Origin of the sequence: Arthrobacter sp. C9C5 (assembly GCF_013359735.1) — a bacterium.
Classification (GTDB): Bacteria; Actinomycetota; Actinomycetes; order Actinomycetales; family Micrococcaceae; genus Arthrobacter.
Genome location: NZ_JABFMX010000004.1, coordinates 112,937 through 170,607 on the forward strand (window position 1 = coordinate 112,937; position 57,671 = coordinate 170,607).

At 69.2% G+C, this 57,671-nt stretch carries 45 protein-coding genes (2 of these 45 running past the window's edge); 28 read left to right on the forward strand and 17 right to left on the reverse strand.

Going from position 1 to position 57,671, the window contains the following annotated elements:
- On the reverse strand, positions 1 to 105 hold the 5' end (the start) of the coding sequence (gene lipA / locus HNO80_RS04510) for a lipoyl synthase (protein ID WP_175321644.1). The gene continues 903 nt to the left of window position 1, outside the view; only the first 105 of its 1,008 coding nucleotides appear in the window; it begins with the start codon at positions 103 to 105; its stop codon lies beyond the left edge, outside the window.
- Complete coding sequence (gene lipB / locus HNO80_RS04515; protein WP_175321645.1) at positions 102 to 770, reverse strand: lipoyl(octanoyl) transferase LipB; 669 nt, start codon at positions 768 to 770, stop codon at positions 102 to 104. The genes lipA and lipB overlap by 4 nt, the downstream gene beginning before the upstream one ends.
- 107 nt (positions 771 to 877) lie before the next feature.
- Here lipB and HNO80_RS04520 point away from each other — a divergent pair, with 107 nt between their 5' ends.
- A complete protein-coding gene (locus tag HNO80_RS04520) occupies positions 878 to 2,599 on the forward strand; it encodes a serine/threonine-protein kinase (protein WP_175321646.1) in 1,722 nt (573 codons plus the stop codon).
- A 24-nt stretch (positions 2,600 to 2,623) separates the two neighbouring features.
- On the opposite strand, the gene HNO80_RS04525 is transcribed toward HNO80_RS04520, so the two are convergent.
- Entirely contained in the window at positions 2,624 to 3,517 is an 894-nt protein-coding gene (locus HNO80_RS04525; protein WP_175321647.1) for a TIGR01777 family oxidoreductase, read from the reverse strand.
- A 74-nt stretch (positions 3,518 to 3,591) separates the two neighbouring features.
- On the opposite strand from HNO80_RS04525, the gene HNO80_RS04530 reads away from it, so the two are divergent.
- On the forward strand, positions 3,592 to 7,158 hold the full coding sequence (locus HNO80_RS04530) for a S41 family peptidase (protein WP_175321648.1): 3,567 nt from the start codon (positions 3,592 to 3,594) through the stop codon (positions 7,156 to 7,158).
- 71 nt (positions 7,159 to 7,229) lie between these two features.
- On the opposite strand, the gene HNO80_RS04535 is transcribed toward HNO80_RS04530, so the two are convergent.
- The 5 genes from HNO80_RS04535 to HNO80_RS04555 all read right to left on the reverse strand — a co-directional run bounded on the left by HNO80_RS04535 (position 7,230) and on the right by HNO80_RS04555 (position 13,462).
- A complete protein-coding gene (locus HNO80_RS04535) occupies positions 7,230 to 7,658 on the reverse strand; it encodes an OsmC family protein (RefSeq protein WP_175321649.1) in 429 nt (142 codons plus the stop codon).
- A 264-nt stretch (positions 7,659 to 7,922) separates the two neighbouring features.
- The gene (locus HNO80_RS04540; protein WP_175321650.1) at positions 7,923 to 8,273 is read right to left on the reverse strand and encodes a hypothetical protein; all 351 of its coding nucleotides are present in this window, start codon (positions 8,271 to 8,273) and stop codon (positions 7,923 to 7,925) included.
- A gap of 96 nt (positions 8,274 to 8,369) precedes the next feature.
- A complete protein-coding gene (gene sucB / locus HNO80_RS04545; RefSeq protein WP_175321651.1) occupies positions 8,370 to 10,112 on the reverse strand; it encodes a 2-oxoglutarate dehydrogenase, E2 component, dihydrolipoamide succinyltransferase in 1,743 nt (580 codons plus the stop codon).
- 126 nt (positions 10,113 to 10,238) lie between these two features.
- A complete protein-coding gene (lpdA, locus tag HNO80_RS04550; protein WP_175321652.1) occupies positions 10,239 to 11,624 on the reverse strand; it encodes a dihydrolipoyl dehydrogenase in 1,386 nt (461 codons plus the stop codon).
- A gap of 311 nt (positions 11,625 to 11,935) precedes the next feature.
- Entirely contained in the window at positions 11,936 to 13,462 is a 1,527-nt protein-coding gene (locus HNO80_RS04555; protein WP_175321653.1) for a leucyl aminopeptidase, read from the reverse strand.
- A gap of 335 nt (positions 13,463 to 13,797) precedes the next feature.
- On the opposite strand from HNO80_RS04555, the gene HNO80_RS04560 reads away from it, so the two are divergent.
- The 4 genes from HNO80_RS04560 (at position 13,798) to HNO80_RS04575 (ending at position 19,144) form a co-directional block, all read left to right on the forward strand.
- Entirely contained in the window at positions 13,798 to 14,736 is a 939-nt protein-coding gene (locus HNO80_RS04560; RefSeq protein ID WP_175321654.1) for a proteasome assembly chaperone family protein, read from the forward strand.
- 34 nt (positions 14,737 to 14,770) lie between these two features.
- A complete protein-coding gene (locus HNO80_RS04565) occupies positions 14,771 to 16,102 on the forward strand; it encodes an MFS transporter (protein WP_175321655.1) in 1,332 nt (443 codons plus the stop codon).
- Between the two features lie 66 nt (positions 16,103 to 16,168).
- Positions 16,169 to 17,533, forward strand: a complete 1,365-nt coding sequence (locus HNO80_RS04570) for a DUF4192 family protein (protein WP_175321656.1) — start codon at positions 16,169 to 16,171, stop codon at positions 17,531 to 17,533.
- 276 nt (positions 17,534 to 17,809) lie between these two features.
- Complete coding sequence (locus HNO80_RS04575) at positions 17,810 to 19,144, forward strand: RNA polymerase sigma factor (protein ID WP_175321657.1); 1,335 nt, start codon at positions 17,810 to 17,812, stop codon at positions 19,142 to 19,144.
- A gap of 203 nt (positions 19,145 to 19,347) precedes the next feature.
- On the opposite strand, the gene HNO80_RS04580 is transcribed toward HNO80_RS04575, so the two are convergent.
- On the reverse strand, positions 19,348 to 19,569 hold the full coding sequence (locus tag HNO80_RS04580; protein WP_175321658.1) for a DUF7455 domain-containing protein: 222 nt from the start codon (positions 19,567 to 19,569) through the stop codon (positions 19,348 to 19,350).
- Between the two features lie 228 nt (positions 19,570 to 19,797).
- Here HNO80_RS04580 and HNO80_RS04585 point away from each other — a divergent pair, with 228 nt between their 5' ends.
- Positions 19,798 to 21,906, forward strand: a complete 2,109-nt coding sequence (locus HNO80_RS04585; RefSeq protein WP_175321659.1) for a DNA gyrase/topoisomerase IV subunit B — start codon at positions 19,798 to 19,800, stop codon at positions 21,904 to 21,906.
- A gap of 36 nt (positions 21,907 to 21,942) precedes the next feature.
- Here the strand turns inward: HNO80_RS04585 and HNO80_RS04590 are convergent, their stop codons facing one another.
- Both HNO80_RS04590 and HNO80_RS04595 read right to left on the reverse strand, forming a co-directional pair.
- Positions 21,943 to 22,947 carry a M56 family metallopeptidase gene (locus tag HNO80_RS04590; protein WP_175321660.1) on the reverse strand — a complete coding sequence of 335 codons (1,005 nt, stop codon included), beginning with the start codon at positions 22,945 to 22,947 and terminating at the stop codon, positions 21,943 to 21,945.
- 5 nt (positions 22,948 to 22,952) lie between these two features.
- Complete coding sequence (locus HNO80_RS04595; RefSeq protein WP_175321661.1) at positions 22,953 to 23,339, reverse strand: BlaI/MecI/CopY family transcriptional regulator; 387 nt, start codon at positions 23,337 to 23,339, stop codon at positions 22,953 to 22,955.
- Between the two features lie 314 nt (positions 23,340 to 23,653).
- Here HNO80_RS04595 and HNO80_RS04600 point away from each other — a divergent pair, with 314 nt between their 5' ends.
- Genes HNO80_RS04600 through HNO80_RS04615 form a run of 4 tightly spaced genes read left to right on the forward strand, consistent with a single transcriptional unit; the run spans position 23,654 to position 30,823 of the window.
- Positions 23,654 to 25,252 (forward strand): cytochrome ubiquinol oxidase subunit I, encoded by a 1,599-nt coding sequence (locus tag HNO80_RS04600; RefSeq protein WP_175321662.1) that lies wholly within the window; start codon positions 23,654 to 23,656, stop codon positions 25,250 to 25,252.
- Between the two features lie 33 nt (positions 25,253 to 25,285).
- Positions 25,286 to 26,335 (forward strand): cytochrome d ubiquinol oxidase subunit II, encoded by a 1,050-nt coding sequence (cydB, locus tag HNO80_RS04605; protein ID WP_175321663.1) that lies wholly within the window; start codon positions 25,286 to 25,288, stop codon positions 26,333 to 26,335.
- A gap of 6 nt (positions 26,336 to 26,341) precedes the next feature.
- Complete coding sequence (gene cydD / locus HNO80_RS04610) at positions 26,342 to 29,812, forward strand: thiol reductant ABC exporter subunit CydD (protein ID WP_175321664.1); 3,471 nt, start codon at positions 26,342 to 26,344, stop codon at positions 29,810 to 29,812.
- A gap of 21 nt (positions 29,813 to 29,833) precedes the next feature.
- Complete coding sequence (locus HNO80_RS04615; RefSeq protein ID WP_175321665.1) at positions 29,834 to 30,823, forward strand: GNAT family N-acetyltransferase; 990 nt, start codon at positions 29,834 to 29,836, stop codon at positions 30,821 to 30,823.
- Positions 30,824 to 30,867: 44 nt separating this feature from the next.
- Here the strand turns inward: HNO80_RS04615 and HNO80_RS04620 are convergent, their stop codons facing one another.
- Positions 30,868 to 31,386, reverse strand: coding sequence for a DinB family protein (locus HNO80_RS04620; RefSeq protein ID WP_175321666.1), 519 nt, complete (start codon positions 31,384 to 31,386; stop codon positions 30,868 to 30,870).
- A gap of 64 nt (positions 31,387 to 31,450) precedes the next feature.
- Here HNO80_RS04620 and HNO80_RS04625 point away from each other — a divergent pair, with 64 nt between their 5' ends.
- Complete coding sequence (locus tag HNO80_RS04625) at positions 31,451 to 31,834, forward strand: VOC family protein (RefSeq protein ID WP_175321667.1); 384 nt, start codon at positions 31,451 to 31,453, stop codon at positions 31,832 to 31,834.
- A 68-nt stretch (positions 31,835 to 31,902) separates the two neighbouring features.
- Here HNO80_RS04625 and HNO80_RS04630 read toward each other — a convergent pair whose 3' ends face one another.
- On the reverse strand, positions 31,903 to 34,425 hold the full coding sequence (locus HNO80_RS04630; protein ID WP_175321668.1) for a DNA gyrase/topoisomerase IV subunit A: 2,523 nt from the start codon (positions 34,423 to 34,425) through the stop codon (positions 31,903 to 31,905).
- 110 nt (positions 34,426 to 34,535) lie between these two features.
- Here HNO80_RS04630 and HNO80_RS04635 point away from each other — a divergent pair, with 110 nt between their 5' ends.
- The 3 genes from HNO80_RS04635 to HNO80_RS04645 all read left to right on the forward strand — a co-directional run bounded on the left by HNO80_RS04635 (position 34,536) and on the right by HNO80_RS04645 (position 39,372).
- A complete protein-coding gene (locus HNO80_RS04635) occupies positions 34,536 to 37,295 on the forward strand; it encodes a bifunctional acetate--CoA ligase family protein/GNAT family N-acetyltransferase (protein WP_175321669.1) in 2,760 nt (919 codons plus the stop codon).
- Positions 37,296 to 37,328: 33 nt separating this feature from the next.
- Positions 37,329 to 38,072 carry a DUF5998 family protein gene (locus tag HNO80_RS04640; RefSeq protein ID WP_175321670.1) on the forward strand — a complete coding sequence of 248 codons (744 nt, stop codon included), beginning with the start codon at positions 37,329 to 37,331 and terminating at the stop codon, positions 38,070 to 38,072.
- Positions 38,073 to 38,139: 67 nt separating this feature from the next.
- On the forward strand, positions 38,140 to 39,372 hold the full coding sequence (locus HNO80_RS04645) for an alkaline phosphatase family protein (RefSeq protein ID WP_175321744.1): 1,233 nt from the start codon (positions 38,140 to 38,142) through the stop codon (positions 39,370 to 39,372).
- A gap of 24 nt (positions 39,373 to 39,396) precedes the next feature.
- Here HNO80_RS04645 and sepH read toward each other — a convergent pair whose 3' ends face one another.
- On the reverse strand, positions 39,397 to 40,818 hold the full coding sequence (gene sepH, locus HNO80_RS04650) for a septation protein SepH (RefSeq protein ID WP_175321671.1): 1,422 nt from the start codon (positions 40,816 to 40,818) through the stop codon (positions 39,397 to 39,399).
- Between the two features lie 324 nt (positions 40,819 to 41,142).
- Here sepH and HNO80_RS04655 point away from each other — a divergent pair, with 324 nt between their 5' ends.
- Complete coding sequence (locus tag HNO80_RS04655; RefSeq protein ID WP_138769577.1) at positions 41,143 to 41,442, forward strand: DUF4193 domain-containing protein; 300 nt, start codon at positions 41,143 to 41,145, stop codon at positions 41,440 to 41,442.
- 39 nt (positions 41,443 to 41,481) lie between these two features.
- Here HNO80_RS04655 and HNO80_RS04660 read toward each other — a convergent pair whose 3' ends face one another.
- The gene (locus HNO80_RS04660) at positions 41,482 to 41,967 is read right to left on the reverse strand and encodes a DUF3093 domain-containing protein (protein ID WP_175321672.1); all 486 of its coding nucleotides are present in this window, start codon (positions 41,965 to 41,967) and stop codon (positions 41,482 to 41,484) included.
- Between the two features lie 120 nt (positions 41,968 to 42,087).
- Between HNO80_RS04660 and dut the strand changes: the two genes are divergently transcribed.
- From dut to HNO80_RS04680, 4 genes are all read left to right on the forward strand, one after another.
- On the forward strand, positions 42,088 to 42,618 hold the full coding sequence (gene dut, locus HNO80_RS04665) for a dUTP diphosphatase (RefSeq protein WP_175321673.1): 531 nt from the start codon (positions 42,088 to 42,090) through the stop codon (positions 42,616 to 42,618).
- A gap of 79 nt (positions 42,619 to 42,697) precedes the next feature.
- Positions 42,698 to 43,414, forward strand: a complete 717-nt coding sequence (locus HNO80_RS04670; RefSeq protein ID WP_175321674.1) for a DUF3710 domain-containing protein — start codon at positions 42,698 to 42,700, stop codon at positions 43,412 to 43,414.
- Positions 43,407 to 43,814 carry a hypothetical protein gene (locus HNO80_RS04675; protein WP_175321675.1) on the forward strand — a complete coding sequence of 136 codons (408 nt, stop codon included), beginning with the start codon at positions 43,407 to 43,409 and terminating at the stop codon, positions 43,812 to 43,814. Before HNO80_RS04670 ends, HNO80_RS04675 begins: the two co-directional genes overlap by 8 nt.
- Positions 43,811 to 44,515 carry a DUF3159 domain-containing protein gene (locus HNO80_RS04680; protein ID WP_175321676.1) on the forward strand — a complete coding sequence of 235 codons (705 nt, stop codon included), beginning with the start codon at positions 43,811 to 43,813 and terminating at the stop codon, positions 44,513 to 44,515. The genes HNO80_RS04675 and HNO80_RS04680 overlap by 4 nt, the downstream gene beginning before the upstream one ends.
- A gap of 68 nt (positions 44,516 to 44,583) precedes the next feature.
- Here HNO80_RS04680 and HNO80_RS04685 read toward each other — a convergent pair whose 3' ends face one another.
- A complete protein-coding gene (locus HNO80_RS04685) occupies positions 44,584 to 45,354 on the reverse strand; it encodes a potassium channel family protein (protein ID WP_175321677.1) in 771 nt (256 codons plus the stop codon).
- Entirely contained in the window at positions 45,355 to 46,026 is a 672-nt protein-coding gene (locus HNO80_RS04690; protein WP_175321678.1) for a potassium channel family protein, read from the reverse strand.
- A gap of 178 nt (positions 46,027 to 46,204) precedes the next feature.
- Here HNO80_RS04690 and HNO80_RS04695 point away from each other — a divergent pair, with 178 nt between their 5' ends.
- From HNO80_RS04695 to HNO80_RS04730, 8 genes are all read left to right on the forward strand, one after another.
- The gene (locus HNO80_RS04695) at positions 46,205 to 48,181 is read left to right on the forward strand and encodes an APC family permease (RefSeq protein ID WP_175321679.1); all 1,977 of its coding nucleotides are present in this window, start codon (positions 46,205 to 46,207) and stop codon (positions 48,179 to 48,181) included.
- Positions 48,178 to 49,524 carry a class I SAM-dependent RNA methyltransferase gene (locus HNO80_RS04700; RefSeq protein ID WP_175321680.1) on the forward strand — a complete coding sequence of 449 codons (1,347 nt, stop codon included), beginning with the start codon at positions 48,178 to 48,180 and terminating at the stop codon, positions 49,522 to 49,524. The genes HNO80_RS04695 and HNO80_RS04700 overlap by 4 nt, the downstream gene beginning before the upstream one ends.
- Positions 49,525 to 49,696: 172 nt before the next feature.
- Complete coding sequence (locus HNO80_RS04705; protein WP_175321681.1) at positions 49,697 to 52,510, forward strand: aconitate hydratase; 2,814 nt, start codon at positions 49,697 to 49,699, stop codon at positions 52,508 to 52,510.
- 131 nt (positions 52,511 to 52,641) lie between these two features.
- Positions 52,642 to 54,615 (forward strand): 1-deoxy-D-xylulose-5-phosphate synthase, encoded by a 1,974-nt coding sequence (gene dxs, locus HNO80_RS04710; protein ID WP_175321682.1) that lies wholly within the window; start codon positions 52,642 to 52,644, stop codon positions 54,613 to 54,615.
- A gap of 94 nt (positions 54,616 to 54,709) precedes the next feature.
- A complete protein-coding gene (locus HNO80_RS04715; RefSeq protein ID WP_175321683.1) occupies positions 54,710 to 55,267 on the forward strand; it encodes a hypothetical protein in 558 nt (185 codons plus the stop codon).
- Positions 55,268 to 55,348: 81 nt separating this feature from the next.
- Positions 55,349 to 55,567 (forward strand): helix-hairpin-helix domain-containing protein, encoded by a 219-nt coding sequence (locus HNO80_RS04720; RefSeq protein WP_175321684.1) that lies wholly within the window; start codon positions 55,349 to 55,351, stop codon positions 55,565 to 55,567.
- 55 nt (positions 55,568 to 55,622) lie between these two features.
- Complete coding sequence (locus HNO80_RS04725) at positions 55,623 to 56,600, forward strand: aldo/keto reductase (protein ID WP_175321685.1); 978 nt, start codon at positions 55,623 to 55,625, stop codon at positions 56,598 to 56,600.
- A 71-nt stretch (positions 56,601 to 56,671) separates the two neighbouring features.
- Positions 56,672 to 57,671: the 5' portion of a nucleoside hydrolase gene (locus tag HNO80_RS04730; protein WP_175321745.1), read on the forward strand. Its footprint extends 17 nt past the window's final position; 1,000 of the gene's 1,017 nt are visible here — the first part of the coding sequence; its start codon is at positions 56,672 to 56,674; its stop codon lies beyond the right edge, outside the window.

A 57,671-nucleotide genomic window follows, 5' to 3' on the forward strand; every position in this document is an offset into this window, starting at 1 on the left:
CATCTGGACCTTGGCCTTGATCCACTCGGGCTTCCGTTCCACCGGGGTGGCCGCATTGCGCTGCTCAATACGCAGCATCTTCCGGCCTTCTGGTGCCAGTGTCACAGTAGGGCTCCTTCGTGGGTTGCAACTAGGGCTTCTTCATTGTTGCGCAGTTCCTCGGTGATCCGCGACACGAGGTCTGCCGGGGTGACATCCCGGCCGGTCTCCTGCGCGATCGTGGTGACGCCGGCGTCGGTGATACCGCAGGCGATGATCTGGCCGTAGGGGGCGAGGTCGTTGTTGCAGTTGATGGCGAAGCCGTGCATGGTCACGCCCTCGTGGACCCGGATGCCGATCGCGGCAATCTTGCGCGCCGGGCCCTTCTCATCCTGCTCGATCCAGACGCCGGCACGGCCCTTGATCCGGACGGCGTCGATGCCGTAGTCGGCCAGGACAGCGATGATGACGGCTTCAAGTCGTTCGACGTAGTCACGGATGCCGGCCGGGTTCTTCAGCTTGATGATGGGATAGCCCACCAGCTGGCCGGGGCCATGCCAGGTCAGCTTGCCGCCGCGGTCCACGGGCACCACGGGGGTCCCGTCGAAGGGGCGTTCGTGGTCCTCGGTGCGTTTACCTGCGGTGTAGACCGGGGAATGTTCGAGCAGCAGAACGGTGCTGGGTGCGGCTCCGGCGACGACTTTCTCGTGGAGTTCGCGCTGGATGTCCCAGCCGCGGGTGTAGTCGACGAAGTCGGGAGCGAGACCCAGCTGGGAGAACTCAAGAGTCATGGCATCCAGCTTAGTCCTCGGCCGTCCCGCCCACCGATTCTGTGGTGAAGCTCTCATGCCTGTGGATAACTCCTGCAGTGAAGCCGAAGATCCGCTATTCCTGAACCATGGATGATTACGAACGGTCCGCGTCCCCTGATTCCGCTTCCGATCCCGCACCGGTCCCGGAGGTTTCCGGGTACGACGTCGGGCGGCTGCTGGGCCGCGGCGGCACCGCTGCCGTCTGGCTCGCCACTGACCACGTGACGCGGCGTGACGTGGCGCTGAAGTGCTTCAACGCCGTCGGGCCGCCGGGGGAGCCGCAGCGGGAACGACGGCGGGCGGTGGATGCCGAGGAAGCCGTGCGGCGTGAGGTGCGGATCCTCTCCGCCCTTGACCATGAGCACCTCATCAAGGCGCACGCCGTGGTGCGGGTGAGTTACGGGACCCGCGGCGGCCCCGGGCTGGGGCTCGTGCTCGACTACGCCGCCGGCGGCTCGCTGGCCGAGCTCCTTGCGGCCCGGGGCAGCCTGGTGCCGGGGGAAGCCGTAACGGTGCTGACCCCGATCGCGCAGGCGCTGGCGTATCTGCACCGGAACGGTTTCACCCACGGTGACGTGTCACCGGGCAACGTGCTGTTCACTGCCCAGGGCAAGCCGCTGCTGGCCGACCTCGGGGTGGGGCGGATGCTGGCGGAGCCGCGGGATGCCTCCGGCGCCGGCACGGACGGGTTCCGTGACCCGGCCCCGGTGGATGCCGTCCGGGCCGGGCTGCAGCCTGAACGAGACGTCTACTCCGTGGCGGCGCTGGGCTGGTTTTGCCTCACCGGCCGGGCGCCGGACCCGGAACCCCAGCGTCCGCCGCTGCCGCTGCTGGTCCCTGCCGTTCCGGCGGAGCTCGCGGACGCGCTCGAGGCGGGATTGTGCAGTGACCGACGCCGGCGGCCGTCCGCCGCGGAGCTGGCCGAGGCGATTTTCCGCAGTGCCCCGGCGTCGCCCGTGGATCTTTCCGTTTCGGTGCATTCGACCGTGCTGCCGCAGCTGCTGACCCGACGCTCCCTTCCCGCCGGCGCCCGGGAACGGCGGACGGCGCGGCTGCGGGGCTGGCGGCGCCGGGTGGCGCCGCAACCCCCGACCGGACCAAGCGCGCGGCACGCGTCCCTGCCGGCGCGCCGCCGCCCGGGCGCCCGGCTGGGGGTTCAGCTGGGAGTCCGGCGCGGGGGCATCCGGGGTGCGCTTGCGGTGCTCGTGACGGCCGTGCTCTTCACGGCGGCAGGCGTCTTCGGGACGTTGCTGCTTGCCGGGAGGCTGGCGGTGGGGGAATGGGCCCCGGAGGTCCGGCCGCTGTCCGGACCTCCAGCGCAGTCCGGACCGGCAGCGGTACCGGTCACCGGGGCTGCTGCCGATCCGCAGGCCGCGCCTGCCGGAGCCGTGCCGGCGGCTCTGCAGGAACTGCTAGCCGCGCCACGGCCCGAAGACGCGGTGCGCGGCCTCGCGGGCCTCCGTTCCTACGCCTTCAGCACGGGGAACCTCGGGCTCCTGGAACAGGTGAATGCCCCGGCGTCGCCTGCCGCGGCTGCAGACGCCGACGTCGGTTCCCGGCTGGCGGAGTCCGGTCACGTCCTCGACGGTTTCGAAGCCCGCGTGAGCCTGGTGAAACGGCAGTCGGAGAGCACGGCCGCACGGGCCGTGCTCTCGCTCAGCGTGGCCTCGCCGTCGTACCGGGAGCGCGACGCCGCGGGGGCGGTGGTGGCCGAGGCTGCGGCCGTCCCGCAACAGCGGCTTCGCCTGGTGCTGGTGCCGGTGGACGGCAAATGGCGGATCCAGGAGGTCCTTCGCGCCGCGGGTTAGGTGGGGGGTGTCCCGGGGCGCCGGTTAGCTTCGGGCCGCCACCCAGGCCGTGGCCTGGGCCAGCGAGGGGTGCTGCCACTGGAATCCGGCCCCCGCCAGGGCAGCCGGTTCCATCCGCTGGCTGGCGAGCAGCAACTCGTTGGCCAGTTGGCCCATCACGAGGCGCAGTACGGGCGCCGGTACCCGCATCAGAGCCGGCCGGTGGAGTGATTCGGCCAGCCGGGAGATCAACGAGTTCACGTCCGCGCTCTCCGGGGCGCAGACGTTGACCGGTCCGGCAAGCGGGGCGGTGAGCAGGAAGTTGAAGGCGCCGGCTACGTCCGGAAGCGTGATCCACGGCCAGTACTGCCGGCCGTTGCCCAGCGGGCCGCCCACGCCCAGGCGCAGCAGCGGCAGGAGCCGGCCGAGGGCGCCCCCGCTGCGGCTTAGGACGACGCCGGTGCGGGCCGTGACCACACGGACCCCGGCCGGCGCCTCCTGTGCCGCGGCCTCCCAGTCGGCGCAGATCCGGGCCAGCACCCCGCTGCCCGCCGGGGCGTTCTCGCGCAGCACCGCTTGGCCGGCATTTCCGTAGTAACCGGAGGCGGACTGGCTCAGGAAGACCGGCGGCGGGTTGTCCATCCGGCGCATCGCCGTCGTCAGGGTCCGCGTCGGGCCCAGCCGCGAGGCGCTGAGCTCGTTGATCCGTCCCCGCGTCCACGGCCGGTCGCCGATCCCGGCGCCGGAGAGGTTGATTACGGCGTCCGCACCCTTGAGGGCCGTGTCGTCGATGCGTCCCGCGGCGGGATCCCACTGGAACTCGGCGGGCGAGGCGGGCGGGCGCCGGACCAGGCTGGCGACGTCGTGCCCGCTGTCGCGCAGCGTGCTGGAAAGGGCGGTTCCGATCAGCCCGGAGGCGCCTGCTACAAGGATTCGCATGATCCATCTCACCATGCCCGGCACGGCAGGGAAACCTCCCCGGGGCCAGGGGAGGTTTTGACTATGATCGAACGATGACCTCTTCGAGCTACCTCCGTTTCCCGCATCTGCATGGCGATCTGGTCACCTTCGTGGCCGAGGACGACGTCTGGATCGCGCCCCTCGACGGAGGCCGCGCCTGGCGGGTCTCCTCGCTGCAGCTGCCGGCCCGCAACCCGCGGTTCACCCCGGACGGAAAGCGCCTGGTCTGGACGGTCGTCCAGGGGACCTCCCCGGAGGTTGTCACGGCGGACGTCGACGGCGGCGGATACCGCCAGCTCAGCTACTTCGGCCACAGCTCCACCAAGGTCAAGGGCTTCACCCCGGACGGCGACGTGGTGGTCACGAGTGCCTTCCGGCAGGCAGACAGCCGCCTCACGCACGCCTACAGCCTGCCCGTCGACGGCGGCTGGGCCGAGGAGCTGCCGTACGGACCGGTCGAGTCCGTGGCTTACGGCACCGTCGTCGGGGATGAACGGCCCGTGGTGCTGGCCAGTGTGCTGTCCCGTGAACCGGCTTGGTGGAAGCGGTACCGCGGCGGCGCCGCCGGCAAGTTGTGGATCGACGCGGACGGCAACGGCGAGTTCGAGCGGCTCGCGCCCGAACTCGACGGCAACCTCACCGACCCGATGTGGGTCCGGGGCCGGATCACCTTCCTCTCCGACCACGAGGGCTACGGCAACCTGTACTCGGTGCTGCCCAACGGCACGGACCTCCGCCGCCACACGGACCACGAGGACTTCTACGTCCGGCACGCGGCCACCGACGGCGAACGGGTGGTCTTCGAGTCCGCAGGCGAACTCTGGCTGCTGGCCGGTCTCGACGCCGACGCGGTCAAGCTCGACATCACGCTGGGCTCCGCCTCGCAGGCCCGGCGCTCGTCGGCGCTGAAGCCCTCCCGCCACCTTGGCGACGTCATCCCGGACCACACCGGCGACTCCAGCGCCGTGGAAGCCCACGGCACCCTGCACTGGCTGCGGCACAAGGACGGTCCGTCGCGCATTCTCGAGGCGACGCCGGGTGTCCGGGCACGACTGCCGCGCCCCTTCGGCGCCGGCCGGATCGCCTACATCGCGGACCACGAGGGCGCCGAGGCGCTCTACCTCAAGCCGATCGCCGCGCCCGTGCACGGCGGCCACGGATCCGGTAGCCACGGATCCGGCAACCAGGCGCACGCCCCCGCACCGGCTGCCGTCGCCACGGCCGAGCAGGACGCCGACGGCGGGACTCCGCTGCCGCGGCCAGTCTCCGCCGCTGCCCTCACCCGTCCCGACGCCGCTCCGGCGACCGCCGTCGTCGGCGCTGCCGAGGCCGTGCCGGTGCCGGCCGCCGCCGCGGATGCCGCCTCCGGTAGCGCCTCTTCGGGCGCCGGATCCGCGCCGGAGCAAGCCGACAGCGGACGGCCGACCCGGATCGACTTCCCGAAGCCCAGCCGGGCCAGCGCGATGGAGGCCAGCCCGGACGGCAACTGGATCGCCGTCGGCACCTCCTTCGGCGATATCTTCCTCGCGGACACCCGCACCGGCGCCCTGTCGCTGCTGAGCAGCATCGGCGAGGGCAGCATCGACGGTTTCAGCTGGTCTCCGGACTCGGCGTGGCTGGGCTGGGCCGAGCCGGTCACCTCCTTCGGCTCCCGGACCCGGCTGCGGCTGGCCCGGATCGAGCGGGCAGCAACGGGAATGCCCGCCGGGTCCGGCGCGGATAAGCCTGCGATCATCGACGTTACCGACGGCCGCTTCCGGGACGAGTCGCCGGCGTTCACCCCGGACGGCAAGTTCCTGGCCTTCCTGTCCAACCGCAGCTTCGACCCGGTGTACGACGGGCACTCCTTCGACCTGTCCTTCCCGAGCCCGATCAAGCCCTACCTCGTGGCCCTGGCAGCCGACACGCCGTCCCCGTTCGGGCCGAGCGTCGCACTCCCCGAAGACACGGAGGACTCCCGCGAAGCAACCGAAAAAGCAGCCGAAACCGCCGCGCCGGTCAGGGTCGACGCCGAGGGCCTGGCGCACCGCGTCATCAGCGTCCCGGTCCCGCAGGGCAACTACTCGGACCTTGCCGCCACCGCAGGCGCGCTGCTCTGGCTTGACCACGAGCTGGCCGGCGTGACCGGTGACGGCCGGGCCAGCCTGGAGGACAAGAACGCCGCCCCGAGCCTGGTCCGCTTCGATCTGGCCAAGCGCCGCGCCACCACGATCGTCGACGCGCTGGACAGCTACCGGCTCACCGGCGACGGCGAAAAGGTCGTCCTGGTCCAGGACAAGCAGATCCGCGTCTCGCCCGCGGCATCGAAGGCCGACGAGGAATCCGGCCAACTGGTCAAGGTGGATCTGAACCGCATCCGGGTCCGGCTGGACCCGGTCAGCGTCTGGGGCCAGGCCTTCGACGAGGCCTGGCGCCTGCAGCGCGACTTCTTCTGGACCGCGGACATGGCCGGTCAGGACTGGGATTCGGTGCACGCCCGCTACCGGCCGATCGTGGACCGGCTCGGCTCCCACGATGACCTCGTGGACCTGCTCTGGGAACTGCACGGCGAGCTGGGAACCTCCCACGCCTACGTCCGCCCCGCCCTGGTGACGGAGAACGGCAGCAACGGCCAGGGCCGCCTCGGCGCCGACCTCGCGTTTACCGGCGAGGGCTGGGAAATCACCCGCATCCTGGCCGGGGAGTCCTCGGACCCGCTGGCCACCTCGCCGCTGACCCGGCCGGGCGTGGACGCACGGCCCGGGGATGTGCTGCTGGCAATCGACGGCGTCGAGCTCTCGGCGTCGCTGACGCCGGCCGTGCAGCTGGCCGGAGCCGCCGGCCGCGCCGTGGAACTGACCCTGCGCAACGGTGCCGGCCACGGCGCCCGGGCAGGGAAGCAGCGCCGCGTCGCCGTCGTGCCGGTCAAGGACGAGGAACGGCTGCGCTACCAGGAATGGGTCGCGTCCAACCGCCGCACCGTGCGGGAAGCCTCGCAGGGCACCTTTGGCTACCTGCACATCCCGGACATGATGGCCAACGGCTGGGCGCAGCTGCACCGCGACCTGGATACCGAGACCTCCCTCGACGGCCTGATCGTGGATGTCCGCCGCAACCGCGGTGGCCACACCTCGCAGCTCGTGGCGGAGCTGATCGGCCGCAAGGTGACCGGCTGGAGCATGCCCCGCGGCGAGCGTCCGCGCACTTATCCGCACCACGCGCCGCGCGGCCCGGTCATCATCCTTGCCGATGAGTTTGCCGGCTCCGACGGCGACATCATCACCCAGGTCTCCAAGCTGCGCGGGATCGGACCGGTCATCGGCACCCGGACCTGGGGCGGCGTCGTCGGTATCGACAACCGGTTCGCCCTGGCGGACGGCACCGGGGTCACCCAGCCGCGCTACGCCACCTGGTTCACCGGCGGCGTCGGTTGGGGCGTCGAAAACTACGGTGTTGCCCCCGACATCGAGGTTTCCTTCCCGCCGCACGCTTACGCGGCCGGGGCGGACCCGCAGCTCGAATACGGCATCGGCGCGCTCAAGGAAATGATCCAGGAGCTTCCCACCGACCGCCCGCCGCTCCGCGAGGGCTACCGCACGGTGCGGCCAGCCCCGTTGCCGGCCCGCCGGCAGGGCAACTAGCGCACACGGCGAAGGCCCCCGCTCCGGACAATCCGGGGCGGGGGCCTTCGTGTGTCAGGGGTTGCCGGCTGCTAGGCGGCCAGCGTGGCGTCCAGGGTGATCTTGATGCCGGTCAGGGCAGCCGAGACCGGGCAGCCGGTCTTGGCGTCCTCGGCGATGCGCTGGAACTCGTCTTCGGAGATGCCGGGCACCCGGGCGTTCAAGGTGAGGTGGCTGCCGGTGATGCCGGTGCCGGGCTCGAAAGTGACGTCGGCCTTGGTGTTGACTTCCTCCGGCGTGTGGCCGGCCTGCGCCAGGGCGTGGCTGAATGCCATCGAGAAACATGCGGAGTGCGCGGCGGCGATCAGTTCTTCCGGGCTGGTCTTCCCCTCGGCCGCTTCGGCGCGGGCCTTCCAGGTGACGTCGAAGTTGCCGAGCCCGGAGCTGTCCAGGCTGGTGTTGCCGGCCCCCGACATCAGGTCGCCGTTCCATACCGTGTGTGCGGTGCGTGTTGTTGCCATGTCCACTCCTCAGCGTCGTTGAGTCAGCGATCCGGCCAGGTAAGCGGATCCTGCCGTGTCCCATCCTAGGGACTCGGTCCGGCCGCCGCACCCGGTGTCCGCTGTCAGTGAATTCGTCTGGACATCCCCCGCTTCGGTGCCGCCTGCCGGTCTATTACCCGCACGCAGCCCGGGGCGGCGCCCTCGCGGTTGGCGCCCTCGCGGTTAACGACGACGGCGGCGCACCCCGGGTGGGGTACGCCGCCGTCGCTGCGGTTGGGGTGCCTACTGCCAGAGGGTGGCGATGGCCACGTTGAGCAGGGCGAGGCCGCCGACGCTGTGGGCGAGGCCCTTGCTGACCGGCTCATCCTTCTTATACTTGCGGCTGCCGATGAACGCGAGCACGGCCACCACGGCGGCGATCACAAATTTGATGCCGAGCTTGGCGTAGTTGGCGTCCATGTTCAGGGCCGGGATGAGCCCCATCATCACGATGCCGGTGATGAGCTGGAGGGCGGCGCCGTCGAACTGGCGCGGGTGCACGGTGGGCTTCTTCATCTGGGCGATCCAGATACCCACGATCATGGCGGCGCCGATGATGTGCAGGAAAACCATGATGTTATAGACGATGTTCATGGCACCTAGCTTAGCGACAAAGTGTCCACAAATAGCGAAGGGCACCTTCCCTTACGGGGAGGTGCCCTTCTCTCACCCGATTGGATGAGCTAGCTGCTAGAGGCCGAGGTCAGCTTCGAACGCGCCTTCTTCAAGGCGTGCCTTCAGCGTCTGCAGGAAGCGTCCTGCGTCGGCACCGTCCACCAGGCGGTGGTCGTACGTCAGCGAGAGGTACATCATCGAACGGATGGCGATCGAGTCGTCGCCGTTCTCATCGGAGACCACGACGGCGCGCTTGACGATGGCGCCGGTGCCGAGGATGGCGACCTGCGGCTGGTTGATGATCGGGGTGTCGAAGAGGGCACCCACGGAACCGATGTTGGTGATGCTGAAGGTTCCGCCGGAGAGCTCGTCCGGACCGATCTTGCCGTTGCGGGTGCGGTCCGCGACGTCGGCGATCTTGCCGGCCAGACCGGCCAGGTTCAGGTTGCCGGCGTCGGCAATGACCGGAACCAGCAGGCCCTTGTCGGTGTCCACCGCAATCGCCAGGTGCTCGGCGTTGTGGTAGGTGATCTCCTGCTTGTCCTCGTCGTAGGAGGCGTTGACCTTCGGGTGCTGCTTCAGGGCTTCGGCGACGGCCTTGGCGATGAAGGGCAGGAAGGTCAGCTTGGAGCCGTTCTGCGCCTGGAAGGAGTTCTTGGCCTTGGCGCGCAGCTTGGCGACCTTGGTCATGTCCACCTCGTGCACCTGGGTCAGCTGGGTGGAGATATCCAGCGACTCGCGCATGCGGCGGGCGATGACCTGGCGGATCCGCGGGGCCTTCTGCACGGTGCCGCGCAGCGAGGAGACCGCAGCAGATGCTGCTGCCGGGGCTGCGGAAGACGCGGCCGGCGCTGAAGCTGCGGCCGCCGGGGCTGCCTTGGCCTCGGCTGCGGCCAGCACGTCCTGCTTGCGGATCCGGCCGCCGACGCCGGTGCCGGTCAGCGAGGAGATGTCCACGCCCTGCTGGTTGGCGAGCTTGCGGACCAGGGGAGTGACGTAGCCGGACTCGGCAGGAGCGGCAGCTGCGGCGGGGGCAGCTGCCTGCTTCGGGGCCTCCTGCTTGGGGGCTTCCCGCTTGGGTGCTGCGGCCGGAGCGGGTGCCGCGGCCGGAGCCGGCGCCTCCTGCTTGGGGGCTTCCTGCTTGGGAGCTTCCGCCGGAGCCGGGGCGGCGGCCGGTGCGGCAGCGCCGGAGCCGATCACGGCGAGGACGGAACCGACCTCGGCCGTTTCGTCCTCGGCGACGCGGATTTCCTGCAGCGTGCCGGCGACCGGCGACGGGATCTCGGTGTCGACCTTGTCCGTCGAAACTTCCAGCAGCGGCTCGTCCACCTCGACGGTGTCACCGATGCTCTTGAGCCAGCGGGTGACGGTACCTTCGGTGACGCTCTCGCCCAGGGCGGGGAGCGTGACCTCGTGGCCTTCGCCGGCAGGCGCGGCCTCCGCGGCGGGTGCCGGAGCGGCAGCCTCGGCGGCCGGGGCGGGGGTTTCAGCTTCGGGGGCCGGGGCCTCGGCAGCGGACGGCGATTCGGCCGGCGCTTCCTCGGCGGCCGGAGCGGCAGCCTCGGCCGAGCCGGAACCCGAGCCGTCGCCGATGCGGACCAGAGGTGCTCCGACTTCAGCGGTCTCGTCTTCGGCGACGAGGATTTCCTCGATCACGCCGGCGATCGGAGAGGGGATCTCGGTGTCTACTTTGTCGGTGGAAACTTCGAGCAGGGGCTCGTCCACCTCTACCCGGTCACCGACCTGCTTGAGCCAGCGGGTGACGGTTCCTTCGGTGACGCTCTCACCGAGGGCGGGCAAGTTAACGGATTCAGACATGTCGTCCCCGTTCTCCTTATTGATCTTTAGTGCGGATGGTTGCTGCCTTGTTCGAGCTTAGTGCACCCGGTTTTTCGGGCCGGGTGCACTAAACACGGAGTTCTTGCGGTGCTGCGGGCGGAACTGTTAGCCGTGCAGGGGCTTGCCGGCGAGGGCGAGGTGGGCTTCGCCCAGGGACTCGTTCTGCGTCGGGTGGGCGTGGACCAACTGGGCCACGTCCTCCGGGTAGGCTTCCCAGTTCACGATCAGCTGGGCCTCGCCGATCTGCTCGCCCATGCGGGCGCCGATCATGTGGACGCCGACGACGGGGCCGTCCTTCTGGCGGACCAGCTTGACCAGGCCGGACGTGCCCAGGATGGAGCTCTTGCCGTTGCCGGCGAGGTTGTATTCCTGGGTTTCGATCTGGTCGTCGCCGAACTTGGCCTTGGCGGCCTTTTCGGTGTAGCCGACGGTCGCGATTTCCGGCTCGGAGTAGGTGACCTTGGGGATGTTGACGTCCTCGACGACAACCGGCTTCAGGCCGGCGATTTCCTCGGCCACGAAGATGCCCTGCTGGTAGCCGCGGTGCGCGAGCTGGACGCCGGGGACGATGTCGCCCACGGCGTAGATGTTGCCGACACCGGTGTGGAGACGCTCGTTGGTGATGACGAAGCCGCGGTCGATCGTCAGGCCGGCTTCTTCGTAACCGAGGTTGGCCGTGACCGGGCCGCGGCCGACGGCGACGAGCATGAGGTCCGCTTCGAAGGTCTTGCCGTCGACGAGCGTGACCTTGACGCCGTCGTCGTTCTGCTCGACGCCCTGGAAGAAGGTGCCGGTGGAGAACTTGATGCCGCGCTTCTTGAACGCACGCTCAAAGGCCTTGACGATGGTCGCGTCCTCGTTCGGGACGAGGGACGGCAGGCCTTCGACGATGGTGACGTCGACCCCGAAGGACTTCCACACGGAAGCGAACTCGACGCCGATCACGCCGCCGCCGAGGATGATCGCGCTCTTGGGGATGAAATCCATGGTGAGGGCTTCGTCCGAGGTAATGACCTTGCCGCCGATTTCGAGGCCGGGCAGCGTGCGGGAGTAGGAGCCGGTCGCGAGGACAATGTTCTTGCCCTTGTACGCGGTGCCGTTCACGACGACGGTGTCGGTGCCCTGGAGCTTGCCCTCACCCTCGATGACGGTGATGCCCTTCTTGCCCTTGATGAGTCCCTGGAGGCCCTTGAACTTGCCGGCAATGATGCCGTCCTTGTAGGCGTTGACAGCGTTGATGTCGATGCCGTCCAGGGTCACGTTGACACCGTACTTGGCGGAGTCACGGGCGTGGTCGGCCAGTTCCGCGGAGTGCAGCAGGGCCTTGGTGGGGATACAGCCGTTGTGCAGGCAGGTGCCGCCGAGCTTTCCCTTTTCGATGAGGCCGACGGTAAGGCCAAGCTGGACGGCGCGGAGCGCAGTTGCGTAGCCGCCGCTGCCGCCGCCGAGTACCAGGATGTCGAATTCTTGCGCAGTTGCCTGATCGGCCACTAAAACGCTCCCTCGCGTGAACGATGACACGAGAGTACGCATCATCTGGTCTTGGAACTGTCTGCCGTGATTATGCCAGCAGGCCGGTTCCCTTTCGTTTGGAATTGCTTCTATGAAGCTAATTGCTGTGAAACTACGGTTCACCTTAGCGAACCACTAATACATGCTCCACCTTGCCATGGCGTTTGTGGAGCGCTTGTGTCCAGTGTCACGCGGCCCTGTGGCCGGGGTATCAGCCCCGTGGCCGCAAGGCCGCGTGAACGGACAGTGCTTCAAGACCGGCGGTTCCGGACGCCCGCCGGCGGCTCCGCTCAGACGGCTTTGGCGAGGATGTCCTCGACGTAGGCCACCAGGGTGCGCACGGTGCTGCCGGTGCCCTGCTTGTGGTTGTAGCCGTAGGGGCTGCCGTTGTTGAAGGACGGTCCGGCAATGTCGATGTGGGCCCACGGGATCTGCTCGCCGTCCTTGCCCTTGCCGACGAACTCGCGCAGGAACACCGCGGCCGTCATCATGCCGCCGTGGCGTTCGCCGATGTTGGCGATGTCCGCGACCTGCGAGTCCAGGCTGGGGCGCAGCTCTTCGGGCAGCGGCATCGGCCAGACGAGTTCGCCGGCGCGGTCCGCCGCGGCCTTGAGCGCGCCGGTGACGGAGTCGGAGCCCATGACGCCGGCGGTGCGGTCGCCGAGGGCGATCAACTGGGCGCCGGTGAGGGTCGCGACGTCGATGATGGCGTCCGGGTATTCCTGGCTGGCGGCGACGATGCCGTCGGCCATGACCAGTCGGCCCTCGGCGTCGGTGTTCAGGACCTCGACGGTCTTGCCGCCGAAGATGGTCAGCACGTCGGCGGGACGCTGCGCGGCGCCGGAAGGCATGTTCTCCGCGATGCACAGCCAGGCGGTCGCCTTGACCGGCAAGCCCAGTTCCGCGAGGGCCAGGACGGTGTTCAGCACGACGGCGGCTCCGGCCATGTCGGACTTCATGTCGCCCATGCCGAGGTGCGGCTTGAGCGAGATTCCGCCGGTGTCGAAGGTGATGCCCTTGCCCACGAGCGCGATCTTGGCGGTGGCCTTGGCGGGGGCGTATTCGACCTTGACCAGGCGCGGCTGGCGGGTGGATCCCTTGCCGACGCCGAGGATGCCGCCGAAGCCGTCCTTCTCCAGGCGCTTCTCGTCCCAGACGGTCACCTTGACCGGCAGGCCCTTGGCCAGTTCCTTGGCGGCGTCGGCAAACGTTTCGGGGTAGAGGTGGCTCGGCGGCTGGTTGACCAGCGAGCGGGTGGCGTTGACGGCCTTGCCGATCAGGGCGGCGCGCTCCAGCACGGGCGCCAGTGCCTTGTCCGCGGCGAAATCGGTGAGGATGCGGACACTCTTGACCGGATCCTTGAGGCCGTCTTTGGCGGTGCGGTACTCGGTGAAGGAGTAGGCGCCCATCGCGGCACCTTCGGCGACCGCCGCGACGGCGGCAAGGTTCGGCGTCGGAAGCGCAAGGGTGACGGTGGCGACGCCGGCGAGCTGGCGGACGGCCGAGCCGGCCGCGCGGCGCAGTGCCTCCTCGGAGAGTGGGGTGCCCGCGGAAACTTTGCCGACGCCGGCGAGCACCAGGACGGAGGCTCCCGCCTCCGGCAGGCCGGGGAGGCGGTGCGCCTGGTCGGCGGCACCGGTAAGGCCAAGAACGCCCAGTGACTCGGCCAGCGCTTCGGCCGCCTTGGCTGTCAGCGGGTTGTCCAGCAGCACGGGGCCGTCGGTGCCCTGTCCCACGCCCACGACAAGGGCGTCGGACGGGGACTTCTTCAAGTCTCCGGCGATCGCGCTGAGTTTGACTTCGGTATTCTTGACCACGAGGACAGTCCTCAATTCTCTGTGATTTTTCGGCAGGAACTGCATGTTCGGCGCCCTGCCATGGGTACCTGAGCCACCGTCGGCACTGCACGCAACCGGGTGTCTGCAAGGCCGTCTATAAGGCCAGTTCCGATCGTAGTCTCTCCCCGGCGCCGGAGTTCAATTTAATGAGAGCTGGCACACAGTCGCGGCAGGAATTACCCCGGCCGACGGCGCGTTGTAGCTGGTATCGGCACCTCGGGAACCGTCTGCGCGCGGGCCTTGCCTGCGCATCGACCCGACGGTCCGCCGCGGCGGCTCCTGCCGCCCACCTGCTACTGCGAAAGGAACATGTCGTGATGGAACGGATTTCCGGCTCCTTGCTGGACCCTGAAACGCTCTACGTCCGTGATGACGCGCTGTTCCGCAGCCCCGAACTGCACGGGCTGAACCTGCTCATGGGCTTCACCGGGTTCGCCGACGCCGGTCACGTGGTGAGCCAGATCACCACGGAACTGCTCGACACCCTCGACTCCGAACTCATCGCCGAGTTCGACGCCGACCAGCTGATCGACTACCGCTCCCGGCGCCCGCAGGTCAGCTTCGTCGAGGACCACCTGCAGGATTACCAGGCACCGCGCCTGGCCCTGTACCGGCTTGTCGACGGGCTGGGAAACCCCTTTCTGCTGCTGGCCGGGTTCGAGCCGGATCTGCAGTGGGAGCGGTTCGCCCGCGCCGTTGTGGGGATCGTGGAGGAACTGGACGTCAACCTGGCTGCCTGGATCCACTCCATCCCGATGCCGGTGCCGCACACCCGGCCGGTCGGAGTCACCGTGCACGGCAACCGGCCGGAGCTGATCGAGGGAATCTCGGTCTGGAAGCCCACCGTCGAGGTGCCTGCCGCCGTCGGCCACATCCTTGAACTGCGCCTCGTCGAGGCGGGCCGGAACATCGCCGGCTACGTGATCCATGTCCCGCACTACCTGGCCGAGGCCGAATACCCGACGGCCGCCGTCGCGGGACTGGAGTACCTGGGCGCCGCCACCTCGCTGATGCTTCCCACGGACCGCCTCCGCGAGGCGGGCCGGGAAGTCGGCCGGCAAATTGCCGAGCAGATCGACGCCTCCGAAGAGGTCCAGCAGGTCGTCTCCCGGCTGGAGACACGGTACGACGAGAAGGCAGAGGGCACCGTGCGCCGGTCCCTGCTCGCTGACGAGAACGACCAGCTCCCGAACGCCGACGCGCTGGGCGCCGCCGTCGAGGCCTACCTGGCCCGTAAAGAACCCGGCGAATAAATACTATTTATGACGGCCGGGGCATAATGGGGGAGTGACCTCCCCCCGCGCCTGGCTGATCTGGATCATCGGGATCTTCGCATACCTGGTGGCGGTCAGCCAGCGCACCTCCTTCGGCGTCGTGGGGCTGGAAGCCACCGCCCGTTTCCATGCCAGCGCCGCCGAAATCTCCTTCTTCACCGTGCTGCAGCTGCTGGTCTACGCGGGCCTGCAGATCCCGGTCGGCGTCCTGGTGGACCGCTTCGGCTCGCGGGCCATGATCGCCGGCGGCGCCCTGCTCATGGGCCTGGGCCAGCTCCAGCTCGCATTCGCCGACAGCATCCCGGGCGGCGTCCTGGGCCGCGTGCTCGTGGGCGCGGGCGATGCCATGACCTTCATCTCCGTGATCCGGCTGATCCCACTGTGGTTTGCCCCGTCCCGGGTACCGCTGCTGACCCAGCTGACCGGCATGTCCGGCCAGCTCGGGCAGCTCTTTTCCGTGGTGCCGTTCGCGATGATCCTGCACTCGGCCGGCTGGACCCCGGCGTTCCTGACCCTGGCCGGCATGTCCGGGCTCGCCGTCGTGCTGACGGTGCTGCTGCTGCAGGACCTGCCGCCCGGCCACCCCGCGCCGGAGCCGTCCCAGGGCCTGCGCGCCACCGGCGTTTCACTCTCCCGGGCCTGGCGGCAGCCCGGCACCCGGCTGGGGCTGTGGAGCCACTTCACCGTGCAGTTCAGCGGGACCGTCTTCGCGATGACCTGGGGCTACCCGTTCCTGATCTCGGCCCAGGGGCTGGACGCCGGCACCGTGTCAGCCCTGATGGCCCTCTACGTGGCAGCCGCGATCGCCGCCGGACCGCTAATGGGCAGCTTCGTGGCCCGCCACCCGCTGCGCCGGTCCACCATGGTGCTGCTGATCTCCGGGGCCACCGCCGCAGCCTGGGCCGCGGTGCTGCTCCAGCCTGACCGCTCGCCGCTGTGGCTGCTGGCCGGCCTGGTGGTGGTCCTGGCCATCGGCGGCCCCGGTTCGATGATTGGCTTCGACTTCGCCCGGACCTTCAACCCGGCCCACCGGATCGGGACGGCCACCGGAATCGTGAATGTTGGCGGCTTCATCGCCGCGCTGCTGTCCATCTACTTGATCGGGCTGGCCCTGGACGCGCTGCACCTGGCCGGGGCCTCACCGGGCGGGCTGTACAGCCTTGGCGCTTTCCGGATCGCGCTAAGCGTGCAGTTCCTGTTGCTGGCGGTGGGCGCCGCAGCCATCCTCATCACCCGGCGGAAGGTGCGCCGTCAGATGGCCGCGCAGGGCGTCATCGTGCCGCCGCTGCTCCAGGCCCTGGCCCAGCAGCGCCGGCTCGTCGCGGAGCGCCGCCGTACGCCCTGACGGATTTGTCCACATAAGGAAACTCCCTGGCTGACGGCCGCCGCGGGCGCGGGCGAAGCTGGCCTTATGACAGCTCCCGACCACCTGAAAATCACCGGCCCCGAGGACATCCTCGGGTTCATTCCGCATTCGCTGGGCTACTGGCCGGCCAATAGCCTCGTCGCCATGACCATGCAGGGAAAACGGCTTGGGGCCACGCTGCGCGTCGACCTCCCGGACGCTTCGCGCTGCCGCGGCCCCGGGCTGGCGGCCTTCGCCCTGACGGTCCGGGACTATCTGGAGGCCGACGACGCGGCCGACGGCACGCTGCTTGCCTTTTTCACCGGCCGCTCTGTGGAAGCCGTTGCCGAAGATGCAGCCGAAGATGCAGCCGGGGATGCAACGGACAGCGCGGAGGGGGAGCTCGGTGCGGATTCCGCCGTGGATTCCGCCCTGGATCCCGCCGTGCTGGCCCGGCTGCTGCGCGAACTGGAGCGCACCCTCGGCAGAGCCGGGCTGCCGGTACGCGACGCCTGGCTGGTCGGGGAGCGGTATTGGCGCAACGCCTTCTGCCTAGACCCTTCGTGCTGCGCCCCGCCCGGCCGGCCGATCGAGGAGATCCGGAACAGCCGGCTCAATGCGGAGCTGGTCTTCCGCGGCAGCAGCGTCGGCGCGGCCCCGGGGAGGTCCACGCCCGCCGCGCTGCAGGAGCAGGGTGAACCGGCCGTGCTGGAAGCCGAGGAGGGCTGGGCGCGGGACTTCTCGGGCCGGTGGCGGGACCGGGCGCAGTTCGGCGCGGTGCTGGATGTGTGGGAGCGCGTGTTCGACGCCGGCGGGCACCGGTCAGCGCGGGCGACCAAGGCCAGCCAGGCCGGCGAGGCCGCACTGCCGGCCGGGCTCGCCGGCTACCTGCGCGCCTCGCTGCGCGTCGCGGCATGGCGCGACGCGGTCCTCGTCATGGCCGCCGCCGGGCGCGACGCCGCCGAGGCCGGTGCCGAGGAGTTCGGCATGTTCGACGGCGGCCCGGGCAACCCGGCCGCGCTGCCCGAGCTCGACGCCCTCCCGGCTGCGGAGAGTGCCGGGGCTCCAGGGGAAGCCGGTCCGGCCGGGGCAACAGCTGCGGAGACCCCGGGCTACGGGGACGTCCTCCTTGGCCTCGCGCCGCCGGCGCCCGACTGGGGCCGGCTGGCCGAACTCGACCGGGTCCTCCGCCAGCTCGGCAACTGTGGCGGCGGCGAAGCCCGGGCGGCGGCCCTCACAGCGCGGGGCTGGATCGAATGGTGCCGGGGCCGGGGATCGTTCGCCGATGCGCTCTTCACCGCGGCCGGAGCGGAGCAGCCCGGCTACCGGCTGGCGGAGCTGCTGGCCGAGCTGGGCCGCCGCGGCACGCTGTGCGGCTGGGCGCGCCGGCGGGAGGCAGCCTGGCAGAAGTTCGATCCGGATGCGGCCTGAGCCCCGGCGCCCCGGGCCGCAATATTGCGTTGACGCGTGCGCTCCGAGGTCCCGTTCCGGAAAATCGTGAGACAATGGTTGGCGAGACCCGGTTGGGTCCGTGTATCGAGTGCGTGTAGCGAACCTTGGAAACAGGGAACATTACGGTCGCCCCGGCAGTTCTACTAAGTGGCTCTGCTGGACGTGATTGCGCCTGATGTGAAACACGGACTTGACAGGGTCATAGTGGTGTTGCCCGTATGGTGATTCCACAGACCGCCGCTAGAAAGGTTTTCTGTGACCCCGTCTTCCGCGAAGAAGGAACCCGCCGACCAGGCCGTATTGTCCCCCGAGGAGAAGAAGGCGGCGGCAAACGCAAAGCGTGCCGCCACGCGTGCAGCCAACAAGGCCGCAAAAGACGCCGCCTCCGCAGCGGGTGATGACACCGCCTCGGCAGTCGCCAAGCCTGAGCCCAAGAAGCGCGGGCCCAAGCCCGGCGCCAAAGCCGCGGCCGAAGCCGCCAGCAAGTCCCGGGACGAGGACTCCGACGACGTCGAGGTCGACGAGGACCTCGATGAAGTGACCCCAGATGCCGTCGAGCTCGGTGAAGACGGCGAAGAGGTAGCCGGCAAGGCGGCGGTAGCCGCCACCGGCTCCGGCTTCGTCTACTCCGACGCCGACGACGATGACGCCCCCGTTCAGCAGGTCATGTCCGCCGGCGCCACCGCCGACCCGGTCAAGGACTACCTGAAGCAGATCGGCAAGGTTGCCCTGCTGAACGCCGAGCAGGAAGTCGACCTGGCCCTGCGGATCGAGGCCGGGCTGTTCGCCGAGGAGAAGCTCGCGGCGGACGACGGCTCCATGGACCCCAAGCTCAAGCGCGAGCTCGAGTTCGTCATCCACGACGGCAAGCGCGCCAAGAACCACCTGCTGGAGGCCAACCTCCGCCTCGTGGTCTCGCTGGCCAAGCGCTACACCGGCCGCGGCATGCTCTTCCTGGACCTGATCCAGGAAGGCAACCTGGGCCTGATCCGTGCGGTCGAGAAGTTCGACTACACCAAGGGCTTCAAGTTCTCCACCTACGCCACCTGGTGGATCCGCCAGGCGATCACCCGCGCCATGGCCGACCAGGCCCGCACCATCCGCATCCCGGTGCACATGGTGGAAGTCATCAACAAGCTGGCCCGCGTCCAGCGCCAGATGCTGCAGGACCTCGGCCGGGAACCCACCCCGGAAGAGTTGGCCCTCGAGCTGGACATGACCCCCGAAAAGGTCGTCGAAGTCCAGAAGTACGGCCGCGAACCGATCTCGCTGCACACCCCGCTTGGCGAGGACGGCGACTCCGAATTCGGCGACCTGATCGAGGACTCCGAAGCGGTGGTTCCGGCCGACGCCGTCAGCTTCACCCTGCTGCAGGAACAGCTGCACTCGGTTCTGGACACCCTCTCCGAGCGTGAGGCCGGGGTCGTGGCGATGCGCTTCGGGCTGACCGACGGACAGCCGAAGACTTTAGACGAAATCGGAAAGGTCTACGGCGTGACGCGCGAACGCATCCGCCAGATCGAATCGAAGACGATGTCCAAGCTGCGCCACCCCTCCCGCTCGCAGGTCCTGCGCGACTACCTGGACTAAGCGGCCCGGAGTAAACGCCGGTTCCGGTAACGCGGGGCCACGCGCCGCCTTTGATCTACGGATCACGGGCGGGACGTGGCCCCGCGTTTCCTGCTTAAACGGGGGGATTGGACCTTGGTCCCCGTCCAGGACGTAAAGCAGAAGGACCCCTCCGCATGGGAGGGGTCCTTCGGGCGGATCTCAACCGAGATCCTGTGGGACGTCTAGTCGACCGGAACCGGTGCCTTCTCGTGGAGGCGGCCCGTCTCGTCGTGCCAGTCGGAACTGAGCGGACGAAGGTTCGGTTCTACGGCGCGTGCGTGGTGAGCGCAGAAAAGCAGTTCACCGCCGGAGGCTCCGAGAACAACCCGGACGTATGCCTGAGCTCCGCAACGGTCGCACCGGTCAACGGTGGTGAGTGTGCGGTCCGCAACTGCTGTTGTCATGTTCGGCCTCCTTAGTAGATCGATACATCTATATAACCAGCATTCGCTGCCATTCCATGGCAAGGATGGGCCACTTTCGCTGTCCGCGTATCACGGCTCAATAACGGCGGCCAGGGTCTTATCCGCTGTGTTGCCCCGTCGGGGGAGTGGCAACCCGGACTCCGGCGCCAGGCCGACTAATCTAGGAAGAGCGTCTCTACGTTCCATCCCTGAAGGAGTTCCCGACCCGTGGCACCAAGTTCTGACTACACCGCCCGGCATCTGTCCGTGCTGGAAGGCCTCGAGGCCGTCCGCAAGCGCCCGGGTATGTACATCGGCTCCACGGACTCCCGCGGCCTCATGCACTGCCTCTGGGAGATCATCGACAACTCCGTTGACGAGGCCCTGGCCGGCTTCGGCCACGACATCAAGATCATCCTGCACGCCGACAACTCGGTGGAGATCCACGACGACGGCCGCGGCATCCCGATCGACGTCGAACCCAAGACCGGGCTCACCGGCGTCGAGGTGGTCTTCACCAAACTGCACGCCGGCGGCAAGTTCGGCGGCGGTTCCTACACGGCCTCGGGCGGCCTGCACGGCGTCGGCGCCTCGGTCGTGAACGCCCTGTCCTCCCGCCTGGACGTCGAGGTGGACCGCGGCGGCAAGACCTACAAGATGTCCTTCCGCCGCGGCGAGCCGGGCCGGTTCAAGGACCCGGGCACCAAACCGGATCCGACCGCCGTGTTCGAACCCTTCGTCGACGGCTCCGTCCTCGACGTCGTCGGCAAGGCCAAGCGCGGCGTCACCGGCACCCGGATCCGCTACTGGGCCGACCGCCAGATCTTCACCCCGGACGCGAAGTTCTCCTATGACGAGCTCGCCGCCCGCGCCCGGCAGACGTCCTTCCTGGTGCCCGGGCTGAAGCTCACGGTCCGGGACGAACGCAGGGTCGCCGGCACCCTGGGCGAGTCCGGCCCGCACGAGGAGATCTTCCACCACGACGGCGGCCTCTCCGAGTTCGTCGAGTTCCTCGCCGCCGATCCGGCCGTCACCGACGTCTGGCGCCTGCACGGCGCCGGCAAGTTCAAGGAAACGGTCCCCGTCCTGGACGAGCGCGGCCACAGCCAGCTGGCCGAAGTGGAGCGTGACTGCGAGGTGGACGTCGCCCTGCGCTGGGGCATCGGCTACGACAGCACCGTGCGCAGCTTCGTGAACATCATCTCCACCCCCAAGGGCGGAACGCACCAGTCCGGCTTCGAACAAGCCCTGCTCAAGACGTTCCGCAAGGCCGTGGAAACCAACGCCCGCAAGCTCAAGGCCGGCAACGACAAGATCGAAAAGGACGACATCTTCGCCGGGCTCACGGCCGTGCTGACGGTCCGCCTCGCCGAGCCGCAGTTCGAGGGCCAGACCAAGGAAATCCTGGGCACCTCTGCCGTCCGCGCCATCGTGGCCAAGGTGGTGGAGCAGGAGATCAACGCGAAGCTCACCTCGTCCAACCGCAACGACAAGGCCCAGTCCGCGCTGCTGCTGGAAAAGGTCGTCAGCGAGATGAAGTCGCGCATCTCGGCCCGCGTCCACAAGGAGACCCAGCGGCGCAAGAACGCCCTGGAGACCTCCTCGATGCCCACCAAGCTGGCGGACTGCCGGACAGACGACGTCGGACGCTCCGAGCTGTTCATCGTCGAAGGTGACTCCGCCCTCGGCACTGCCAAGCTGGCGCGCTCCTCGGACTTCCAAGCGCTGCTGCCGATCCGCGGCAAGATCCTGAACGTGCAGAAGGCCTCGGTGGGGGACATGCTCTCCAACGCCGAATGCGCCGCCCTGATCCAGGTGGTCGGCGCCGGTTCCGGCCGCAGCTTCGACATCGGCGCCGCGCGTTACGGCAAGGTCATCCTGATGACGGACGCCGACGTCGACGGCGCCCACATCCGGACCCTGCTGCTGACGCTGTTCTTCCGCTACATGCGCCCGATGATCGACGAGGGCCGCGTCTTCGCCGCCGTCCCGCCGCTGCACCGGGTGGAGGTCATCAACGCCGGGCAGAAGGCCAACGAGATGATCTATACGTACTCGGAGGCGGAACTGCACGTCCTGCTCGCCCGCCTCGCCAAGGAAGGCAAGCGCTACAAGGAACCGATCCAGCGCTACAAGGGTCTCGGCGAAATGGACGCCGAGCAGCTCGCGGAGACCACGATGGACCCGCGGCACCGAACCCTGCGCAAGGTCGGGATCGAAAACGCGAAGCAGGCCGAGGAGACCTTCGACCTGCTGATGGGCTCCGACGTGGCGCCGCGCAAGGACTTCATCATCGCCGGGGCGGCGAGCCTGGACCGCGAACGCATCGACGCCTGAGCGGGCGCAGCCCGTCCCGCGCGCCGGGAAACCGGGTCAGCCGAGCAGGCCCGGCACGATCAGCAGCGCCGTGGGCAGCGCCAGCAGCAGCAGGCAGGCGCCCAACACGCCGAGGCGCAACGCCTCCGGCAGCGGCGGCTGGGGCGAGAGCAGCCGGCTGACGCGGGAAGCGGTGGTCATCGCCGAACCGGCGCCTCCGGTGGCGCCGGGCTGGCCGGCGTCGGCCTCCGTGCCGGCGTCGCCGAACCCCATCCGGGCCGCCGGCGCCGCCGCGGCATCAGAAAGACCGGCGGAACCGCTCGCCACGATCGCGATCGCCTTGATCAGGGTGGCTTTGCTTTCGGTTTTCAGGGCCACGTCGTCGGCGAGCATCTCGATCAGCGAGTTCACGGCCTCCTGCGCGAGGCGGGTGGTCGGCAGCCAGGGCAGAGCCTGCCGCCAGGCCGCGAACGCCCACAGCAGCAGGTGGTGGCGCTGGCTCAGGTGGGCGTTCTCGTGGATCAGGACCGCACGCAGTTCATCCGGTTCCAGGGCCGCCATCAGTCCGTCGGAGAGCACCGTGACGGAGCGGGCGCCGCCAGGCAGGCAATAGGCCACGGGGGAGTCATGGCTGATCACCATGGTCCGGGCGCCGTCGGCCGAGGGGGAGGCGAGCAGCGCGAGCAGCTCGCGGTGCCGCCGCCGCTGGCGCTGGATCTTGTAATAGGTGAGCAGCAGGGTGAAGACCAGGTGCGCGCTCAATAGGGCCGCGGCCGAGAGGGCGAAGATATGCCAGAAGCCCAGCGCCGTGGTCGGCTCGTTGCGCAGGACCATGCCGGCCAGCGAGCGGAGGCCGGCCAGGAGGTTGTCCCCGACCGGCTCCAGGCCGTAGACGAGCATGGCGCCGATCATGGACAGCCCGCCCGCGAGGGCGATTGCCTGCCAGAGCAGCATGGCGGTGAAAGGGGAGCGGGCCGGCCACTGGGCACGCGAAAGCAGGATAGGTACCGGCCACGCCAGAACTATCGCCAGGACCGCCAGAAAGTATGAGGTCCAGAACACCGGTGTTAGCTGTGGTCCAGCAGTTTGCGCAGCGTTTCAGCTTCGGTCGCGGACACGGAACCAATGAAGCGGGCCAGCACGGCCTCCCGGTCGGGGGCGGAGCCGAGCACCTCGTGCATCAGTTCGGCGGTGTGGTCCGCGCGGCTGGAGACGGCCTGGTAGCGGTGCGGGCGGGTGCCGCGTTCCCGCTCCACCAGGCCCTTGCGCTCAAGCCGGGACAGGACGGTCAACACGGTGGTGACGGCCAGGTCCTTGCCCTCGTGGCCGGCAGAGCCGCCCGCCGCCTTCGTGCTCTGCGCGAGCAGGTCCCGCAGGGTGTTCGCGGTCGCAGCCTCCTGGCCTGCCCAGAGCAGGTCCATCACTGCCCGTTCCAGTTCGCCGAGACTTGCCATTCCGTACGTCCTTCTTGAGTGCCGCCTTGGGCGGTGGTCCCGCCCCGGGTGGTTTGCCGGATACTTCAACGTTAAATTTACCGCGTTTTGCTCCCAGTTTCTACATGAGGTAGAACAGGGCCGCCGCGGCGTGTCGCCTGCGGCGCCGGGGCGGGGCGGCCCGGCGCCCGGCCGCCCTGCGCCGATCCATTGCGGGGCAGGGCGCGCCGTGCCACGCTGGGGTGCGGGAGGGTGTGAACTTGTTCTACACTCTGTAGAAGTATTAGTTCTACACAACGTAGAAATCTCTCGGGAACCTAGCCAAAGGGACTGCCTTGGACGCCTTGGAAATCGCACGCTGGCAATTCGGCATCACCACCGTCTACCACTTCATGATGGTTCCGCTCACGATCGGCCTGGGGCTGGTAGTGGCGGTGATCCAGACTCTCTGGTACCGCACCGGCCGGCCCGAGTACCTCCGGATGACCAAGTTCTGGGGCAAGCTCTTCCTGATCAACTTCATCATGGGCGTGGCAACCGGCATCGTGCAGGAGTTCCAGTTCGGCATGGCGTGGAGCGAGTACAGCCGCTTCGTCGGAGATGTCTTCGGCGCGCCGCTCGCCATGGAGGCGCTGCTGGCCTTCTTCGTGGAATCCACCTTCCTGGGCCTCTGGATCTTCGGCTGGAAGCAACTCAAACGCGGCGTCCACCTGGCCTGCCTCTGGATCGCCGTCATCGGCTCGGTCTTCTCCGCCTACTTCATCATTGTGGCCAACAGTTGGATGCAGCACCCGGTGGGCGTCGAGATGATTGACGGGCGTCCGGTGATGACCGACGCCTGGGCCGTCTTCACCAACAACACGGCGCTCGTGGCCGTACCGCACACCCTCTTCGGCGCCCTCGCCGTCGCCGGGGCTTTCCTCCTCGGCATCGCCTGGTACCACCTGTGGCGCCGACGCCACGACGGCATCGACACGGTGGGTGCCGACGGCAAGGTGATCCCCGGGGAGTCGGAGATTCCGGGCCGGGACCGTGCGGACCACGCCGTCTGGATCCGCTCGCTGCGGATCGGCGCCGTCGTCGCGATGATCTCCTTCGCCGGCACCGCCATCACGGGCGACCTGCAGGGCAAGCTCATGTTTGAGCAGCAGCCCATGAAGATGGCCGCGGCCGAGGCCGCCTGCCACGACGGCACCGGCTTCTCCATCCTGAGCGTGGGCAACGTCGGCTCCAAGAACTGCGACGACGTCGTCGCCGTGATCGAAGTCCCCGGCATCCTGTCCTTCCTGGCCAAGGGCGACTTCACCACCGAGGTCAAGGGCGTCAACAGCCTGCTGGAGAAGTACAAGGCCGACTACGGCACGCACCTGCCGGACAACCCGATCTACGGGGACCGCGCCGGCCAGGAAATCCAGTACGTCCCGGTCATGGAAGTCACCTACTGGGGCTTCCGGATGATGATCGGCTTCGGCGGCGTCGCGGCCCTCGCCGCCCTCGTGGCGCTCTGGATCACCCGCAAGGGAACGGTCCCGGCCTCCCGCGGCCTGATGCGGCTCGCCGTATTCGGCATCCTGGCCCCCTTCGGCGCAAACGCCGCCGGCTGGATCTTCACCGAAATGGGCCGGCAGCCCTTCGTGGTTGCCCCCAACCCGGATCCCAGCGGGATCGACCAGGTCTTCATGTTCACCGCCGCGGCGGTGTCCCCGGGCGTCTCCGCCGGGGAGCTGCTGACCTCCCTGGTGGTGCTGACCGCCGTGTACGCGGTGCTGCTGGTGGTGGAGGTGAAGCTGCTGGTGAAGTACATCCGCGGCGGCGTGGTCTCCGCGATGCCCGAACTGGCCCACGCCCCGGCGGACGAAAACGAGGACCAGACCCCGCCCGGGGGCGCCCCCGGCAAGCGCGGGGCCGACGACGTCCTGGCCTTCGCCTACTAACGGCCCCCGAACAAGAAGCAGAGGAAATTCAGCATGGAACTGCTACCCACCATTTGGTTCATTGCCATCGCGGTGCTGTGGACGGGCTATCTCTTCCTGGAGGGCTTTGACCTTGGCGTCGGCATGCTTATGAAGGGCTTCGCCCGGAACAACACCGAACGTCGGGTGCTGCTCAACACCATCGGCCCGGTCTGGGACGGCAACGAGGTGTGGCTGCTCACCGCCGGCGGCGCCACGTTCGCGGCCTTCCCGCTCTGGTACGCCTCGCTGTTCTCCGCCCTGTACCTGCCGCTGCTGCTGGTCCTGGTGGCGCTGATCTTCCGCGCTGTGGCCTTCGAATACCGCGGCAAGGTAGACACCCCGCAGTGGCGTGCGCGCTGGGACTGGGCGATCGTGCTGGGTTCCCTGGTCGCCGCATTCGGGGTCGGCGCGGCCCTGGCGCTGACCACCACGGGGCTGCCGCTGAACGCCAACGGTGACCGCGAGGGCGGCCCGTTTGCCTGGTTCAGCGCCTACGCGGTGCTGGGCGGCCTCGCCGTCGTCGGTTTCTCGCTGCTGCACGCGCTGGCGTTCCTGGCGTTGAAGACCGACGGCGACGTCCGGCACCGCGCACGGCAGTGGTTCGTCCGGCTGCTGCCGGTGCTGCTCCTGCCGATCGCCGGCTGGGCGATCGTGCTGCAGCTGCAAAGCGGCAAGGCCTGGACCGTGGCCGCCGTCGTCGCCGCCGTCGTGGCGGCCGGCCTGGCCTGGAACTTCGCCCGTGGCGGCGCGGAAGGCAGGGCCTTCCTGTCGCTGGGCGTCTTCCTGCTGCTCGGCAGCGCCTCGATTTTCGGCGCGGCCTTCCCGGTGGTGCTGCCCTCGACCCTCAACCCGGACTTCAGCCTGACGGTCGCCAACGCCTCGTCCTCGGACTACACCCTGGGCCTGATGACCATCGTGGCTTGCATCGGGCTGCCGCTCGTCCTCGCCTACCAGGCCTGGACCTACTGGGTGTTCCGGCGCCGGGTGAGCGCCGACCACATTCCGGAAGCGCACAGTTTCCTGCCCGCGATCGCCGCCAAGGCCCTGGCGCCGAAGGACTAGCCGCCGATGAGACCGCAGTTCCCCGCAGGCCCCGCCACCCGTTCCGCGCTCTACCTGCTGGGGCTGCTGGCTGCCCTCAAAGCGCTGTCCCTCGTGCTGATTGGGCAGGCGGTCGCCGCCATGCTGGCCGGCCTGATGGCGCACAACCCCGTCTGGGCCGAACAGCTCGGCTGGGGACTGGCCGGGGTGGTACTGCGCTCGCTCACCGTGTGGGCCCAGGCGGTGGCAGCCCGCCGCGCCGCGCTGGGCGTCAAGGAGGAACTGCGCGCACGGCTGCTGGAACGGACCCTGCACACCGGGACCCGCACCGCCGGTCCGGCCGACGGCGGACTCGCGGTGCTGGCGACGCGTGGGCTGGATGCCCTGGATAACTACTACACCCAGTTCCTGCCGGCCCTGGTTAACTGTGCCGCGATCCCGCTGCTGCTTGGGGCGCGGATCCTCTTCGCGGATTGGATCAGCGCCGTGGTGATCGTCCTGACCGTCCCGCTCGTGCCGCTGTTCATGATCCTGATCGGCCGTTACACCGAGGACCGGGTCAGGGAAGCGCAGTCGGCCCTGGCCCGGCTCTCCGGGCACATGCTGGAGCTCGCCAAGGGCCTGCCCGTGCTGGTGGGCCTGGGCCGTGCTGCCGCCCAGCGCAAGGCCCTCGAGGACATCTCGGAGGAATACCGCTCCAAGACCATGGGGACCCTGCGCACCGCCTTCCTCTCCGCCCTGGCGCTGGAGCTCATCGCCACGATCTCCGTCGCCGTGGTGGCCGTCTTCATCGGTGTCCGGCTGGTGCACGGGGACATGGCGCTTGAGGCGGGGTTGCTGGCCCTGATCCTGGCCCCCGACTGCTATCTTCCGCTGCGCGAACTCGGCACCGCCCACCACGCCAGCGACGAAGGACGTGCGGCGCTCGCCGACACCACGGAGGTCCTCGACGCCGTCCAGGCCGCAGCGCTCGTCCCGACTCCGGTCCGCCGGGACGGCGGCACTCCCGTCCCGCCGGCCGTCACGGTCCGGGAGCTGACCGTGCGCTACGCCGGCCGCGCGGAGGCCGCCGTCGGACCGCTGAGCTTCACCGCCGCCCCCGGCGAGATCACCGCCCTCGACGGCCGCAGCGGGGCCGGTAAGAGCACCGTCCTGGGCGTCCTGGCCGGCACCATCGGCTCCGGTACCGGGGCTGAGGTCACCGGACGGCTGGAGGGGTTCGCGACGGCGGACCTCGCCTGGGTGCCGCAACACCCCGTGATGGTGGAACCCACGGTGCTGGCGGAGGTCATGCTTTACCTCGGTGCCGCCCCCGACCGGTCCCCGGCGCAGGTTGATGCCGAAGCCACTGCCGAAGCCAGGCGGTGCCTCGCCGCCTGCGCCGCCGAACACCTCGCCGCGAAGCATCCCGCCGAGCTCAGCCCGGGGGAGCTGCGCCGGGTGGCCGTGGCCCGCGGGCTGGCCCGGATCGCGGCCGGCGCCACGGTGCTGCTGCTGGACGAGCCCACCGCGCACCTGGACCGGGCGTCCGCCGACGCGGTCAGCCGGACCATTTCCGGACTGCGAGGAAGTGCCACGGTGCTGCTGGTGGCCCACGACCGGCAGACCCGCGAACTCGCGGACCGGCTGGTGACCGTCGGGGGACGTGCCGACGGCACCCTCGCCGCGGCCGTCGCGCCGTCTTCGGCTAGCGGACACCGCACCCCGGACGGGCAAGACTTCCCGCCGGCATCAGCCGACGTGGCCGGCCTCGACGCCGCGGGCGCTCCTGCCGGGGCCGTAACTTCAGCCGCCGGAACTGGGCGGTTTGGAACTTCTGCCGCCCAGCTGCGCCGGCTGCTTGCCCCGGTGGCCGCGAAGTTTGCCGCGGCCGGCATGGTCGGGATCCTGGCCGCGCTGTTCGCCGTCGCCCTGTCCGGGCTCTCCGGCTGGCTCATCATCCGGGCCAGCGAGCAGCCGCCTATCCTGTACCTGCTCACCGCAATCGTGGGGGTGCGCTTCTTTGGCGTCGGCCGCGCCGCCCTGCGGTACACCGAACGCCTGCTCCTGCACGACGCCATCTTCACCGCGCTGACGCAGCTCCGCGGCCGGCTTTGGGAGTCGCTGAGCCGGCGGGCATTGTCGCTGCGGCGGCTCCTCCAGGGCGGCAACGTACTGGGCGCCGTGGTGGACGACGTCGACACCGTCCGCGAACTGCTGCCGCGCGTCGTGCTGCCGCCGCTGACCGCCGTGGCCGTGGGCGTGGCCGCGGTCACGGGCGTCGGGCTGCTGCTCCCGGCAGCGCTGCCGGCCGTGATTGCCGCCGCCGCGATCAGTCTCGCGGCCGCGCCGGCCCTGGCACTGCTTGCGGACCGGATGTCCGCCGGAACCGAGCAGCAGCTGCGGTCCGGCGTGCTGCGGCGGGTGGCCGCGGCGCTGGATGCCCGCGCCGAACTCCATGCCAACGGTGTGGGTGCCCCGGTCCTTGCCGATATCCACCGGGCCGACCGGGCGGCGACTGCCGCGTCGCAGCGTTCGGCCCTGGCCGAGGGGCTCGGGCAGGCGCTTACCGTGCTGGCCTGCGGGGCCGCCGCGCTGGCCAGCGCGGTCCTGGCCGCCCCGCTTGCCCTCAGCGGCGCCGTCGAGCCGGCGACCGTCGCCGTCGTCGTGCTGCTGCAGCTTGCCCTCGTGGAACCGTACTCGGCGATCACGACGGCGGTGCGGCAGTATCCGGCGCTGCGCTCGGTGCTGCGGCGCATCGGCGGCTCCGGCGTCCTGGACGCGGAGGAGCGCGAAGAATCCGGCGGACCAGTGCCGGTGGCGGAGCGGCCCGGCGGACGTCCCGGCCTGGAACTCGATCACTTGGCGGCGGCGTGGCCGGGCGGCACGGAGGTCTTCACCGGGCTGACCGCCAGTGCCGAACCGGGCCGCTGGCTCGCCGTGACCGGCGCCTCCGGTTCCGGGAAGTCCACCCTGCTGGCCGTCATGCTTGGCTTCCTTCCGGCAGCGGACGGCCAGCTCTTCCTGACCGGACGCGCGGCCTGGTGCCCGCAGGAGGCGCACCTCTTCGACTCGACTATCCGCGGCAACCTGATGCTGGGGCTGCCCGAGGGCGATCGTCCTACGGACGGAGGAACCGATGCGGCCGCGGGGCTTGACCGGCAACTAACCGCTGCGCTGTCCGCCGTTGGCCTGGATCCCTTGCTGACGCGGCTGGACCGTGGCCTGGACACCCCCATCGGGCCCGGCGGCACGTTCCTCAGCGGCGGGGAGCGCCAGCGCCTGGCGGTGGCCCGGACGCTGCTGACCGGCGCCGACGTGATCCTGCTCGACGAGCCCACGGCGCACCTGGACGCGGAGGCGGGCCGGGAAATGCTGGCCGAACTCCGGAGCGGGCTGGCGGCCCGCACGGTGGTCCTGGTGACGCACAACCCGGAGGACATCGGCCCGGAAGATAACCGGCTGGACCTCGACCGGGCGGGGACGCCACAGACGGAGCCGGTGCTGGCGCGGGGGTAGGGCCGCCGTTAGCCTGTAGCCATGACCGGACGCACCGCCCCGCAGGCCAGCCCGGACCCCCGACTTAGGTGGCGGCCGGCGGGCACCGCCGAGCTGGACGACTGGGCCGCCCTGATTGCCCGTACTGCCGCCGTCGAGCGGCCTGTCTGGTTTGAGCGGCGCGAGGACCTGGCCCAGATCCTGGAGTCCCGGACAAACCCGGTGGCCGCCAACAGCATCCTCGGCTTCGACGACCGGGAAGTCGCGCGGGCCTATGCCAGGCTGACGAAAAACCCGGACGGAGACAAAGCCGTCGGCTTCGGCTGCGTGGACCCCGAGTGGCAGGGCAACGGGATCGGAACCGGGCTCCTGGGCTGGCTGGAGGCCCGGACGCTGCAGCGGTTTGCCGAGGATGCCGGCACCGCCGGCCCGAGACTGCGCCTCTACATGGAACAACAGCACACCCATCAGGCACAGCTCTTCGAGCGCCGCGGCTACCGCATTGTCCGCTACTACAACGAGATGCACCGGCCGCTGGATGCGGCCTTCCCGGAGCCGGAGCTCGACGACGGGCTGGAACTCGTCGACTTCGGGCCCGGCCTGCATGAGGCCGTGCGGCTGGCCCACAACGAGGCCTTCCGGGACCACTGGGGCAGCGAGCCCCGCGACGAGGAGGCCTGGGGATTCGTGGTGAACGATCCGCAGGCGCGGCCCGACCTGAGCGGCGTCGTCGTCGAGAGGGCCAGCGGCCGCGTGGCCGGCTACCAGATCGCCAGCCACGACGCCGACAGCGCTGCGGACCGGGGCTTCAAGGAGGGCTACACGGACCTGCTTGGGGTGCGCCGGGAGTTCCGGGGCCGGGGGATTGCCCAGGCCTTGCTGGCTGACGCCATGCGCCGCTTCGCCGCAGCAGGAATGGACAAGGCCTCGCTCGACGTCGACGCGGAGAACCCCACCGGGGCGCTGGCGCTCTACACGAAGATGGGGTACGTCGCGGTCAACCGCAGCATGGCCTGGGACAAGGAGCTGTAGCCATTCACGCTGCAGTACCTGTCCACAGGCTATCCATCCACAGGCTATCCATCCACATCGTGGAGGTGGTGCACGACGTCGTGCAGGAAGTACTGCGCGAACGTCAGCACCGTGAATTCCGAGCCGTTGCTGCGGGTGCCCTTGCGGTACCAGTCCCGCTCCGGAACGCGGCCGAAGGACGCAGCGATCTGCTCGCCCTCCGCCGTCAGGGCGGCGCTCACCTCGGCCGGATCGGAGCCGGCGTAGTCCTGCTCGACCGCGGTCCGGTCCTGGTCCCAGTCCTCGAAGTGGGCGTCATCCTCGGTGAGCATGAGGTCGAGGCGGTGGTCGAAAAGCGTGAACACGTCCCGGACGTGGCAGGCGTACTCCAGGGGCGACCAGGTGTCCTCATCCGGGCGCACTGCGGTGTCCGGGCGCCGCAGCACGGCGCGCCAGCGCGGCAGCATACTGGCCACCCGTCCCGGTGCCGTGGCGGGGGTGCAGGCGGAGATGTCAAAACCGCACTCGGGGCACGGCCGTGACAGCACCCAGGTCCAGTCCTTTTGATCGGGCACGATAGGCATGCGAGCAGTCTAGGCGAAGGAGTAAAATTCGTTCCGGGGGAAGGGCCTGGAAAGGGACATTGCCATGCTCAAAGACCAGCCGGTCGGCGCCGTGTTGCCGGCCGCGGACCTCGCCCGCGCGCGCGATTTCTACCACGACAAGCTCGGGCTCGAACCGGATAACCCGGGCGCCGAGGACAACCTGCAGTACACATGCGGCGCCGGCACCAGGTTCCTGCTGTACCAAACGCCGAACGCCGGATCCGCCAAGAACACCCAGATGGGTTGGATGGTTCCCGATGTTCCGGCCGCCGTCGCCGAGCTCCGCGCGGCAGGGGTCGTCTTCGAGGACTACGACTTCCCCGGCCTGAAAACCGAGGACGGCGTTGCGACCCTCCCGGACGGGAGCACCGCGGCGTGGTTCCTTGATACCGAGGGCAACATCCTGAACATCAACTCTGGGATGTAGCTTCCCCGCGCTGACCCCGGGCGGCTGCGCCAGGCGGCGGCCCGGGTCTGCCCACGCCGCATGCCCGCCTAGTCCTCCGGCGCCGTTTCTTCCCTGGCCCAGGCCATGCTCGGACCGATCGCATCGATGGCCTGGGAGAGCGGAATGCCGGAGCCATCGCGGCGGCCGTGCTCGCCCGGAAGCGAGCGGGCCACCCCGGCCAGCGAGGATGCCTTCGCCGGGCCGTGACCGGCCCAGGCGAGCAGCAGGGTGTCCTCGCCCTTGAGGAAGCGGTGCGCACGGACGCCGGCCGTTCCGCGGCCCTTGGCCGGGTATTCAGCCAGCGCCGTGACCTTGGCGGCGCCGGGGGCTGTGCCGGGCAGCGCGCCCTCGGTGCCGGCGATGGTGACCACCACGGCGGCGTCGTCGGTGGCGCGGGCGGTGCCGAAGTGCAGCACCCGGTCACCGGCGGCCAGCTTAATCCCGGCCATGCCGCCCGCGGTGCGTCCCTGCGGCCGGACCGCCGCGGCGCTGAAGTGCAGCAGCTGTGCCTGCCGCGTCACGAAGACGAGTTCGACGTCGTCTTCGGCGGCGGGCTCGACGCCCACCACGGTGTCCTTGTCCTTGAGCGCGATCACCTCCCAGTCCTCGCGGTTCAGCGGGTAGTCCGGCTGGACGCGCTTGACCACGCCCTGCGCGGTCCCGATCGCGAGCACCTGGTCCAGCGGGGCGAAGGCCACGAGGGTTTCGCCCTTGAGCAGCGTGATGAAGTCCTTGGCGGGGACGCCGCCGGCCATGTTGGGGGTTCCCGAGGTCGGAGGCAGCACCGGCATGTCCATCACCTGGAGCCGCAGCATCCGGCCCTGCGACGTGACCGCGGCAATCTCGCCACGCGCCGAGGTCTTGACCACGGAGCGGAACACGTCGTGCTTGGTCCGCGGGCCCGACTCGGCGAGGCTGTCCTGGTTGGCCGTGCGGGCGATCTGGCCGGAGGCCGTGAGGATGGCCCAGCAGGGGTCGTCCGCGATCTCCAGGGCCAGCGGCGCGGCCTTGCCCTTGGCGCCGGGTGCGGCGGCGAGGGCGGCGGCCACCGTGGGGGAGACCGCCTCGGATTCGAGCAGCACGGTCCGTCGCGGCGTGCCGTACTTGTCCGCGAGTTCGCCGAGCTCGTCGGAAACCAGCCCGCGCAGCAGCTCGGGGGAGTCCAGGATGGCCTGGAGTTCGGCGATCTCGCGGCGCAGCTCCTCCTGTTCCTTCTCCAGCTCGATCCGGGAGTACTTGGTCAGCTGACGGAGCCGCAGTTCCAGGATGTAGTTGGCCTGGATCTCGGAGAGATCGTAGATGGACATCAGCCGGGTGCGGGCCGCGGCGGCCTCGTCCGAGGACCGGATGATCTGGATGACCTCGTCGATGTCCACGATCGCGATGAGCATGCCCTCGACCAGGTGCAGGCGGTCCTTCTTCTTGCCCAGGCGGAAGGAGGTGCGGCGGCGGACCACGTTGATGCGGTGGTTCACGTAGACGGAGAGCAGCTCCAGCAGCCCCAGGGTCTGCGGCTGGCCGTCGACGAGCGTGACGTTGTTGATGCCGAAGGAGTCCTCCATCGGCGTGAAGCGGTAAAGCTGCTGGAGCACCGCGTTCGGGTTGAAGCCGTTCTTCAGCTCAATCACGAGCCGCAGCCCGTGCTTGCGGTCGGTGAGGTCCACGATGTCGCTGATGCCGGTCAGCTTCTTGCCGTTGACCGCGTCCTTGATCTTCTCGATCACCTTCTCCGGGCCCACCATGTACGGCAGCTCCGTGACCACGAGTCCGGTGCGGCGTGCCGAGAGCTGTTCGATGTCGACCTTGGCCCGGGTCTTGAAAGAGCCGCGGCCGGTGGCGTAGGCGTCGCGGATGCCGTCCAGGCCCACGATCCGGCCGCCGGTGGGCAGGTCCGGGCCCGGGACGAACTTCATGATGTCCTCGAGCGAGGCGTCCGGGTGCGCGATCAGGTGCCGAGCCGCCGCTACCACTTCACCCAGGTTGTGCGGGGCCATGTTGGTGGCCATGCCGACGGCGATGCCGGTGGCGCCGTTGACCAAAAGGTTCGGGAACGCGGCCGGGAGCACGTCCGGCTGGGTGAGCTGGTTGTCGTAGTTCGGGACGAAGTCCACCACGTCTTCGTCGAGGTGGTCCGTCATGGTCAGCGCCGCCGCCGCCAGCCGGGCCTCGGTGTAGCGCGGGGCGGCCGGGCCGTCGTCGAGCGAGCCGAAGTTGCCGTGGCCGTCGATCAGGGGCAGCCGCAGGGAGAAGTCCTGCGCCATCCGGACCATGGCGTCGTAGATCGCGGTGTCGCCGTGCGGGTGCAGCTTGCCCATCACTTCGCCCACCACGCGGGCGCTCTTAACATGGCCGCGGTCCGGGCGCAGGCCCATCTCGCTCATCATGTACAGGATGCGCCGCTGCACGGGTTTGAGGCCGTCGCGGGCGTCGGGCAGGGCCCGGGAGTAGATGACCGAATAGGCGTACTCCAGGAACGAACCTTCCATTTCGGAAGTGACGTCGATGTCGACGATGTTCTCGGTGAAGTCCGGGGCTTCCCCTGCCGGGGGCGTGGTTTGGCGGCGTGCCATGAGGCTGGTGGGTCCTTCTACGGGTTACTCAGTTGATGGTGCGCGGGTCTTGCGTGAGCGTTGAGGCGCGATGACGGCGGGCAGCTCAAGTTTATGGCTAGGCTAAGCCTATGGTGGATCAGCCCGCGGACGGCGTATATCCGGAACATTGGGAAGCCGATGTCGTGCTGCGCGACGGCGGGACAGCGCACCTGCGCCCCATCCACCCCGCCGACTCCGACGCGGTGCAGGCCTTCCATGTGGGCCAGTCGCAGAAGTCGATCTACATGCGCTTCTTCGCGTTCAAGTCCAAGCTGTCCGCCAAGGAACTCAAGCGCTTCACCGAGGTCGACTACAAGGACCGGGTGGCCCTGGTGATCACGATCGGCGGCGAAATCATGGGCATTGGCCGCTACGACCGGCTCGACGACCCGGAAGAAGCGGAGGTGGCGTTCAACATCGCCGACGCGCACCAGGGCCGCGGGATCGGCTCGATCCTGCTCGAACACCTCGCCGCCGCGGCCCGGGAAAACGGCATCCGCAAGTTCAGCGCCGAGGTGCTGCCGGAGAACCGCAAGATGCTGATGGTCTTCTCCGACGCCGGCTACGACGTCAAACGGCACTTCGACGACGGCGTCGTGAGCCTCGAGTTCAACATCGACCCCACGGACAAGTCCCGGGCCGTGATGGAGTCCCGCGAACACCGCGCCGAGGCCCGCAGCATCCAGGAACTGCTCGCCCCGTCCTCCGTGGCCGTCATCGGGGCCAGCCGCAAATGGGGCACCGTCGGCTACCAGCTGCTGGAACACATCATCGAGGGCGGCTTCACCGGCCCGGTCTACGCGATCAACCCCGAGGCCCTGGAACTGGCCGGCATGCTCTCCTTCGCCAAGCTCTCCGAGGTCCCCGGCCCGGTCAAGCTCGCCATCATCGCGGTCCCGTACGACGAGGTGCCCAAGGTCGTCCAGGAGTGCGGGGAAGCCGGGGTCAAGGGAATCGTGGTGGCCACCGCCGGCTATGCGGACGACGGCGAACGCGGCCTCGCCCGGCAGCGCGAGCTGGTCCGCCAGGCCCGCGCGAACGGCATGCGCGTGATCGGCCCGGCCTCGCTGGGCATCGTCAACACCAACCCCGCCGTGTCGCTCAACGCCTCGATGGCGCCGTCGCTGGCGCGCCGCGGCGGCCTCGGCCTGTTCAGCCAGTCCGCGGCGATCGGCGTCTCGCTCTACGCCGCCTCCAGCCGCCGCCGGGTGGGCATCTCCACCTTCCTCTCCGCCGGGAACCGCGCCGACGTGTCCGGCAACGACATGATGCAGTTCTGGGAGGACGACGCCGACACCACCGCCGTCGGGCTCTACCTCGAATCGATCGGCAACCCGCGCAAGTTCTCCCGGCTGGCCCGGCGGCTCGCGCGCACCAAACCGGTGATCGTGGCCAAGTCCGATGCGATGGGCCTGAACCTGCCGCCCGGCCACGCCGTGCGCACCACGCAGGCGCCCCCCGAGGCCCTGGACGCCATGATGCGACAGGCCGGCGTGATCCGGGTGGAGACCATTGAAGAGCTGATGGACGTCGCCCAGATCGTCTCCAGCCAGCCGCTGCCGAAGGGACCCGGCGTGGCTGTGTTCAGCAACTCAAGCGCGCTCGGCAAGGTGGTGGCGGACCGGGCCACCGCGGCCGGTCTCGGCGTGGAGCGCATCGTGGCCGACGTCGACCTGGACGCCGGCATGTCCCGGGCGCTGCCGGCACTGCGCCGCAGCCTGCAGGAGACGCTGACGGTCGACTCGGTGCACGCCGTCGTGGTGGCGCTGTTGCCGGCCCGCGGGCTGACCGTCGAAAAGATCGGCGCGGTGCTGGCCGAGTGCTCGGCGGCCGCCGGGAAACCTGTGGTTGCCGCGTTCACCGGCCTCCTCGACCCGTCGATCTACGTCGAGGGCATGGTCGGCGCCTCAGAGGACGCAGCCGCGGGAGCCGCGGGAGCCGCGGCTGCGGAATCCGCTGGCGCGGAAGGCACAGCCCTGGAACCGGCCGCCGGGGTGCCCTGCTACTCCAACCCCGGGGCCGCCGTCGCCGCCCTCGCCGCGGTGGTGCGCTACGCCCACTGGGTGGTCCGCGACCAGGGGCTGTTCGTGGAGCCCGAAGGCTGCGACCCGGAGGGCGCCCACGAGGACCTGGAGGAACTGCTCCGGCCAGTGGGCGGCGAGCAGCTGGTCCGGTTGGACCCCGCGTCCGCCGCGAAGCTGCTGGGCCGCTACGGCATCCGGGTGCTGCCCTCGGAGGGCTTCGAGACGGAAGACGACGCCGTCGCCGCGGCGGAGCGGCTCGGCTGGCCGGTGGCGCTGAAGACCACGGACCCGGCGCTGCGGCACCGCCTCGACCTTGGCGGGGTACGCCTGGACATCCAGGACGCCGACTCGCTGCGCCGCAACATCTCCCAGATGCGCAAATCGCTGCAGCGCTACGGCTCGCCCTCCCTCGAGGTCCAGTCGATGGCCCCGGTGGGGCAGGCCTGCACCTTCCGCGCCATCGAGGACCCGCTGCTGGGCCCGGTGGTGTCCTTCGGGCTGGCCGGCGACGCCGTGAACCTCCTCGATGACTGGGCCCACCGGGTGCCGCCGCTCTCCGGCTCGGACGTGCACGACTTCATCCGCGCGCCCCGCGCGTCGCGCAAACTGTTCGGCTACCAGGGCCTGCCCGCCGTCGACGCTGCCGCGCTCGAGGACCTGGCGGCCCGGCTGACCAGGCTCAAGGATAACCACCCCGAGATCGCCCTGGTGGAGTTCAACCCGGTCCTGGCCGGGCCCGACGGCGCCGTGATCCTGGCCGCCGACGTCCGGATTGCCAACGCCGCCCAGCGCACGGACACGGCCAGGCGCGCCATGCGCGGTTAGCAAGTCCCCAGCCGATCTGTGAAAATGGAAGCCATGAGTTCCCAGCCTCCAGCATCCCAGCCCCAGGCGTCCGTCTCCGGCCGCCACGGCTCCCCGCACCAGGGCCTGCACGACCACAGCGCGCAGGGCCAAAGCCTGGAAGGCGCCCTCCAGCAGGCAGGCTTCTACCCCCGCCTGGTGGCCGACGTCGTCGCCGACGCCCTGGACGGTCGCGACTGCGTGGCCCACCTGGTCCACCTCGAGACCCACTTTGACCGGGCCGAAGTGCGCCGGCACATCACCGTGCTGGTCCTGACCGAGGACATGCTGGTGATCACCCATGTGGACGACCAGCAGCTCGACGAGGCCGGCGAGCAGATCGTGGCCCAGGTCTCCACCGAGTCCGTCCCCGTCACGCAGATCCGCTCGGTGGTGCTCAGCTACGTCTACGCCCAGCCGCAGGACTACAAGCCCTCGGACCCGGTCCGTGAGCTAACCCTCTCGATCGCCTGGTCCGGCGGCCAGCGCCTCGACATGGGCCCCGCCAGCTGCGGTGACCCGCAGTGCGAAGCCGACCACGGCTACAGCGGCACGATCGCGCAGGAGGACATCGTGCTGCGGATCAGCGCCGAAGCCGACGGCCTGCAGGCTGTCCAGGACGCGAAGCTCTTCGCCCGCGCACTCCGGGCCGTGAACACCGGATCCACGGCCCCCGCGCCGCACGGTGTCTCCACGCTTCCGCCGCGCCCCCGGACCGGCGTCTTCGGAAACCGCCTCAGCCGCGGCCACCAGCGCTGAGATGGTGCCGGTCCGCGCCTCCGGGTTCCCGCTACCTTCACCGCAGGCGTCCGGCGGTCCGTCCGCGATGCCCGCGCCCGGCGGCCCGGCCGGGATGCCCGCGCCTCCGGCCTACGGGGAACGTTCCATCGCGGAGGTGCTCAGCAGCGCCGCGGCCAGCCTCGGCGTCCCCGGTTTCCAGAACCGGCTGAACCTCCCCTCGGCGAAGCACGTCTGCGTCGTCCTGGCCGATGGCCTCGGCCGGCAACTGCTCAAGCAGAAGATCGCCCACACCCCGTTCCTGCGCTCGGTGCTGCAGGTAGGCCAGGGTGCCGTGCCGGTGTGGCTCGATGCTGCCTTCCCGTCCACCACGGCCGCGTCGCTGGCCAGCTTCGGGACCGGGCTGCCCGCCGGGCAGCACGGGATGGTCGGCTACGACGTGCTGGACCCGGACCAGGACCGGGTGGTCAACATGCTGGGCAACTGGGACGACGGCGTCGATCCTCAGCTCTGGCAGCCGCTGCCCACCGTGTTCGAGCGGGCAGCCGGGCACGTCGACGTCAGCACGGTAGGCCTGCCGCGCTTCAGCGACTCCGCAATGACCCAGGCCGCGCTGAGGGGCGGACGCTTCCTGGCCGGAACCACCTCGCACGCCCGGACCGCGGCCGCGGCGGAAGCCATGGCCGGGGCGGACAGCTCGCTGATGTACTTCTACGTCCACGAACTGGACAAGGCCGGGCACCGCTACGGCTGCCAGTCCCCGCAGTGGGAGCACCAGCTCGAAGAGCTCGATGCGACCGTCCGACGGCTCAATGCCACCCTCCCGGCCGGCACCACCGTCCTGGTCACGGGGGACCACGGCATGCTCGACGTGCCGGAATCGCAGCGGATCGACTACTCCGCCGAGCCGGACCTCATCGCCGGCGTACGGCACACGGCGGGGGAGCCGCGCATGGTCCACCTCTACCTGGAGGATGGAGTCGACGACGCCGGCCGGCTGCGGCTGCTGGAGGCCTGGCGGGCCCGTTTCGGCGACCGGATCTGGGCCTTCACCCGGGAAGAGGCCGTGGCTGCAGGACTGTTCGGCGAGGTCCGGGGCCCGGTCGGGCCGCGGATCGGCGACGTCATGATCGCTGCCCGCGACGCGCTGGCGTTCTACGACACCCGCAGGGTCCAGGCCAGGGCGCTAGAGGTGGTGGGGCAGCACGGCTCGCTGACCAAGGCGGAGCGCGAGGTGCCGCTGCTGTGCTTCACCGCGGAGGGAAAGCCGGGCGGGCCCAGGACGGCCGGGAAGGCCGCCAAAAAAGCTCCGCGGCGCTGATTTGGCCCCGGGAGGGCCGAGAGCCTAGTCGCTGCGGGTGCCGAAGACGATTTCGTCCCAGCTGGGCACACTGGAGCGCTTGGGCTTGGAGGGCTGGCGCTCCGGCGTTTCAGCCTCCCTTTCGTCCCGGGACGTGTCGTTCCGGGAGGCTTCGGGGCGGGATGCGTCGGTGCGGGATGCCGCTGAAGACTCGTTCTGCGCGCGCCGGGACGGTCCGCCGCCCAAGAGCTCATCCAGCCCGGGGCTGGACGTGGGGCCGGTCCGCACCGGGCGCAACTGCGAGGCCGCGATGGTGATCTCGCGGGTTTCCGTGCTGACCCCGTCGTGAAGCTTCAGCGCGTCGTCGTCGCTAGTGTCCTGGTGCCGTGGCGCCAGGCTCAGGCGGGAGAGCATGGACGGCCGGGCGTCCCGGCGTCGGGTGAAGGCGTCGGGGTTGGGAATCGAGTGCGGTTCGGCTGACGCCGCGGGCGGGGTTGCTTCCTCCGCCGGAGCGTCCTCCCCGGGCGCCTCAACCTCCACCACGTCGTCTTCGGTCTCATCCAGCGACGGAACCTCGGACGGCCGCGGGTGGGCGGCGGGAACGCCGTTTGTCAGCAGCAGCGCCAGTGCGTCGTCGGCGTCTTCGTCCAGGCCGAGGCGCTGCCCGCGGCGGGAACGAAGCATGTCCAGCAGCCCGTCGGCGTCCTTCTCCTGCTGGACTCCATGTTGCTGGACGATGCTGAGCTGCGCCGTGGCACTGCGTGCCGCGGCTTCCGCATCGGTCTCAAAATCAAAGGGCCGGTCCGAAACCGCCGAGAGGCGGCGGGCCGGGACGGGGCCGTCCATCGGCTCGAGTTCGCTGAGTTGCTGGGCCCAGCGGTTGGCGTTCTGCAGCGACTTGCGCGCCGGGCTGAACGTCCACATGGCAGGCGGCTCTTCACCGATCGCAGCGTGGGCGCCGGGCTGCGCTGCGAAGCGGGCCACCACGTTCCAGCTGCCGTCCGGGCGGCGCCACGAGTCCCATTCCACCGAGGAAGGCTCGATCCCGTGGGCCCGCAGCCGGTGCACGACCATGTCGTCCAGGGTCGCCGGCTGGTCGCCGAAGAAGGAGCGGTAGCTGTCGTGACCCGCGGAAGGAGAGGCCACCTCGATTTTGCGTGCCTGCTGGGCGACGTACTCGCGCTCGGCCAGCACGGGGCCCTCGTACCGCTGCACCTTGGCCAGCGGAATGCCGGAAAGAGCGGCCACCTCCGCGGCGGTCGCACCGCTGCGGATCCTGGCCTGAATATCGCGGGGGGACATGGCAATGGGCTCGGCGCCCACGCCGGAAGCAGCCTTCGCCGGCGTCCGGCTCGCAGCCGCCCGAAGAGCCTCATCGATCGGCAGCTGGAACATCTCGCCGCCGGTGCCACTCAACAGGAGATGCTCCCCGTCGTCGTGGACGCCTACAAGCCGTAGATCCTGCATACAAATCCTCCACCCTGGCATTACTAACATTCGAAACTCTGCCACCGTTGGGTCCCAATTCGGGTTAGGAGGGAGGGCGCGCCGTGATTTTCCGCGACTTTCAGCCGGATTGGGGCCGCCCGGAGCGGACGGCGCCGCCGCCGGACCACTGGCCTCTGGCGCTCGGCAGGGGTTTGGGCAAAAATGACCCGACATCGGGCACAAAAAGCGGTTGTCCGGCGTTGACATCGGTGAACCGAACCCGGACCGGGGCGGGGGCTACCAGCCCCGCCGGTGCGGCGGAGGCGAACCAGCCCAACGAATGCGGAGTGTGAGCAACAACTAATGGCGACAGACTACGATGCGCCACGCAAGACTGAGGAAGACCTCAACGAGGACTCCATCGAGGAACTGAAGTCGCGGCGTACGGACAAGCCTTCCGCGGTGGTCGATGAAGACGAAACCGACCTCGCCGAGGGCTACGAACTCCCGGGCGCGGACCTGTCCGGCGAGGAGCTGCTGGTCCGGGTGCTGCCCGCCCAGGCAGACGAATTCACCTGTGCCTCCTGCTTCCTTGTCCGCCACCGTTCGCAGATCGCCCGCGAAAAGGACGGGCTGAAGTACTGCAAGGACTGCGAAGGCTAAAGGCTGTCGCCCTCGTGCCGGCCTGGGGCCAGCCCGGTCTTAACGGGACAGCGCCGTGACGAGCTCGTCCGGGTGCCGCGTGGACGCCAGCCAATACGGCGTGCGGTCCGAGGGGTCGGTGATCTCGATGCGGACCACCGGGTCGATCCAACCGCGGATGCACATGAACGCGAGGCCGTTGAGCCGGGTGCCGCGCTCCGCCGTCGCCTCCGCGCCGCGGAACGCCGTGGCCTCGCCGACGAAGCGGCGTTCAATCGTCGCCCGGCCCACGCGCAACGTTGCGGCCGTCACGGTGATGGACGGCGTGGACAGGATCAGCAACACCGCCAGGATTGCGAAGAGCACGACGGCGGCGGTGATGCCGGCGGCCATGCTGATCGGCGCGAACACCAGGATGCCCGCCGCGGCCAGCCCGGCAGCCACCAGCCAGATCCAGAAATTCGGCCAAAGCTTTTCGCTGAACAGGACGGTGGCGTCATTGGGGGTGCTGTTGGAGGCCGGCATGGCTGCGCTGGATTCGGGCATGAGCCCAGCTTTCCACTTTTCCCGGGCCATTTCACCTTGGCCGCCAGGCCGGCGCCCGCGGACACCGGGGGCGGCGGCGCGGTAGGTCTAACATCCCCGCGGGCGTTACAGTGGGGAACTGTGACTGAAGAAACCACTGCCGTGAATACCCCGGCGGCAGACCCCGCAGCCAGCGACCTTCCGGCGTACGGAGCCCCCACCCTGACGGTGCAGCTGAAGATGCTCGACGACGGCCTGCAGCCGCCGTCGTACGCCCACCCGGGCGACGCCGGCGCGGACCTGCGCGCCCGCGAGGACGTTGTGCTCGGGCCGGGGGAGCGGCGGCTGGTGCCCACCGGCGTGTCCATCGCGCTTCCTGACGGCTTTGTCGCCTTGATCCACCCCCGGTCCGGTCTGGCCACCAAGCACGGCCTGACCGTGGTGAACGCACCCGGCACGGTCGACGCGGGCTACCGCGGGGAGATTGCCGTGACACTGCTGAATACTGACCGCGACGAGGCGATTGAACTGCGCCGCGGCGATAGAATTGCACAAATGGTCATCCAGCGCGTGGAGTACGCGGAGTTCGTGCCCGTCCAGGAGCTCAGCGATTCGGTCCGCGGCGGCGGCGGCTTCGGCTCCACCGGCGGTTTCGGCGCCCCCGGGGCCTGAGCCCCGCCCGTTTGACGCAGCTGAACCCTGTGGCGCGGCCGAGCGCTTCGCACAGGATCACAACTAAGGAGACAACCCCATGGTTTTTGGGCGTGGCAGGAAAGCCAAGCAGGAGCAGTTGACGGACACCGGCGACACCCGGGAGGCCGCAGCTGCTGACGCCGGCGCGCCCGCCGAGGGCACGGATGGCGCCCTGCGGAGCGCCGGTCCCCATGACGTCGCGGACATCGACAACCAGGACGGCTACGTCGACCTCGGCGCCCTGTTGATTGCCCCGCGCGAGGGGCTGCAGCTCCGTCTTGAGGTCGAGGAAGCCACCCAGCGCGTCGTGGCCGTCACCATGGACCTGGAAGGTTCGAGCCTGCAGCTGCAGGCCTTCGCCGCGCCCCGCTCCGAGGGCCTCTGGGACGAAATCCGTGAGCAGATCGGCCAGTCCGTGGGCAGCCAGGGCGGCCAGGTTGAGGAGATTGAGGGCCACTTCGGCATCGAGCTCGTCGCCAAGCTGCCCGCCGGCGACGGCAGCGACGGCTACCGTGTGGCCCGGTTCATCGGCGTCGACGGCCCCCGCTGGTTCCTCCGCGGTGTCCTCGGCGGAGAAGCCGCGCTGGACCGCGCCGCCGCGGCCGGACTCGAGGAACTGTTCCGGCAGATCGTCGTGGTGCGGGGCGAGAGCCCGATGCCGCCGCGCGAGCTGCTGCAGCTCCGCCTTCCCCGGGACTCCGGCGTCGCGGCGCCGCAGGGCGCCCCGGAGTTCGAGCAACCCGAGCGCGGACCGGAGATTACCCAGATTGGTTGATGCCCCCGGCAAGAAAGCTGCCGCAGCTGTCCCCGTCCGGGGGCTGCCCGAGCGCGGACGTGTGCTGTGCCGCGGCTTCATTGAGTCCGTGACCTATGCCCCGGCCAGCGAGGTGGCAGCTTTCACAGCCATCGTCACCGACCATGACGCCCCGCCGGCCAAGGCGCGGCCGGCCGCTTCTGCGGTCCAGGCCGCCCAAGCCGCCCAGCCGGGCGTCCGGCGCAAGCGGCCTGCCGCGGCTGCCGACCGGCTCCGGGTGATCTGGCTGGGACGGCGCCGCATCCCCGGGGTGAAGGCCGGCCTGGAGCTCCGGCTCGAGGGCATGGTCACGGTCCGGGACGGGCTGCCCACCATGTTCAATCCGCGCTACGAAATACTCTCCCGCCTGGAGGAACAATGAGCACGCCCGAAGACCAGCAGCCCTCGGTGGCCCAGCTCGCCGAAGGCTACGCGGCCAAGGCGGGCCTGCACCGCACCAGCAACGGCAACATCGATGTGCTCAAGAGCGCCGGCGGTGTCCAGGGCATCGCCGAAAGCATCCTTCCGGGGCTGGTGTTCCTGATCGCCTTCACCGTGACCCGTGAACTTCCGCTGGCCCTGATCGCCGCGCTGGCGGTGGCCGCGGCGTTTACCGTCGCCCGGCTGGTCCAGCGCAAGCCGCTGACGCAGGCGCTGGCAGGCATTGTCGGCGTCGGACTGTCGGCCTGGCTGGCGAACTCGACCGGCAAGGCCGAGGACTTCTACGTCCTGGGGTTCTTCACCAACCTCGGCTACATCCTGGCGATGTCCATCTCCATCGCGGTGCGCTGGCCCTTCGCCGGGCTGCTGTTCGGTTTCATCCGGAACGAGGGCCTGGACTGGCGCAAGCATCCGGCCCGGGTGAAGGCTTACCGGATCGGCACCTGGGTGATCATCTCCGTCCTGGCCCTGCGCCTGCTCGTGCAGGTCCCGCTGTATCTGATGGGGGAGCAGGGCCTCGCAGGCCTCGCGACCACCAGGCTCATCATGGGAGCGCCGCTGTATATCCTGGGCATGTGGGTGGCCTGGCTGCTCACCCGCCCGGCGCCGGTCCCCGCTGACGAGCCGACCGAACCCAACTAACTCGCAGTTGTTCTCGTTTTGCGGGGCTTCGGGCCAAACCGACAACAACTGCGAGCCAGTTGGGCGGCTCAGCCGTCGAAGCCGTCGCCGCCGGCGGGCTGGCTCTCGCGGCCATGCTGGTCCGCGGTGACCGGGTGCTGGCCGGCGCTCGAAGGTTCACCGGCCGACTCGACGTCGGACTCCGGGGCCGAGAGCAGGGCCCGCAGCCCGTCCTCGGCAGCGATGGTGGTGACAAAGAACAGCTCGTCGCCGCCGTCGATCACGTCGTCCCGGCTCGGCGTGATGGGCGCCTGGTCGCGCAGGATCGCCACCAGGGTCGCGTCCTCCGGCCAGTCGATGTCACCCACGGTCAGGCCAATCACGTGCGAATCATGCGGCACCGTGAACTCCACCAGCGAGGACACCCCGGTCTGCAGGGTGAGCAGGCGGACCAGGTCGCCGATCTCCACGGCTTCTTCCACCAGGGCGGTCATCAGCTGCGGAGTGTTGACCGCGACGTCGACGCCCCAGGAATCATCGAACATCCAGTCGTTCTTCGGGTTGTTGACCCGGCCAACCGTCCTGCCCACGCCGAACTCGGTCTTGGCCAGCAGCGAGACGACAAGGTTCACCTTGTCGTCGCCCGTCGCGGAGACCACGACGTCGGCGTCCTCCAGCCGGGCGTCCTTGAGGGTGCTGAGCTCGCAGGCGTCGCCGACCAGCCAATGCGCGCCGCGCAGCCCGCTGCGGCCGATCACCTCGGGCTTGAGGTCGATCAACAGGATCTCGTGCTTGTGGGCCAGCAATTCACGGGCGATCGAGGAACCGACGCTGCCCGCCCCGACGATGACAACTTTCACTTAGGACTCCTTGGCGGGCGACTTGGCAAGAATGTGGGCGACCTCGGAGGTGCGGTCCACGCTGAGCATGGCGTGGACGGTGTCGCCATCCTGGTACAACGTTCCGGGTCCGGGGAGGATGCCCTCGCCGAAGCGCGTGAGGTAGGCGACGCGGATGTCGGCGGCCTTCTCGAGCGCGGAGACCGGGTGGCCGATCCAGCCGGAGTCCAGGTCCACCTCGGCCAGCACCAGCCGGCCGGAGGGGTCGCGGAAATCGCCGGCGAGGTGCTGTTCCGGCAGGATCCGCCGGAGCACCTGGTCCGCGCTCCAGCGCACCGCCGCGACCGTGGGGATGCCGAGGCGCTGGTAGATCTCCGCGCGGCCCGGATCATAGATCCGCGCCACGACGTGCGGAACGTGGAACGTCTCGCGGGCCACCCTGGTGGCCAGGATGTTCGAGTTGTCGCCGCTGGACACGGCAGCGAAGGCGTAGGCCTCCTCGACCCCGGCCTGCTTGAGGGTTTCCCGGTCGAAGCCGACGCCGGTGACCTTGCGGCCGGAGAAACCCGTCCGGAGCCGCCGGAAAGCGCGGTCGTCCTGGTCGATGATCGCGACCGAATGGCCGGCGTCCTCCAGTGTGTGCGCCAGGGTTGCCCCGACACGGCCACAACCCATGATCACGAAGTGCGCCACACGTGCCTCCTCAAGCTTCTGTGTCTGTTGCTGCGTAAAACTCTACCGGCCACCGGGGTCCCGGAGCCGGTCCGACGGCGGCACGGCCGGCCAGCCGTCCGCCCCGCCGTGCGGCCGGACGCTGGCGGGCGGGCTCCGCCGTCATGACATCGCGTCCGAATCAGACTAGCTTTGTCTGGTGCTGACAATTTTCAATGCCGTGAAGCGGGTGCTGGTAGGCAGGCCCTTCCGGAACGACCGTCTGGCCCACACCCTGCTGCCCAAGCGGATCGCGCTCCCCATTTTCGCCTCCGACGCGCTGTCCTCGGTGGCCTACGCGCCGGACGAAATCCTGCTGACCCTGGCACTGGCCGGCGTCAGTGCGGTGGCGTTTTCCCCCTGGGTAGGGCTCGCCGTCATGGTGGTGCTGCTCACCGTGGTGGCCTCCTACCGCCAGAACGTGCACGCCTACCCCTCCGGCGGCGGCGACTACGAGATCGCCAACGAAAACCTGGGCAAGTACGCCGGCCTCACCGTCGCCTCGGCCCTGCTGGTGGACTACGTGCTCACCGTCGCGGTGTCGATGTCCTCGGCCGCGGCCTACCTGACCACCGCCGTCCCCTCGCTGCACGGCCAGCAGGCAGCGATCGCCACCATCGGCGTCGTAATCCTGGCCCTCGTCAACCTGCGCGGCATCAAAGAAGCCGGCAGCGTCTTTGCGGTGCCCACCTACATCTTCATGTTCTCGATCCTCGGCATGACCGCCGTCGGCATCTTCCAGGCCGCCACCGGCCAACTCGGCCAGGCGCCGTCGGCCGAGTTCGAGATCGTCCCGGCCGCCGGTTTCGACGAGGGCCTGGTGGGCCTGGCCGGCGCGTTCCTGCTGCTCCGCGCGTTCTCCTCGGGCGCCGCGGCGCTGACCGGCGTGGAGGCCATCAGCAACGGCGTGCCGAACTTCCAGAAGCCCAAGAGCAAGAACGCGGCAACCACGCTGCTGCTGCTCGGCGTGATCGCCGCCTCCATGCTGGCCGGCATCATCTACCTGGCCAACGCCACCAAGGTGCACATCGTGCTGGACCCGGCCACGGAGTTCCTGCTCAACGGCAAACCGGTGGACGAGGGATACATCCAGAACCCGGCGATCAGCCAGATCGCCCAGACCGTCTTCGGCGCCGGTTCCATTCCCTTCTACATCGTGGTCGCCGCCACCGGCGTGATCCTGGTGTTCGCCTCCAATACCGCCTTCAACGGCTTCCCGGTGCTCGGCTCGATCCTCGCCCAGGACGGCTACCTGCCGCGCCAGCTCCGCACCCGCGGCGACCGGCTCGCGTTCAGCAACGGTGTGCTGGCGCTGGCCGCCGGCGCGCTGGTGCTGATCATCGCCTTCGACGCCGACGTCACCAAACTCATCCAGCTCTACATCGTGGGCGTTTTCATCTCCTTTACGCTGAGCCAGCTCGGCATGATCCGGCACTGGGGCCGCGAGCTGAAGCTCGCCAAGGATTCGGCCACGAAGCTGCGGATGGTCAAGTCCCGCACCATCAACACCATCGGCTTCGGCATGACCGGCCTGGTCCTGGTGATCGTGCTGATCACCAAGTTCGAGCAGGGCGCCTGGATCGCGCTGCTGGCCATGTTCATCCTGTTCCTGATCATGTGGAGCATCCGGGCCCACTACGACAACGTGGCAAAGGAACTCGCCGTGGACGAGGACTCCTCGCCCCGGGCGCTGCCCACCCGGGTGCACGCCGTGCTGCTCGTCTCGCACGTCCGCAAGCCCGTGCTCCGGGCGCTGGCCTACGCCCGTGCCTCGCGGCCCTCCCGGCTGGACGCCATCACGGTGGACATCAGCCCGGAGGAGACCGAACAGACCCTGGCGGACTGGGAGAAACTGGAAATCCCGGTGCCGCTGACGGTGCTGGCCAGCCCGTTCCGCGAGACGGTCACGCCGATCATGGAGTACATCAAGAACATGCGGCGCGACTCTCCGCGCGACCTGATCGTCGTCTACATTCCCGAATACGTCGTCGGCAAGTGGTGGGAGCAGCTGGTCCACAACCAGACGGCACTGCGGATCAAGACGCGGCTGCACTTCGAGCCCGGCGTCATGGTTGCGAGCGTGCCGTGGCAGCTGAAATCGTCCGAGGAAGCCAAGAAACTGCAGGATATCCAATGAGCACCGACACCACGACGCCCGCCCGCACCGAGCTCGTCGTCGACGTCGGCCCCGTCGCGCACGGCGGCCACTGCGTGGCCCGGCACGAGGGCCGCGTGATCTTTGTCCGTCACGGCATCCCCGGCGAGAAAGTCCGGATCCGGCTCACCGACGACGGCGAGTCCGCCAAGTTCTGGCGGGCCGACGTCGTCGAGGTGCTGGAGCCCTCCCCGGACCGGGTGGAGCACTTCTGGCACGCGGCCGACTCGCAGCGTTCCTGGTCCCACGGCCACCCTCCCGTCGGCGGCGCCGAGCTGGGCCACATCTCGCTGGAACGCCAGCGCAGCCTCAAAGCCGAGGTGCTGGCCGAGCAGCTGCGCCGGCTGGCCGGCGTCGACATGCCCATCGCGGTTGAGGCCGTGGGGGAGGCGGCCGCCGGCGCGGGGACCGGCCGGGCCTGGCGGACCCGCGCGGGGTTCGCGGTGACGCCCGGCGGCAAGCTCGGCATGCACGCGCACCGCTCCGACGCCGTGTTCCCGGTCCGCGAGATGCCGCTGGCCGTTGAGGGCATCAACGCCCTGAAGCTCTGGGACATCGACCTGCAGGGGATCGAACGGGTTGACGTCGCAGCTCCTGCCAACGGTTCGCGGCCGCTGGTGCTTCTAATCCCTTCGGCCGGAACCCGGGCCAAGCGGCTCAGCGCCGTCCTGGCCCAACTGCCGGACGACGTCTCGGTGGCGCGGGTGGACCCGGTCACGGGCGAGGTGACGCAGTTGCGGGGCCGCACCTGGGTGCAGGAAACCGCGGCCGGCCACGAGTACCGTGTGACCGGCGACGGATTCTGGCAGATCCACCGCGACGCCCCGGACACCCTGGTGGGGGCCGTCACCGGCTTCCTGCACGACGGCGGCTACCTTGCCGCCGGGGCAGTGGTGGCGGACCTTTACGCCGGCGCGGGGCTGTTCACCGCGCCCCTCGCCGACGCCGTCGGTGTCACCGGCTCCGTGCTGTCCGTGGAAGGCGCACCCGGCACCAGCCGGGATGCCCGCAAGAACCTGCACGGCGCATCCCAGGTCGAAATCGTGCAGGGGAAAGTGGAGCGCGTACTGCGGCAAAAGCCGCGCAACTTCGATGCCCTGGTCCTGGACCCGCCCCGGGCCGGTGCCGGCCAGGCGGTGGTAAACCAGCTGGTCGCGGCCGGTCCCCGGGGAATCGCCTACGTCTCCTGCGATCCGGCGTCGTTTGCCCGCGACGTGGGCTACTTCCAGCAGGCCGGCTGGGGACTCGAGGAGCTGCGTGCCTTCGACCTGTACCCGCACACCCACCACATGGAGACTGTGGCGTTACTGACTCCCCGGGGCTAAGGCCACTAGGATGGGCGGAGTAGTCTGACGTCGCGCTCCGTAATCACGGCTGACCTCCTGCACCTAAGTACCGATCCTTGTGCGAACAAGGAAAAGCACTAGTTAGGCTGACCTAACTAGCAAGGGGTCTGCGGCGCGACAAAGATGAAACTGTTGCGAGAGGAGTCCTGCGATGAGCATTGTGGACAGCTTCGGTTCAAAAGGCAAACTTAATGTAGCCGGTACCGAATACGAAATTTTCCGGTTGAACTCCGTTGAAGGTGCAGAAAACCTTCCGTTCAGCCTCAAGGTATTGCTTGAAAACCTGTTGAGGACCGAGGACGGCGCCAATATCACGGCCGATCACGTCCGAGCACTGGCCGGTTGGGACCCCAACGCCGAGCCCGACACTGAAATCCAGTTCACGCCGGCGCGCGTGATCATGCAGGACTTCACTGGCGTGCCCTGCGTTGTGGACCTCGCCACCATGCGTGAGGCCGTGAAGGAACTCGGCGGCGACCCCAAGCGGGTCAACCCGCTGGCGCCGGCGGAAATGGTCATCGACCACTCCGTCCAGATCGACGCCTTCGGCAACTCCGGCGCGCTGGAGCGCAATATGGAGATCGAGTACCAGCGCAACGGTGAGCGGTACCAGTTCCTGCGTTGGGGCCAGACCGCGTTCGACGACTTCAAGGTCGTCCCGCCGGGAACCGGCATCGTGCACCAGGTCAACATCGAATACCTGGCCCGCACCGTCATGACCCGCGAAATCGACGGCGTCGTCCGTGCCTACCCGGACACCTGCGTCGGCACCGACTCGCACACCACCATGGTCAACGGCCTGGGCGTGCTCGGCTGGGGCGTCGGCGGCATCGAAGCCGAGGCTGCCATGCTCGGCCAGCCCGTCTCCATGCTGATCCCGCGCGTCGTCGGCTTCAAGCTGACCGGGTCCATCCCGGCCGGTGCCACCGCCACCGACGTCGTGCTCACCATCACCGAGCAGCTGCGCCAGCACGGCGTGGTCGGCAAGTTCGTGGAGTTCTACGGCGAAGGCGTCGCGGCTGTGCCGCTGGCCAACCGCGCCACCATCGGCAACATGAGCCCCGAGTTCGGCTCCACCGCCGCAATGTTCCCGATCGACGACGTCACGCTCGACTACCTGCGCCTCACCGGCCGCTCGGACGAGAACGTGGCCCTCGTGGAGGCCTACGCGAAGGAACAGGGCCTCTGGCACGATCCCTCCCGCGAGATCAAGTTCTCCGAGTACCTTGAGCTGGACCTGTCGACGGTTGTCCCGTCGATCTCCGGCCCGAAGCGCCCGCAGGACCGCATCATCCTCACCGAGTCCAAGGCCCAGTTCCGCGAGGACCTGCGCAACTACGTGAAGGAAGAGCTCCCGGACGGCAGCCTGGACGAAGCGATCGACGAGAGCTTCCCGGCGTCCGACTCGCCGTCGTTCACTGCCTCGGCGACGCACCTGAGCGAGGTTGCTCCGCACGCGCACGGTCCGAAGTCCAACGGCCGCCCGTCCAAGACGGTGGCCGTCAAGACCGCCGACGGCCGCGAGTTCGAGCTGGACCACGGCGCGGTGTCGATCGCCTCGATCACCTCCTGCACCAACACGTCCAACCCGTCCGTGATGCTGGCCGCAGCCCTGCTGGCCCGCAACGCCGTGGACAAGGGCCTCACCTCGAAGCCCTGGGTCAAGACCTCCGTGGCCCCCGGGTCCAAGGTCGTCACCGACTACTACAATAAGTCGGGCCTGACCCCGTACTTGGAGAAGCTCGGCTTCTACATCGTCGGCTACGGCTGCGCGACCTGCATCGGTAACTCCGGTCCGCTCGACGCCGAAATCTCCGAGGCCATCCAGGCCAACGACCTTTCCGTCACCGCAGTCCTCTCGGGCAACCGCAACTTCGAAGGCCGGATCAACCCGGACGTCAAGATGAACTACCTGGCCTCCCCGCCGCTGGTCATCGCGTACGCCCTGGCCGGCACCATGGACTTCGACTTCGAGAACGACGCGCTGGGCCAGGACGAAGCCGGCAACGACATCTTCCTGAAGGACATCTGGCCGAACCCGGTCGAGGTCCAGCAGGTCATCGACTCCTCGATCGACAAGGGCATGTTCGCCCGCGGCTATGAGGGCGTCTTCGAGGGCGACGACCGCTGGAAGGCACTCGACACCCCGGCCGGCGACACCTTCGCCTGGGATGAGAAGTCCACCTACGTGCGGAAGCCCCCGTACTTCGAGGGCATGAAGGCGCAGCCGGAGCCGGTCCAGGACATCACCGGGGCGCGCGTGCTGCTCAAGCTCGGCGATTCCGTCACCACGGACCACATCTCCCCGGCCGGTTCCTTCAAGTCGGACACCCCGGCCGGCCAGTACCTGCTGGCCAACGGTGTGGAGCGCAAGGACTTCAACTCCTACGGCTCACGCCGTGGCAACCACGAAGTCATGATCCGCGGCACCTTCGCCAACATCCGGATCAAGAACCAGCTCCTCGACGGCGTCGAGGGCGGCTTCACGCGCGACTTCACGCAGGCCGACGGCCCGCAGGCCTACGTCTATGACGCCGCGCAGAACTACCAGGCCGCCGGCACCCCGCTGGTCGTCCTGGCCGGCAAGGAATACGGCTCCGGCTCGTCCCGTGACTGGGCCGCCAAGGGCACCGCACTGCTGGGTGTCAAGGCTGTCATCGCCGAGAGCTACGAGCGCATCCACCGCTCCAACCTGATCGGCATGGGCGTCCTGCCGCTGCAGTACCCGGCCGGCCAGAACGCCGCCAGCCTGGGCCTGACCGGCACGGAGACCTTCGCGGTCTCCGGCGTCACCGCGCTCAACGAAGGCACCACGCCGAAGACCCTCACGGTCACCGCGACGGCCGAAGACGGCTCCATCACCTCCTTCGATGCGGTCCTGCGCATCGATACCCCGGGTGAAGCCGACTACTACCGCAACGGCGGCATCCTGCAGTACGTGCTGCGCCAGATCTCGGCCAGCTAGGTCAGTTCAGGCAGCACCACCCGAAAGCCCCGGCCCGTCCCTGACGGACCGGGGCTTTCGCGTTCCGGCACCCGGCCCGGTTCCGAGGCGTTAGAGTTAAAAGGCATGTCTACTACCCGGAGGAGGGGCCGTTGGGAATTTTGGAGACCATCCGGAGTCCGCAGGACCTGAGCAAGTTGTCCCAGGCGCAGCTGGACCAGCTGGCCGCCGAGGTCAGGGAATTCCTGATCGGCAACGTCTCCCAGACGGGAGGCCACCTCGGGCCGAACCTTGGCGTCGTTGAACTCACCATCGCGGTGCACCGGATCTTCGATTCCCCCCGCGACAGCATCGTCTTCGACACCGGCCACCAGTCCTACGTCCACAAGCTCCTCACCGGGCGCCAGGACTTCAGCACGCTGCGCCAGCAGGGCGGCCTGTCCGGTTACCCGGACCGGGCAGAATCCGAGCACGACATCGTCGAAAGCTCGCACGCATCCTCCTCACTGTCCTGGGCCGACGGCATCTCCCGCGCCCGGCAGCTGACCGGCGACGGCGGCCGCTACGTGATCGCCGTCGTCGGCGACGGCGCCCTGACCGGCGGCATGGCCTGGGAAGCGATCAACAACATTGCCGCGGACAAGCAGCGCCGCGTCGTGATCGTTGTGAACGACAACGGCCGCTCCTACGCCCCGACCGTCGGCGGCGTCGCCGACTACCTCGCCTCGCTGCGCCCCACCATCGATTCGCTCCGTGCCGCCCCTGCCTACGAGGGTGCCCTGGACTGGTGGAAGAAACGGCTGCAGAGCGGCGGCCCGGCAGGACAGTTCACCTACAAGAGCCTGCATGCCATGAAGAAGGGCATCAAGGACTGGTGGGCGCCGCAGGGCATGTTCGAGGACCTCGGCATGAAGTACATCGGCCCGGTGGACGGCCACAACCTCCAGGCCATGGAAAACGCGCTGTCCACGGCCAAGAACTACGCCGGCCCCGTGATCGTCCACGCCATGACCGAAAAGGGCCACGGCTACGCGCCGGCCCGCGCGCACGAGGCGGACCAGTTCCACGCCGTCGGCATCATCGACCCGGAAACCGGTGAGCCCACCGAGGCCGGCGGCGCGAAGTCCTGGACCTCCGTCTTCGCCGACGAGATCGCCGACATCGCCGACGAACGCAAGGACATCGTCGGCATCACCGGCGCCATGCTGATCCCGGTGGGGCTGCACAAGTTCGCCGCCCGCCATCCGGAGCGCGTGTTCGACGTCGGCATCGCCGAACAGCACGCCCTCACCTCCGCCGCCGGCATGGCGTTCGGCGGGCTGCACCCGGTGGTGGCGGTCTACGCGACGTTCCTGAACCGCGCCTTCGACCAGCTGCTGATGGATGTCGCCCTGCACAAGGCCGGCGTCACAGTGGTGCTGGACCGGGCCGGGGTCACCGGGCCCGACGGCGCCAGCCACCACGGCATGTGGGACATGGCGATGGTCCAGATCGTTCCCGGCCTGCACCTCGCCGCGCCCCGGGATGCCTCCCGGCTGCGCGAGGAACTGCGTGAGGCCGTCGCCGTCGAAGACGCTCCCACCGTCATCCGCTACTCCAAGGGCACCGTCGGCGCGGAAGTCGAAGCCCTCGAACGGCTCAGCGATGGCGTCGACGTGCTGGCCCGCCGCCCGGCCGGCTCCAGCGACAACGACGTGCTGATTGTCAGCGTCGGCGCCATGTCCGAACTCGCACTCGACGTCTCGAACCGGCTCGGCGCACAGGGCATCAGCTCCACCGTGGTGGACCCTCGCTGGGTCCTTCCCGTGCCCAAGTCCGTCATCGCCCTCGCCTCGCACCACCGCCTCGTGATCTGCATCGAGGACGGCGTCCGGGCCGGCGGCGTCGGCTCCCGGATCCGCCAGGAAATGCGGGCCGCCGGGGTGGACACCGCCCTCAACGAGGTTGGACTCCCGGTGGAGTTCCTGGACCACGGGAGCCGCAGCCAGGTGCTGGAGCGGGTCGGGCTGACCGCCCAGCAGATCACCCACGACGTCGTCGCGCAGGTCCTCGGAACCAAGGTGCCGTTTGCGCGGCCGCTGCCCGGGCAGCAGCACCCCAGCACCGGCAGCCTGCCGATCCTGTGAGGAATCCGGCGTCGGACCAGCGTTACCAGGCCGTCAAGGCACAGCAATCACCCTTCGACGGCACTGACCGCGGACGGTTTACGAAGGGACAGCCATGAGCGGCATTATCCGGGTCTACAAGCGCGACGAAGAGGGAGTCCTGCACTTCAGGGAAGCCTGGATTGACGAGGAGTACCACGAGTTCGTGATGAACCACGGCGTCGTCGGGCACCAGAGCAAGACCGAGGAGACCGAGGCCGCCGACGCCGCCGCGGGCGAGGGGCTCATGGAGGCCTTCGCGGCGCAGTGCGCCGAGGACGGTTACGCGGAGATCCCGGACGAGGAGCAGTTCTGGGTGGTGGCGCAGTACGCGCTCAAGACCAAGGACGGCACCAGCCGCGACCGCTACCTTGAAGAAAAGGCCAAGGACGCCCTGATCAGCCACCTGGCCTGGCGCGGCCTGGGCGTCGTGGACCGCTCCGAGTTCTCCGACGCCAAGCTCAACATCTTCTGCCTCACGCCGGACGTCAACAAGACGGTCAACGCGATCAAGGTCTGCATCCGGGGTGAGGACCTGGACTTCACCAAGCTGAGCATTGGCGCCGCGCCGTTCAACGGTAAGGACTTCAAGCTCAAGCACTCGGCCAAACCGGCCAACAGCTTCGCGCTCTAGGCACCACGCCTGGAAATCCACCGGTAAGGAGCCGGCCACGGCTCACATCAGTTTGGGGGCAAGCGATTGGAAGGAAACGCAATGACGCGGAAATCCCCTCGGCCAGGCAGCACTCCTCTCCCCGCCGGGCTGGCGGCGCCGGCCCGCAAGTCCCTGGCCCATGCGGGGGTGGAAACCCTCGAACACCTGGTGCTGCTGGGCCGGCGCCGGCTGGCAGGGATGCCGGGGGTCTGCCCGCGCACCCTGGCGCAACTGCAGGACGCCCTGGACGAGCAAGGGCTGGAGCTTCCAGCGGGGTAGCGGTATTCGGTACCGTTGCCCGGGAGCCCGCCGCGGCCGTTATAGGCTGATTCCCATGACTGAATACCGCCGCGTAGGAAATTCCGGACTGACCGTCTCCGTCGTGGGACTTGGCTGCAACAACCTGGGGCGGGCCAACACCGCCACCGAGTCGCAGGAGGGGACCGACGCCGTCGTGCATGCGGCCCTGGACGCCGGCATCACCTTCTTCGACGTCGCCGACGCCTACGGCCGGGAGCCCGGACTCAGCGAAACCATGCTGGGCAAGGCCCTCGGTTCGCGCCGCGGCGACGCCGTGATCGGCACCAAGTTCGGCATGGACATGCGCGGGACCAACGGCAACGACTTTGGTGCCCGCGGCTCCCGGCGTTACATCATCAAGGCAGCCGAGGCCTCGCTGCGCCGGCTCGGAACGGACTGGATCGACCTCTACCAGTTCCACACCCCGGATCCGTTGACTCCCATCGACGAGACCCTCGCGGCCCTGGACGAGCTCGTGACCAGCGGCAAGGTCCGCTACATCGGCCACTCGAACCGGGCCGGCTGGCAAATCGCGGAGGCGGAATTCGTGGCCCGCGGCCGCGGCGGGGCCCGCTTCATCTCCAGCCAGAACCACTACAACCTGCTGGACCGCCGCGCCGAGCTGGAGGTCACCCCGGCCGCCGAGGCCTACGGCCTGGGCGTGCTCCCGTACTTCCCGCTGGCCAACGGCCTGCTGACCGGCAAGTACTCCGAGGGGGAGGCGCCGGAGGGGTCGCGCCTGAGCCACACCCGCACCAACCTCGTCCACGACGCCGACTGGAAGCAGCTGGGCGCCTTCTCCGCCTTCGCCGCCGAGCGGGGGCTGAACGAGATCCAGGTGGCGTTCTCCTGGCTCGCCGCCCAGCCCTCCGTCAGCAGCGTCATCGCCGGTGCGACCCGGCCCGAGCAGGTCCGGCAGAACGCCGCCGCGGTCGCCTGGGTCCCGGACGCCGCCGAGCTGGCAGAACTCGATGAGATCTTCCCGCGCACGCCGAAGGTCGCACTCTTCTGAGCCGCCCTGTCTTGAGCACTGTTCTGAACGCTCCGGTGACTGGAGCTGACGCCGCCGTCCAGTCGATCCTGATGGACGTCGATACCGGGATCGACGACGCCCTCGCCATCGTGTACCTGCTGTCCCGGCCCGAGGTCCGGCTGCAGGCCATCACCTGCACCGCCGGCAACGTCGGGGCCCGGCAGGTGGCGCTGAACAGCCTGTCCCTGCTGGAGCTGTGCGGGCGGGAGGGGATCGAAGTCGCCGTCGGCGCCGAGGTCCCGCTGGAGATCCCGCTCGTCACCACCGAAGAGACCCACGGGCCGCAGGGGATCGGCTACGCCGAGCTGCCTGCCCCCGCCCAGGCCATTTCGCCGCGGCACGCAGTGGACGTCTGGGTGGAGGAGGCGAGGGCGCATCCGGGGGAGATCACCGGCCTGATCACCGGACCGCTGACCAACTTCGCCCTGGCCCTGCGCCGCGAACCGGAACTGCCGCGGCTGCTCAAGGGCCTGGTGATCATGGGCGGCAGCTTCTACTACCAGGGCAACACGACGCCGACGGCGGAGTGGAACACCGCGGTGGACCCGCACGCCGCCAAGGAGGTCTACACGGCCTACCGCGGGATGCCCGAGGACAAGCTGCCGGTCGTCTGCGCGCTGGACACCACGGAGCGGATCGAGATGCTGCCGGAGCACCTGCGCCGGCTCGGCGAGGCCGCGGGGGCTGCGGAACCCGAGCTGGTGCTCCCGGAGCAGCCCGAAGGACTGCGCAGCGGCTCCAGCAGCCCGCTGGTGGCGTGCCTGTCGGACGCGATCCGCTTCTACATGGAGTTCCACCGGCTCTACGACCAGGGTTACGTCGCCCACATGCACGACGCGTTCGCCGCCTGCGCCGCCGTCGGACGCACGCCCTTCAGCACGCGGCTGGCGACGGTCGACGTCGAGACGGAGTCCCCGCTACTGGCCGGCACCACGGTGGCCGACTTCCGCGGCCTGTGGGGGCTGCCGCCGAACGCCAGGATCGTCACCGGCAACGACCCCGGCCAGTGCTTCGACGAGCTGATTGCCTCGGTGGGCGCGCTGGCACGCT

Coding starts and splice junctions, on each gene's coding strand:
- lipB (WP_175321645.1), bottom strand. CDS start 770: ATGACTCTTGAGTTCTCCCAGCTGGGTCTCGCTCCCGACTTCGTCGAC.
- HNO80_RS04520 (WP_175321646.1), top strand. CDS start 878: ATGGATGATTACGAACGGTCCGCGTCCCCTGATTCCGCTTCCGATCCC.
- HNO80_RS04525 (WP_175321647.1), bottom strand. CDS start 3,517: ATGCGAATCCTTGTAGCAGGCGCCTCCGGGCTGATCGGAACCGCCCTT.
- HNO80_RS04530 (WP_175321648.1), top strand. CDS start 3,592: ATGACCTCTTCGAGCTACCTCCGTTTCCCGCATCTGCATGGCGATCTG.
- HNO80_RS04535 (WP_175321649.1), bottom strand. CDS start 7,658: ATGGCAACAACACGCACCGCACACACGGTATGGAACGGCGACCTGATG.
- HNO80_RS04540 (WP_175321650.1), bottom strand. CDS start 8,273: ATGAACATCGTCTATAACATCATGGTTTTCCTGCACATCATCGGCGCC.
- sucB (WP_175321651.1), bottom strand. CDS start 10,112: ATGTCTGAATCCGTTAACTTGCCCGCCCTCGGTGAGAGCGTCACCGAA.
- HNO80_RS04570 (WP_175321656.1), top strand. CDS start 16,169: ATGACAGCTCCCGACCACCTGAAAATCACCGGCCCCGAGGACATCCTC.
- HNO80_RS04580 (WP_175321658.1), bottom strand. CDS start 19,569: ATGACAACAGCAGTTGCGGACCGCACACTCACCACCGTTGACCGGTGC.
- HNO80_RS04595 (WP_175321661.1), bottom strand. CDS start 23,339: ATGGCAAGTCTCGGCGAACTGGAACGGGCAGTGATGGACCTGCTCTGG.
- cydB (WP_175321663.1), top strand. CDS start 25,286: ATGGAACTGCTACCCACCATTTGGTTCATTGCCATCGCGGTGCTGTGG.
- cydD (WP_175321664.1), top strand. CDS start 26,342: ATGAGACCGCAGTTCCCCGCAGGCCCCGCCACCCGTTCCGCGCTCTAC.
- HNO80_RS04615 (WP_175321665.1), top strand. CDS start 29,834: ATGACCGGACGCACCGCCCCGCAGGCCAGCCCGGACCCCCGACTTAGG.
- HNO80_RS04620 (WP_175321666.1), bottom strand. CDS start 31,386: ATGCCTATCGTGCCCGATCAAAAGGACTGGACCTGGGTGCTGTCACGG.
- HNO80_RS04625 (WP_175321667.1), top strand. CDS start 31,451: ATGCTCAAAGACCAGCCGGTCGGCGCCGTGTTGCCGGCCGCGGACCTC.
- HNO80_RS04630 (WP_175321668.1), bottom strand. CDS start 34,425: ATGGCACGCCGCCAAACCACGCCCCCGGCAGGGGAAGCCCCGGACTTC.
- HNO80_RS04635 (WP_175321669.1), top strand. CDS start 34,536: ATGGTGGATCAGCCCGCGGACGGCGTATATCCGGAACATTGGGAAGCC.
- HNO80_RS04640 (WP_175321670.1), top strand. CDS start 37,329: ATGAGTTCCCAGCCTCCAGCATCCCAGCCCCAGGCGTCCGTCTCCGGC.
- HNO80_RS04645 (WP_175321744.1), top strand. CDS start 38,140: ATGCCCGCGCCCGGCGGCCCGGCCGGGATGCCCGCGCCTCCGGCCTAC.
- sepH (WP_175321671.1), bottom strand. CDS start 40,818: ATGCAGGATCTACGGCTTGTAGGCGTCCACGACGACGGGGAGCATCTC.
- HNO80_RS04655 (WP_138769577.1), top strand. CDS start 41,143: ATGGCGACAGACTACGATGCGCCACGCAAGACTGAGGAAGACCTCAAC.
- HNO80_RS04660 (WP_175321672.1), bottom strand. CDS start 41,967: ATGCCCGAATCCAGCGCAGCCATGCCGGCCTCCAACAGCACCCCCAAT.
- HNO80_RS04670 (WP_175321674.1), top strand. CDS start 42,698: ATGGTTTTTGGGCGTGGCAGGAAAGCCAAGCAGGAGCAGTTGACGGAC.
- HNO80_RS04680 (WP_175321676.1), top strand. CDS start 43,811: ATGAGCACGCCCGAAGACCAGCAGCCCTCGGTGGCCCAGCTCGCCGAA.
- HNO80_RS04700 (WP_175321680.1), top strand. CDS start 48,178: ATGAGCACCGACACCACGACGCCCGCCCGCACCGAGCTCGTCGTCGAC.
- HNO80_RS04705 (WP_175321681.1), top strand. CDS start 49,697: ATGAGCATTGTGGACAGCTTCGGTTCAAAAGGCAAACTTAATGTAGCC.
- HNO80_RS04715 (WP_175321683.1), top strand. CDS start 54,710: ATGAGCGGCATTATCCGGGTCTACAAGCGCGACGAAGAGGGAGTCCTG.
- HNO80_RS04720 (WP_175321684.1), top strand. CDS start 55,349: ATGACGCGGAAATCCCCTCGGCCAGGCAGCACTCCTCTCCCCGCCGGG.
- HNO80_RS04725 (WP_175321685.1), top strand. CDS start 55,623: ATGACTGAATACCGCCGCGTAGGAAATTCCGGACTGACCGTCTCCGTC.